We start from the raw sequence: 56,518 nt of genomic DNA on the forward strand, positions 1-56,518 counted from the left end.
GCGGGGAACCAATCCACCCTGCCGATCTGGATGCTGGAGGAACTGATCCGCCCGCGCCAACGCCCCGTCACCAATGTCGTCGCCATGCTTGTCGTGCTGGTCACGGTGTTCCCGATCCTTGCGGCCTATTGGCTGACCAAGGAAGGCGAGCACACCGAAGGCGCCGAGAAATAAAGAAATTCAGGGAGAAGAACATGCAAACCCAGATGCTGATCGGAGGCTCGCTGGTCGCGGGCACGGAAACCGAAGAACAGGTCCTGAACCCCCGTACCGGCGAGGTAATCCTGACCCTGCCCGAGGCCTCGATTGCGCAGGTGGAATCCGCCGTCGCCGCTGCCAGCAAGGCTTTCACCACTTGGTCGCGCACCACCCCGGCGCAGCGATCCGGCTACCTGCTGAAAATCGCCGACCGGATCGAGGCCAAGGCCGCCGAGTTTGCCTCGCTTGAGGCGCTGAACTGCGGCAAGCCCGGCCACCTTGCGCTGAATGACGAACTGCCCGCGATCATCGACTGCTACCGCTTCTTTGCCGGTGCGGTGCGTAATATGTCGGGGCCGGTGGCGGGGGAATATCTGCCCGGCCATACCTCGATGATCCGCCGCGATCCGGTGGGGGTCGTGGCATCCATCGCGCCGTGGAACTATCCGCTGATGATGATGGCATGGAAAATCGCCCCGGCGATTGCAGCGGGCAACACGGTCGTCTTCAAGCCGTCCGAGCAGACCCCGCTGACCGCCCTGAAAATGGCCGAGATCTTTGCCGAGGTCCTGCCCGAGGGCGTCGTCAACATCATCCTTGGCCGTGGCGATACCGTGGGTGCGGCACTGATCGACCATCCGGCCATCGCCATGATCTCGATCACCGGCGACATCGCCACCGGTCGCAAGATCATGGAGGCCGCGACCAAGACCATCAAGCGCACCCATCTGGAGCTGGGCGGCAAGGCCCCGGTGATCGTGCTGGACGATGCCGACCTGTCGGCGGTCGTTACCGGCCTGCGCGCCTTTGGCTATTACAATGCCGGTCAGGATTGCACCGCCGCCTGCCGCATCTATGCCCATAGCGCGATCTATGACCGGTTCGTCGCCGATCTGACCGACGCCGTGTCCTCGATCGGCTTTGCCAATACCGATGACAGCCTGAATGAGATGGGGCCGCTGATTTCCCCCCGCCAGCGCGACCGCGTCGCCAGCTTCGTGTCGCGGGCACGGGAATCGAACCATATCGAGGTCACCACCGGCGGCGAGATCCATGACGGCCCCGGCTTCTTCTACAAGCCCACCGTCATCGCCGGTGCCCAGCAGAAGGACGAGATCGTCCAGCGCGAGGTCTTTGGCCCGGTCGTTTCCGTTACCCGTTTCGATGAGGTCGAGACGGCGGTGAAATGGGCCAATGATTCCAACTACGGGCTGGCGTCCTCGGTCTGGACGCGGGATGTGGGCCGTGGCCTCGATCTGTCGTCGCGGCTGCAATATGGCTGCACTTGGGTGAACACGCATTTCATGCTGACCAATGAAATGCCGCATGGCGGGATGAAGCATTCCGGCTATGGCAAGGACATGTCGGTCTATGCGCTGGAGGATTACTCGGTCGTGCGCCACGTGATGATCGCGCATTGACCCTTTGGCGCGGCGGTCCTGCCGCCGCGTCTAAACCGGAATCGCGGTCTGGTGCTTCACCCGCCGCAGCACAAAGATCGAGGACGAGCTGGCGATGACCTCATGGTCAAGGATGCCATGCATCAGCACACGTTCGTAATCGGCCACGTCCTCGGCCACGACATGCAGCAGATAATCCCAGTCGCCACTGATCGAATAGCATTCGACCACGTTTTCCTGCGCCTCGATGAAGGCCTCGAATGCGGCGCGCTGGGTGCGGCTTTGCGACTTCAGCCGGATCTGGCAGAACACGTCCAGCCCCCGGCCCAAGCGCGCCGGATCGACCAGCCGCACCGTCTGTTTCAGAATGCCCGCCTGCTCCAGCGCCTTGACCCTGCGCCAGCAGGAGGCCGCGGATGATCCGACCCGATCGGCCAGTTCCTGACTGGACAGCCCGCCATCCTGCTGCAATTCCGCGATGATCTTGCGGTCGATGGAATCGATCTGGGTCATTTTCGTCGCCATGTCTGGAAATGTGAAACGCTCGTTTCACAATACGCGAGAATTCCGACATGATTGAAAGGAAAATTCGCCGAAGAAGGCTCAGAATCGATCCCGGAAATGGGAGGAATTCATGCCGTCACGCGCCACCGTCACCGCCTTGCGCCACGCGCCTTCGCCCAGCGTGGACTGGACCCGCGTCCTGCGTCACATGGCGCTAAGCCGCGCGCTGGACGAGATGGAGGAGACCCGTCTGGTCCCGGAAAAGAAGGTCATGTACCAGTTCTCGGCCCGCGGCCATGACATGGCGCAGATCCTGCTGGGGCTGCAACTGGACGGGCCGCATGACGCGGTCTGCGGCTATTACCGCTCGCGTCCGCTGCTGCTGGCCTTGGGGGTCGACCCCGAGGATGCGCTGGGATCGGCGATGGGCCGGGCGGGCGGCTATTCGGACGGGCGCGACATCGGCGTCGTCTTCAACCATCCCAATCCCGGCGGCACCGTCGCCCTGCCGATGTGCGGCGGCGTCGGTGCGCAATATACCCCCACGGCGGGCTGGGCGCAGGGGCTGGATTACCACGCCCGCGTGCTGGGGTCCGACGAACACGCCCGCTCGGTCGCGGTGGTGCTGGGGGGCGATGCCTCGGTTGCGTCCAACGGCTTCTGGTCGGCGCTGACCGTGGCCACGACGCAGAAATTGCCGATGCTGTTCTATATCGAGGATAACGGCTTTGGCATCTCGGTCCCGTCCAGCTTCCAGACGCCGGGCGGCGATATCGCCGCCAATCTGACCGCGTGGCAGGGCTTGCGGATCATCGCGGGCGACGGCACCGAACCCGCCGAGGCCGCCGCCCTGATCGAAGACGCCGTGGCCCATGTTCGCCATACCCGCGCCCCCGTGCTGCTGCGCCTGACCGTGCCGCGCCTGCAAGGGCACAGCTTTCAGGACACCCAGGCCTACAAGACCCCCGATCAGGTGCAGGCGGAATGGGCGCGCGACCCTTGGGCCAAGCTGAAATCCTATCTGGTCCCCGCCCGGATCAGCGAGGGTGACTGGCAGGCCGAAATCAGCGCCGCCCAAGCCCGCGCCGAGGCCGCGTTGACCGCCGCCGAGGCCCGTCCGCTTCCCGATCCGGACACCGTCCTGCGCCATGTCTTTTTCGAGGACGAGATGCAGCAGGTCGGCGGCCTCCGGGACAGGCCGACTGCGGAAGTGATCGACCGCCCCGCCCCCGAGGGCCAGCGCATCAACATGGTCACCGCGATCCGCCGTGTGCTGGACCAGGAACTGTCCCTGAACCCGCGCATGGCGATCTTTGGCGAGGATATCGGCGCCAAGGGTGGCGTCCATGCCGTGACCCTGGGCCTGCAGGAAAAATACGGGTCCGACCGGGTCTTTGACACCTCGCTCTCCGAGGAAGGCATCATCGGCCGCGCCACCGGCATGGCGCTGGCCGGGCTGCTGCCGGTCCCGGAAATCCAGTTCCGCAAATATGCCGAGCCCGCGACCGAGCAGCTGAACGATTGCGGCTCGATGCGCTGGCGAACGAACAACCGCTTTGCCGCGCCGATGGTGGTGCGGATGCCCGTGGGCTTCTTCAAATGCGGCGATCCTTGGCACAGCCAGACCAATGAGGTCGCCTTCATCCATAGCCCCGGCTGGATGGTCGCCTCACCCTCGAACGCCGAGGATGCGGTGGGCCTGCTGCGCACGGCGCTTCGCGGCAATGACCCGGTGATCTTTCTGGAACACCGCGCGATGCTGGACCATGCATGGGCGCGCAGGCCGTGGCCGGGCGACGATTTTGCCCTGCCCTTCGGCAAGGCCCGGCTGGTGGCCAAAGGCACGGACGCCACCATCGTCACCTGGGGCGGCATGGTCGAGCGCTGCGAGGCGGCTGCCGCAGGCCTGTCGGTCGATGTGATCGACCTGCGCACGCTGATGCCGTGGGACCACGAGACGGTGCTGGCTTCGGTCAACCGCACCCATCGCTGCCTGATCGTGCATGAGGACCTGCAGACCGCCGGCTTCGGGGCCGAGATCGCCGCTGTCGTCGCCAAGGAGGCCTTCACCGCGCTGGATGCCCCGGTCGAGCGGCTGACCATGCCTGACATTCCCAGCCCGCATAATCCGGTGCTGCTGGACCACGCCGTGCCCTCTGTCGCCGCGATCCGCGCGCGCCTGACCGATCTGCTGGGGTTCTGAGATGACCGATATTCTGGTGCCGCTGGAACAGGAAGGGACCGAGGCCGTGGTCTCAAGCTGGCTATGTGCGGTGGGCGACGTGGTCGCGCTGAACGATCCGCTGGTCGAACTTGAAACCGACAAGGTCTCGGTCGAGGTGCCCTCGCCGATTGCGGGGCGGCTGGTCGAGATTCTGGTGCAGCCCGGCGGGCAGGCGCGACCGGGCATGGTGCTCGGACGGGTCGAGCCGGTCGCCACCGCGCCGGCGGGGCTCGATGCCCCGCTGGGCGCGGCGCCCCCGTCCCCGCCGCAACCTCAGCCGCGGGACATGTCGGATTGGCATTCCCCGGCCGTGCGCAAGGCGCTGGCCGAAAGCGGCCTTGATCCCGCCAGCATCCGTGGCACCGGTCGCGACGGGCGACTGACCCGCGCCGATGTCGACCGCGCCATCGCCGCATGGGCCGACAAACCGAAAGCCGCCGCCGCCGCAGGCATCACCGGCAAATCCATCCCGCACGACCCGATGCGTCTGGCCATCGCCCGCAACATGCTGAAATCCGTACAAGAGGCCCCGCAGGTCACCGCCGTGTTCGAGGCCGATTTCAGCGCCATTGCCGCCCATCGCGCCCGCCACAATCCCGACCTCAAAGCCGAGGGCATCGCTTTGTCCTACACCGCCTATCTGGTCATGGCGGCAGCTCGGGCGATGCAGGCGGTGCCGCAGGTCAACAGCCGCTGGCATGAGGACCGGCTGGAGGTCTTTTCCGACATCAATATCGGCATCGGCACCGCGCTTGGCGACAAGGGGCTGGTCGTCCCCGTCATCCGTAGCGTGCAGGACCTGTCGCTGCGCGGCGTCGCCACGCGCCTGCAGGACCTGACCACCCGCGCGCGGGCGGGCCAGATCACGCCTCAGGACATGCGCGGCGGCACGTTCACCATCTCGAACCACGGGGTTTCGGGCTCACTTCTGGCGGCACCGGTGATCATCAACCAGCCGCAATCGGCGATCCTTGGCGTGGGCAAGCTGGAAAAGCGCGTCGTCGTGCGCGAGGTTGGCGGCATCGACACCATCCAGATCCGCCCGATGGCCTATGTGACGCTGACCATCGACCACCGGGTGCTGGACGGCCATCAGACCAATGGCTGGCTGACCGCCTTTGTCGCCGCGCTGGAAAGCTGGCCCATCGACGCCCCGGCTTAAAGCTTGGCTCGCGCGATCGCCGCAAGCCCGGCTTCGAACCGTTGCAGGTCCGCGCCCAGCAGGGCCTGCAATTCGGACTGGAACTCCCGCGCCAGCGGGGCCAGCCGCGCCATTACCGCGCGGCCCTCGGGCGTCAGCGACAACATGACCAGCCGCCGGTCGCCGGGATTGACCTGCTTGCGGATCAACCCTTGGCTTTCCAACCGGGCGGCGGCGCGGCTGACCTTGGATTTCTCCATATCGGCGCGGGCCTCGATCTCGCGCACGGATACCTCGTCCTGCTGCGACAGATGTGCCAGCACCCGCCATTCCGGGACCGAGATCCCGGCCTCGGCCCGGTAGCGCCGCTCAAAGGCCCGGCTGACCCGCGCGGCAGCGACCGCCAGCCGATAGGGCAGGAATTCGTCAAGCTGGAACGCGGTCATCGGCCACCCGTTGGATCGTCGCAGCCATTCAATCTTGACTTCGTTGCAAATGCAACAATCATGGAGATATCGGAATCGGAGGAGTTCCCGATGACCCAAATCGATCTGCCGCAAGGCCTGATCCGCGCGCCCTCGCTTGACGGGCCGCATGCGGGCTATATGCCCGGCTTCGGCAATGACTTTGAATCCGAGGCCCTGCCGGGCGCACTGCCGCAAGGGATGAACTCGCCCCAGCGCTGCAATTACGGGCTGTATGGCGAGCAATTGTCGGGCACCGCCTTTACCGCGCCCGGCCATCAGAACGAACGAACATGGTGCTATCGCATCCGTCCCAGCGTCCGTCATACGCACCGCTTCCAGCGCGTCGAGATGTCCTATTGGAAATCCGCGCCCTGCATCGACCCGGATATCGTCAGCCTTGGACAGTATCGCTGGGACCCCATCGCGGTGCCGGATGAGGCCCTCGACTGGATCAGCGGCATGCGGACCATGACCACGGCGGGTGATGTGAACATCCAGACCGGCATGGCCAGCCATATCTATCTGGTCACGCGCTCGATGCGGGACGAATATTTCTACTCTGCCGACGGCGAATTGCTGATCGTGCCGCAGGAAGGCCGTCTGCGCTTTTGCACCGAACTGGGCGTCATCGACCTTGAGCCGCATGAAATCGCCCTGATCCCGCGCGGGCTGGTCTACCGGGTCGAGGTGCTGGAGGGTCCGGCGCGCGGTTTCGTCTGCGAGAATTACGGCCAGAAATTCGCGCTTCCGGGTCGCGGCCCGATCGGGGCGAATTGCATGGCGAACCGGCGCGATTTCAAGGTGCCGGTGGCGGCCTTTGAGGACCGCGAGGTGCCCTCGACCGTCACCGTCAAATGGTGCGGCCAGTTTCACCGCACCGAAATCGGGCATTCGCCGCTGGATGTGGTCGCGTGGCACGGCAATTACGCGCCGGTGAAATACGATCTGCGCACCTATTGCCCGGTCGGCGCGGTGCTGTTCGACCATCCCGACCCGTCGATCTTTACCGTGCTGACCGCGCCTTCCGGCATCGAAGGCACGGCGAATATCGATTTCGTGCTGTTTCGCGAACGCTGGCTGGTGGCCGAGAATACCTTCCGCCCGCCATGGTACCACAAGAATGTCATGTCCGAGCTGATGGGCAATATCTTTGGCACCTATGACGCCAAGCCCAAGGGCTTTGCCCCCGGCGGCATGAGCCTGCACAACTGCATGCTGCCGCATGGCCCGGACCGCAATGCGTTCGAGCGGGCCTCGACGGTGGAGTTGAAGCCCGAGAAGCTGGACGAGACCATGTCCTTCATGTTCGAGACCCGCTTCCCGCAGCACCTGACGCCCTTTGCGGCGCAGTCGGGGCATTTGCAGGAGGATTACATCGATTGCTGGGCCAGCCTTGAGAAGAAATTCGACGGCACGCCCGGAATGAAGTGATGCCGCCGGGGGCTTCGCGCCCCCGGACCCCCGCGGGGTATTTTCAAAACGGAGAATGAGGCAAGGATGGTCCTGATCCGGTCGTGGCTGCGTTCGGCGAATGCGTCGGGCTGTCCCTTTCCGCTGAACAACCTGCCTTGCGGGGTGTTTTCGGTGGGCGACGTCGCGCCGCGTTGCGGGGTGGCGATCGGGGACATGATCCTTGATATGGCGGCGGTTGAGGGGCTGCTGGGGTTGGCGGGGCCGTTGTTTGACGCGCCAAGCTGGAACGCGGTCATGGCGGCGGGACCGGATGTTTGGGCGGGATTGCGGGCGCGGCTGCTGGAATTGCTGGCCGAGGGCGCGGTTGAGCAGCCCATGATCGCGCCGCATCTGGTGCCACAGGCGGGGGCGCGGCTGCATCTGCCGTTCCGCGTCGCAGAATACACCGATTTCTATGCCGGTCGGCATCACGCGCAGAATGTCGGGACCATGTTTCGCGGGGCCGAACATGCCTTGCCTCCGAACTGGCTGCATATGCCGATCGGCTATAACGGGCGAGCGTCCTCGGTCGTGGTTTCCGGCGAGGAGGTGCGCCGGCCTTGGGGGCAGGTGAAGCCTGCGGGTGAGGATGCGCCGCGCTTTGCCCCCTCGGCGCGCTTCGATTTCGAGCTGGAACTGGCGGCGGTGGTCGGCACGCCCTCGGACAGGCCGGTGACCGTGGCCGAGGCGGATGCGATGATCTTTGGCTATGTGCTGCTGAACGATTGGTCGGCGCGGGATATTCAGGCCTGGGAATACCAGCCTTTGGGACCGTTTCAGGCCAAGGCGACGGCGACGACGATCAGCCCCTGGATCGTGACGCGCGCGGCGCTGCAGCCGTTCCGGGTGCCAGGACCGCCGCCGGACCAGCCGCTGCTGCCCTATCTGGCCGAGCCGGGACCGATGAAATACGACATCGCGCTGGAGGTCGCGCTGACCCCGGAAGCCGGACCCGAGACGGTGATCTGCAGCACCAATTCGTCCCAGCTTTACTATTCCGCCGCCCAGCAACTGGCGCATCACGCCAGTTCCGGCTGCCCGATGAATAGCGGCGACCTGCTGGGCTCGGGCACGATTTCCGGACCGCTGCGTGACAGCCGTGGCAGCCTGCTGGAGCTAAGCTGGGGCGGGCGTGATCCCTTGCCGATCAAGGGCGGCACCCGGTGTTTTCTGGAGGATGGCGATTGTGTCACCCTGCGCGGCGCGGCGCAGGGCGATGGTTATCTGATCGGTTTCGGCGAATGCAGCGGCAGGCTGCTGCCTGCCCTGCCCGATCCCTATGCCCGGCCCTAGCTGGCGGGTCGGGTCGCGGCAAAATCAGGCCGTCAGCGGGTCGAAGCCGCGGGCCAGCACGACCTGGCTATTGGTCGTCGAGCCGTGGCGGAACTGCTTGATCTCGTTCTGATAGGCATCGCTGTTGAAGCACGCCAGTGCCTGTTCCTGCGACGGGAAGCGGATGACGGCATGCATCATATTGCGCTCACCCTCGATCTGCATCGCATCGGTGTCCGAGACCAGAAGCTCGCCGCCATGTTCCTGCAACAGGTCCCAGACGCGCGGGGGGTAGTTCTGGAACATGTCGAAATCGACGATGTCGTAGCTGATGATGAAATAGGCGGACATGGGCTTCCTTTGCAGTCTGGGTGCCTTGGCGGCGATGCAGGATGCCGGGCGCTCAGGCCCGGCATCATTGATCCCCGAACTAGCCATTCCAACGGCGAAGTTTTAGCCTCTTTGTCGGATTCAAGCCTATGACGCCTTGAGAACGCCACGTTCAATCTGGTCTTGCTCGATGCTTTCGAACAGGGCGCGGAAATTGCCCTCTCCGAAGCCGTCATCGCCCTTGCGCTGGATGAATTCAAAGAAGATCGGGCCGATCTCGGTTTTTGAGAAGATTTGCAGCAAGATGCGCGTCTCGCCGCCATCGACCACGCCTTCGCCGTCGATCAGGATGCCGTGTTCCGACATACGATCAACAGGTTCCGCGTGATCCTTCACCCGGTTTCGAGATTGCTCGTAATAGGCCAGCGGGGGCTTGGGCATGAATTTCAGCCCGCGCGCGGCGATGGCGTCGGTCGCGGTATAGATGTCATCGGTGCCGACGGCGATATGCTGGATGCCCTCGCCCTTGTAGCGCTTCAGGTATTCGACGATCTGGCCGGTCTCGCCGCGATCCTCGTTGATCGGGATGCGGATGCGGCCGCAGGGGCTGGTCAAAGCGCGGCTGAAAAGCCCGGTGAACTTGCCTTCGATGTCAAAGAAGCGGATCTGGCGAAAACCGAAAAGCTTGCCGTAGAAGTTGAACCACTTGTCCATATTGCCCTTGTGGACGTTATGGGTCAGGTGGTCGAGATAGTGGAAACCGACCCCCGCGGGCTTGGGCGGGGCGATGAAGTCGAACGCGTCGGCATAGGGATTGGCGTCCCCGCCATAACGGTCGGTGAAATAGATCAGCGATCCGCCAATGCCGACAATCGCCGGCCAATCCAGCGTCTTGCCGGGACCGTCATAGGCCTCGGCGCCATTCCGGACCGCATGGTCGAAGGCATGGCGGGCATCCGCCACGCGCCACGCCATCGAGGGGGCGCAGGGGCCGTGCTGATCGGCGAAATCGCGGGCATGGCTGCCGGGTTCGTCGTTCAGCACATAGGTGATGTCGCCCTGCTGCCACAATTCGATCGCTTTGGATTTGTGGCGGGCGGTCAGGACATAACCCATCCGGGCGAACAGCGCGCGCAGCTCCTCGGGCTGCGGATGGGCAAATTCGACGAACTCGAACCCGTCGGTTCCGGCGGGATTGCGTTCGGAAATCGTGGCGCGCGGGGCGTCATGTGGAAAGGGGCCCATGTGATCCTCCGTCAACGGCCTGTATGACGATGATCGCACCGCATCCGGGCGCAAAGCGCGCAAAATTCGGTTCATTTAAGGGTTGGTATGCGTCAGGATGACGCATAAGGCATATCTGACGCGGATTTCACGCATGATCGATCCGACCGATTCCCGCCTGCTGGCCGCGGTCCAGCGCCGGGCCGATATCACCGCGCAGGAACTGGCCGAGGTGCTGAACCTGTCGCCCTCGCAAGCCGCAAGGCGGCGTGCCCGGCTGGAGGCCGAGGGGGTCATTCTAGGTTATTCGGCGCGGCTGGATGCGGGCAAGCTGGGGCTGACGGTGCAGGCCTTTGTGCAGGTGCAGATGGCGGCGCATAATGCCGACAATGCGCTGGGTTTCGCGCGGCTGGTCGCCACCCTGCCCGAGGTGGTCAGCTGCTGGACCCTGACCGGAGAGGCCGATTACCTGCTGCGCGTCTGGTGCGCCGACCTGCCCGCATTGAACCGGCTGATCCACCACCGCCTGCTGCCGCATCCCGCAGTGGCGCGGGTGCAAAGCCAGATCGTCATGGACCAGCCCAAGCCCGATGCGGGCCTGCCGTTGTAGGGGGCCAAAACGCTTGGATAGATTTGTGGAGGATACTTCCATGGCGTCTCGACCGAGCATAGGAAGGTGCGACATTCGTCGTCACGGTCAGTCTGTGATCCAGCCTGACGCTGTCATTCAGGCGCTGACAGCTTGACGCCCCGGCACTGAGAAATAACCCCCAAAGACGCGATAGTCCTCGGCATCGAAGTCCAGAAGCGTGTTGATGTCCTGACTGCCCAATGCATCGATACCGATCTTGGGGCCACCGGTCTGCAGGCGCGCCAACGTCAACAGTCGTCCAACGACTGCCGAGATATCGCTGACCATATCGCCGATCGCGAGCATCCTGTAGATGCGGGAATAATATCCTGCACCCCCACCCGCGTAGTCGACGAGGGAACGCATGTGATGATTGATCGTCTCAACCGCGCGGGCGTATTGCGGCAGTTTGGCGATGAACTCCTGCAGGCTCGGATTCGGGGCAAGGTCATGCTCGGTCAGCTGCTTTTGCGCCTTTCCCGGGGAACGCTCGTGGTGATGTACGACACGATTGCTGTAGGCAGAAAGAAGCCTCTGCAGAGGGTCGCGAACAAGAATGATCCGACGGCTGATCTCGCCCAATACGACCAAGGGCTTATCGAGGCTGCGCGGCGGCAGCGCGGGCTGGGCCTCATCGGAACGAAGCCTCCCGACAGCGGTGGCCCGCCGCTTCCATCGAACGGGCATTGTCGCATCGCGAAGGAGCGAACCCTTGGCGATGCGACGATGCTTCACTCCGTCAGGTCCTGAACGGCCACGCCGTCAGGCTTGCAGCGCAGTATGCTGCGGGAATCCGGAAGCCTTTTCATAGGCATGGGCCAGTTGCAGCACCTGCAGGTCGGCGCGGGCGGGGCCGATGATCTGCAGGCCCATCGGCTGGCTGGCGCCTTTGGGGCCGAAGCCTGCCGGGACCGCGGCGACCGGCAGGCCGGCCAGCGTGGCCGGAATGACGACCTCCATCCAGCGGTGATAGGTATCCATCTGACGGCCGGCGATCTCTTTGGGCCAGGGCTGTTCGGCGTCGAAGGGGAAGATCTGCGCCGTCGGCAGGATCAGCACGTCGTAGCGCGCAAACAGCGCCAGCATCGCCTGATACAGCGCCGAGCGGTTGGCGCTGGCGGCAAAGACCTGCGCCCCGGACAGCTTCAGGCCATTCTCGATCTCCCAGACGGCCTCGGGCTTCAGCAGGGCGCGGGTCTTGTCGTCCTGATATAGCTTGCCCGCGACCCCGGCGATCGAAAAGCCGCGCAGCGTCAGCCAGGTATGCCAGGCGACATCCATGTCGAAATCCAGCCGGGCCTCTTCGACGTGACAGCCCAGATCCGTGAAATGGCCAAGCGCGCTGGCGCACAGGTCCATGACCCCCGGCTCGGTCGGCAGGTAGCCGTTCAGATCGCCCAGATAGCCGATCCGCGCGCCCTTGAAATCGCGCGACAGGTCTTGGCGGAACTGCAGAGGGTCCACCTCGCGCGACAGCGGCGCGCGCGGGTCATGGCCCGCCTGCACCGAGAGCAGCCAGGCCGTATCGGCGACGGTGCGGCCCATCGGCCCCTCGATGCCCAGTTGCTGGACAAAGACCTCGGCCGCCGGACCATAGGGCACCAGCCCCTGTGTCGGCCGGAAGCCCACGACATTGTTCCAGCCCGCAGGGTTGCGCAGCGATCCCATCATGTCGCTGCCATCGGCCACCGGCAGCATGTGCCGGGCCAGCGCCACCGCCGCCCCGCCGCTGGAGCCGCCCGCCGACAGCGCCGGGTCCCAGGCATTGCGCGTCGTGCCAAAGACGGTGTTGTAGCTGTGCGAGCCCAGCCCGAATTCCGGCGTATTGCTGCGACCGACAAAGATCGCGCCTTCGCGGCGCATGCGCTCGGCCATGATGCTGTCGGATTTGGGCACGAAATCCTTGAAGATCGGCGAGCCCTGCGTGGTGGCGATCCCGGCCACGGCGGTCAGGTCCTTGGGGGCCTGCGGAATGCCATGCAGCGCGCCCGTCGCCTGCCCGGCGGCAATCGCGGCATCGGCACGGTCGGCCTGTTCCAGCAACTGTTCCGGGTCCTGGCGCGAGACGATGGCGTTATAGGTCGGGTTTTCGGCATCGATGCGGTCAAGACAGGCCTGCATCACCTCGCGGCAGGAAACTTCCTTGCCCCGGATCGCCTTGACCAGATCGACCACCCCCAGCGCCATCGGATCGCTGGCCTGTGCCCCGGCCAGCACCTTGCCCGCACGCAGGCCGATCAGCGAGGCGGCGGCAAGGCCTCCGGTGGTGTTCAGGAAGGTTCTGCGGCTCATGGCGGATTGGCCCTCTCGATCGTGCTTGGTCATGGATGCTCTTTGTCTGGGGGTGGGACGATGCCTTGGCAAGCAGTCTTGGCCCTGTCCGGGCATCCGTCTTGGACCGTTGCGCCAGAATCACGGACTGCTGCGCCACTTCGCGGCAGGCGGTTGCCTTGGGTGGGGGCGATGCGGCAAGGGACGTAGCACGGTCAGGCGGCGACAGGGGGAACCCAGATGACGGCTTCAGGGCAACCAGAGGGAGGGCCCGGCATCCTGTGGATCAGCCGCGATTTCCGCTTTCAGGACAATCCCGCGATGCTGGCGGCGCTGCGGCAGGGGCCGCTGCTGCCGGTCTTTGTCCTTGACGGGCAGACACGGGCGCAGGGCGCGGCCAGCCGCTGGCGTTTGCAACAGGCGCTGATTGCCTTTGACGCCGAGCTGCGCCGCCGCAGCGGGCATGGCCTGACCCTGCTCGAGGGCGAAGCCGACCACGTGTTGCCCGAACTGATCCGCCAGACCGGCGCGGTCGAGGTCCACCAATCCGACTGGCCCGCCCCGCAGATGCGGCTGGTGCAGGACCGGGTGCGCGCGGCGCTGAAACCCTTGGCCGCGACGCTGGTGCTGCATCCGGGGCACCTGCTGGCCCATCCTGCCAGGGTTCGCACCGGCGCGGGCGGGGCCTATCGCGTCTACACCCCCTTTGCCCGCGCGCTGCGCGCCTTGGGACCGGACCTGCCTGTGGCGGCGGTGGGCGCGCGGATCAGCCTGCGGGTCATGCCCGGCATCCCGCTTGACCGGCTGGAACTGGCACCGGATATGGCGCGGGGTGCGGCCGTGCTGGCGGAACATGCCCTGCCCGCGGGCGAAGCGGCGGCGCTGGCCCGGCTGGAGGATTTCCTTGACCACGCCGCCGATTATGCCACGCAGCGCGACCGGCCGGATATGGACGCCTGCTCGGGCCTGTCCGAGCATCTGGCGCTTGGCGAGATCAGCCCGCGCACCGTCTGGGCCATGGCCTCGGACCGGCTGCGGGGTGATGCGGGCGGAATCGCGAAATTCCTGTCCGAGCTGATCTGGCGCGAATTCGCATGGCATCTGCTGATCGCCTTTCCGCAGATGGCCGAACGCGCATGGCGGCCGGAATGGGACAGCTTTCCGTGGCGCAGCGCGGGGCCGGACCTGACCCGCTGGCAAAGGGCGGAAACCGGGATGGCGCTGGTCGATGCCGGCCTGCGAGAGATGTGGGTGACCGGGCGCATGCATAACCGCGTCCGCATGGTGGTGGCCAGCTATCTGACCAAGCACCTGCTGACGGACTGGCGGTTGGGGCTGGCGCATTTCGAGGATTGCCTGACCGATTGGGACCCGGCCTCGAATGCGATGAACTGGCAATGGGTGGCGGGCTGCGGGCCGGATGCCGCGCCGTTCTTTCGCATCTTCAACCCCGAGAAGCAGGCCGCGCAATATGATCCGCAGGGGACCTATCGCCAGCACTGGCTGAAGGGCGACGGCGCGCAGGCCTATCTGCGGGCCACGCCGCGCGGCTGGAACCTGCCGCCCGACTGGCGCGAAAGCAGCGGACTAGAGGCCGGGCGTGCCCGCGCGCTGGCGGCCTATGGTGCCTTCCGCGAAAGTTAAAGGATCTCGCCCCCGTCGATCACCAGCGCCAGCCCGGTGACAAAACTGGACCGGTCCGAGGCCAGATAGACGATGCCATCGGCGATTTCCTCGGGGCTGGCCCAGCGGCCCATCGGGATGGTGTCGGCGACATAGGATTCCAGCGCGCTGCGCCCGCCCATCTGGTTCTCGAAGCCCGCATTGAAGGGGGTGTCGACGAAACCGGGGCAAAGCGCGTTGAAGCGGATCCTGTCGCGGGCGTAATCCGCCGCCATCTGCCGCACCATCGCCACCGCCGCATGTTTCGTCGTGGCATAGGAGATCATCCCGCGATCATACTGACAGCCGGAATTCGAGGCCGTGACGATGACCGAGCCGCCACCCTGCGCCCGCATCGGCCCGACCACCTCGCGCGCCAGCACGAAATGCGCCCGCACGTTCAACTGCCAAGACAGGTCCATCTGCGCAGGCGTGATATCCTCAAGCCGACCGGCGATCTGGATGCCGGCATGGGAATGCAGGACGTCGATGCGCCCGTGCCGCGCCAGCACCCCCGCCACCAACGCGGCAATCGCCGCATCGTCGCGGGCGTCCAATGCCAACCCCTCGGCCTGACCACCCGCGTCGGTGATGGCGGCGGCGGTGGCCTTGGCCAGATCGGCACGCAGGTCGGTGACGATGACCGTCGCCCCCTCGGCCGCCATGGCCAGCGCACCGGCGCGCCCGATCCCCGAGCCTGCGCCCGTGACAAGGGCGATCCGCCCCTCAAGACAGCCTGTCATGGTATTCTCCTAATGTCCGGGGGCTTTGCCTCGCCGGAGCGTCAGTTGCGCGATGACCAGCAGCATGAGCGATGCCCCCATCACCATCGTACCGATGGCATTGATTTCAGGCGTCACCCCCCGCCGGATCGACGAAAAAATGTAGATGGGCAGCGTCGTTTCCGAGCCAGCGACAAAGAAGGCGATGATGAAGTCGTCAAAGCTGAAGGTGAAACTCAGCAGAAACCCCGCCATGATCGCCGGGGCCAGCATCGGCAGCGTCACCTGTCGGAAGGTCGCAAACGGCCCGGCACCCAGATCGCTTGAGGCCTCGATCAGCGCGCGGTCCATGCCCTCGATCCGGGCGCGCACGATGATGATGACCAGCGACATGGTGAACAGCACATGCGCCGCGATCAGGCTGCCATGGCCCATCGACAGCCGCCAGCCGGTCGCGGCCTCCAGCCACGGGTTTACCGCGTCAAAGACCGTGACCAGCGCGATCAGCGTGGCGATGCCGATGACGATGCCGGGGATCATCACCGCGATATAGATCAGCGCATCGAACAGGACGCGGACCCGCCCCTTCATCCCCGACAGGGCCAGCGCGGCCATCGTGCCAAAGACCGATGCCAGAATGGCCGAGATCAGCGCCACCGTGGCCGAGGTCTTGAGCGCGTCGATCACGAAGGGGTTCGACAGCGCTTTCGCATACCACTGGGTCGAAAACCCCTGCATCTGGCTGGCCGAGCGTCCGGCGGAAAAGCTGAACAGCGCGATGATGCCGATGGGCAGGTACAGGAAAACATAGACGGCTAGGGCGTAAATTCTCATGGCTGTCTCACATCAGGCCGACATCGTCGCGCGCCGCACCGATCCGGCTGAGGAAGCGCATATATAGCGTCACCGTGACCAGCATGACCGCGACCAGCGTCACCGCCATGGCCGAGCCAAAGGCCCAGTTCCGCGATTGCAGGAACAGATCGACCAGCGCATTGCCGACGAAGAAGACCTTGCCACCGCCCAGCATCTGCGGGATCAGGTATTCCCCCATCAGCAGGATAAAGACCAGCATCGACCCCGTGGCGACGCCCGGCAGCGACAGCGGCAGCGTCACCTGCAGAAAGCTGCGCCAAGGCGGCGCGCCAAGGTCGGACGACGCCTCCAGCAGGCGCTTGTCCAGCCGCTCAAGGCTGACATAGATCGGAAAGACCATCAGCGGCAGGTAGCCATAAACGATGCCGACCAGCACGGCGAAGGGCGTGTTGATCAGGCGGATGTCGCCCAAGCCCAGATCGGCCAGCAGGGCCGGAATGCCGCGCCCGCCCAGCAGGAAGATCCACGCATAGCTGCGGATCAGGATCGAGGTCCAGAAGGGCACGATGACCAGCACCAGCAGCGCCGTCCGCCAGCGCGGATTGGATTTCACCGCCAGAAAATAGGCCAGCGGATAGGCGATCAGCAGCGCCGCCAGCGTGCCCACGGGCGCAAGGACCAGCGTGTTCTGAAAAGCCGTCCAGCGGCTTCCCAGATTGGCATATTGGGCCAAGGTCAGCGCCGGGGCATATCCGCCCGCCGGCGCCCTTTCGCCAAGGGAATAGACCAGCACCACGGCCAGCGGCAGCACCAGCAGTGCCGCATACCACAGGCCCGCAGGTCCAAGAAGCAGCCAGCGGGCGCGGGCCTTGGTCATGGTCATCCCCTCCTCAGGCCGATTTGAAGCGCGCCATCAGCTCGGCGCGGTTCGGGTCGGTCAGGGTCGCGGCCGCGCCGAATTCCTGTGCGTTCAGCAGATCGGCGGCAGGGTAAAGGATCGGGTCGGCCAGCACTTCCTTGGGCAGCAGCGCGTTGACGCGGCTGTCGGCCACCGGGAAGCCATGCGCGGTCGCCTCGCGGGCGTTCACCTGCGGGTCGATCAGGAAGTTGATCAGCGCATAGGCCGCCTCGCGATGCGGGGCGTTTTTCGGGATGGCGTAGTAATCCGACCAGATCTCGCCGCCTTCCTTGCCAAGGGCGAAGTGGATTTCCGGAATGTCGCGGTTCATCTGCTTGCCCTCGCCGGTCCAGCACATGGTCATCCACGCATCGCCATTGCGCATCGACGGCTGGTAATCCGAGCTGATCGCGAACAGATGCGGCTTGACCTGCAACAGCAGCTTTTCGGCATCGGCCAGTTCCTTCGGGTCGACCGAGTTGAAGGAATAGCCGTAATATTTCAGCGCGTTGCCGATGGTGGTCAGCTGATAGTCATGCACCATGGTCCGACCCGAGAAATCGGTCATGGTCAGGTCGAAGAACTCCTTCCAGCTGGTGAAGGGGGCCTTGGCCTTGGTGCTGTCCCAGGCCATGCCGGTGGTGCCCCAGTTCTTGGGCACGGCATACAGCTTGCCATTGACCGTGCCCGCATCGGCAAAGCGCGCATCAAAGGCCGCCGCGTCGTAATTGGGCAGCTTGGACAGGTCCAGCGGCTCGATCAGGTCGGCATCGACATAGGTGGTGATGGTGTAGTTCGTCGGCACGAACACATCCCAGCCCGAGCCGCCCGCCTGCAGTTTCGCCAGCATTTCCTCGTTCGAGCCAAAGACGTTGACCTGCGTCGCGACCCCGGTTTCCTTCTGGAAGATCGCGAAGTTTTCCACGTCGTGATAGTTTGGCCATGTCGCCAGAACGGCGCGGTCGCCCAAGTCAGCGGCATGTGCGCCGCGCGGGCGCAGCATCGGCATGGCACCCGCCATCACCGCCATGGCCGTGCCCAGACCCGTCACCCCAAGGAAGTGCCGGCGCGAGACCGAGCCCTTGCGGTAGCGTTCCAGTTCTTCTGCGAATTTCCGGCGCGAGATCGGTGCGTTATCGTCCTGCATCTGTCGCTTCCCTTGTTGGAGATGTCAGTCTTGACCAAGGATCAGGCCATTGCCCTGATCCCAAAGGACGTGAAGCTGGGTGCCCACATCCACGCCCGGCAAGGCTCTTTCGGCCTGTCTCGGGACCATGACCTGCAATTCGCCCAAGTCGGGATGGCGCAGCAGGTATTCCACATGTTCGCCAAGGAAGGTCATATGCGCGACCGTGGCGGTGATGTCGGGCAGGCCCGGTTCCGCAGCAGCGCCAAGGCGCAGCGCCTCGGGGCGGATGGCGATGTCCACCTTGTCGCCGGGGCTGACCAGGCGCGGAGCCTCGACCACGACATCGTGGTTCGAGGCCAGCCGGACCAGCGCATGTTCCCCGATATTGCGGATGACGGTGCCGGGCAGAATATTGGCGCGCCCGACGAAATCCGCGACATAGCGGTTGGCGGGGCGGTCATAAAGTTCGCGCGGGGTGCCGATCTGGCTGATCCGCCCCTTGCCCATGATGCAGATGCGGTCCGACATCGACAGCGCTTCCTGCTGGTCATGGGTCACAAGGATGAAGGTGATGCCAAGCTTCCTTTGCAAGGACAGCAGTTCCATCTGCATCTGCCCGCGCAGTTTCGCGTCCAGCGCCGCCATGGGTTCATCCAGCAGCAGGATTTTCGGCTCATTGACGATGGCACGGGCCAAAGCCACGCGCTGCTGCTGACCGCCCGACATTTCCCAGATCCGGCGCGGGCCGAAATCGCCCAGACGCACCGTGTCCAGCGCGCGGGCAACGCGGGCGGCGATGTCATCCTTCGCCAATTTGGGACGGCGCTGGCGCAGCCCGTAGCCGACGTTTTCCGCCACGGTCATATGCGGGAACAGCGCGTAATGCTGAAAGACCATGTTGACCGGGCGGCGATGCGCGGGCTCCGCGCCGATATCCTGCCCGTCGATCAGGATGCGGCCCTCGGTCGGCGGCTCAAAGCCTGCCAGCATGCGCAAAGCCGTGGTCTTGCCGCAGCCCGATGGCCCGAGGAAGGACAGAAATTCGCCCTTGCCGATCTTCAGGTTCAGCCGATCCGCGGCCAGCACCTTGCCGAAGCGCTTGGTCGTGTCGACGAATTCGGCGATGGTCTCGCCGCCCTCCGCATATGCCATGCTTACGTCTTTCCCTGACGATAGTCCTTGACGCGGGCTATCCCTTGATTTGAGAAATTCGTAAGAAAACTTGCAGACGCTGTATATACCACAAAAGGCATAGTGCCGCTGTCCCCACTCGAAAGGTGACGAATGAACTGGATCGAGGCAAGCGCGCATGTGGTCGAAACGCTGGGCACGCCCGATTTTGCGGCAGCACTGATCGCGGCCCTGCGCTGCGTCGCGCCGTTCGAGCATAGCGTGACATTCGCCTATTATCAGGACCGCCGCCCGATCGCGCTGCATGACGAATTTCCGGCGTGGAAACGGCAGGTCATGGTCGAGGATTATCAGGCCGGTCCTTACCTTCTGGACCCGTTCTATCTGCACCCGCCCGGCCCCGGTCAGGCCAAGCTGGTGCGGCTGCGGGAACTGGCCCCCGACCGCTTCTATCAGGCCGAATATTTCCGCAACTACTATGTCCAGACCGAGCTTGCCGAGGAAATAGGCTTCATGCTGGACATGGGGCAAGGCGTGCATGCGGTGATTTCGGCCATGCGCGCCAGCCGCGCCTTTTCGGCGCGCGAGTTCCGCGAATTGGCCGCCGTCCTGCCCTTTGTCGCCGCATCGGCGCGCAAGAACTGGCCCGACCTGCGCCCGCGCTTCGCCGAGCAGCCCCAGGCGGCGCAGGGCGCGCTGGCCGGGCGCATCGACGCGGCCTTTCGCAATGTCGGGCGCAACCTGCTGACCCCGCGCGAGACCGAGGTGGTCGAATACACGCTCAAGGGTCATTCGGCCGAGGCGACGGGCCGCGCCTTGGGAATCTCCCCCGGCACGGTCCGCATTCACAAGCGCAATATCTATGCCAAGCTGAGGATCGGCTCGCAGGGTGAGCTGTTTTCCAATTTCATCGCCGCGCTTGAGGACCTGCGCTGACCTGATGCGGTCACCGGCCAGCCCCATGCCTCGATCTGGGTCAGGGCGGGGAAGGGCGACGGATCGTCGGCGCGGATCAGCTGTTCCAGCCGCAGCCATGTCACCTGTCGCGGCGGAATCGCGAAGGCCTGCCGCTGACCGGTCTTATGCAGCGTGATCCGAACCTCGGGCCCGTCCGAGAACACGATGGTCGCCCGTTCCCACCAGCTGTCATGGGGAAAATCCGCGCGCAGCCGCAGCGCGATTTCGTCCAGCCACACCACCCGCCCGAAATCCAAGGTCAGCGAAGCATGCGGGTCGCGGTTGATGCCCCAGCTGGTATAGGGCCAGAAGCCGTGATCGCTATTGGCGATCTCGCCGTCGATGGCATTGCGAGCGGCAAAACCGGCCTCGTTCCGGGTTTCCACATTGGCAAAGGCATGGGGGAAAAAGGCGTCATTCAGCGCCGAATCCGCCGGGTTCAGCGCCAGATCGCGCCGGATATGCGCCTCGGACGGCAAGGCGGGCCGGATCGAGATGCGATGCAGCGGCCCGGCAAAGGCCTGCGCCGGATAGGCCACGCGGGCGCCGTCGAAGGGGATGGCAAAGCGATAGATCGGCCCGCCCGCATGGACCAGCGCCGGGGCAATCGCCGCGTCCAGTTGCAGGACGGCATCAAAGCCCGCGCTAAAGCCCGCATCGGCGCAGGCGATCTCGATCATGTCGCCGGGGACATAGGTCAGGTCATGGACCAGCACGGCCTCGGCTTGACCAGATTGGCGGACGCGCGTCACGCCATCCGCGCTGACGATCCTGATTTCCGGGTTCACGGCATTCTCCTGTTTTGGCGGGGTTGGTCGGCATGGATCTGGCGCAGCAGCGGCTGCCCGCCGCGCCAGACCTGTCGCAGGTGCAAGTCATCGCCCAGATGCACCAGATCGGCGGTCGCGCCGACGCGCAGACGACCCGCCGGGGAACCGATCAGATCGGCGGGGGTCGAGGTCGCCATGCGCAGCGCCTGCGCCGCATCCACGCCCCATTTCCGCAGATTGGCCAAGGCCTGCGGCAGGGTCAGATCGGCCCCGGCCAGCGTGCCATCGCCCAAGGTCAGCCTGCCGGCACTGCGCCGGATCAGCCGCCCGCCAAGGCGCATGCCAGGCAATTCGGTGCCTGCAAGGGCCATGCAATCGGAAACCAGATACAGCCCGCGTGGCCGCAATCGCAGGGCCAGCCGCACGATCTCGGGCGCGACATGTTGGCCATCCGCGATCAGCCCCGCGGCCAGATCACCATCCAGAACCGCGCCGACCAGCCCCGGTTCTCGGTGACCAAGGGGTGACATGGCGTTGAACAGATGCGTGGCCGAGCGTGCGCCCTCGGCCATGGCGGCGCGGGCCTCGGTCAGGGTGCAATCGGCATGGCCAAGGCTGACGGTCACGCCGCCCGCGACCAGCCGCCGGATCTGGCCCGGAGCCACCGCCGCCGGTGCCAGCGTCACCATCAGCGCGGGCAGTTGCGCGCGCGCGGCCAGCAGCGCCTGCAGGTCGGGCTCAAGCATCGGCCGGATCAGGCCGGGGTCATGCGCGCCCTTGCGCCGGGGGTCCAGATGCGGCCCCTCCAGATGCAGGCCCAGAAAGCCCGGCACGCCCGCCCATGCGCATTTGATCCCGGCGGCGATGACGCGGGCGGTGGTTTCAGGCGTGTCGGTGATCAGCGTCGGCAGGATGCCGGTCGCGCCCAGCCGGGCATGGCTGTCACAGATCGCGGCCAGATCGGCGGCGGTGGTGCTGGCACCGACCTGCCGCCCGCCACCGCCATTGACCTGCAGGTCCAGCAGCCCCGGCGCAAGGATGCCGCCGGACAATGCGACGGGCTGACCAACCGGTCCCCGCCCCGCGGGCAGGATCGCGGTGATGCGTCCGTCGGCGACCACCACCGATGCGCCGTCATGCAGGGCCTCGCCATCGAAAACCGAGGCCCCGGTCAGGGTCATGCTCATACCGTCTGGGTCACTTTCTGCAGAAAGGCGGGCTGGTCGGGGTTCAGCCCGCGCTGCCGCGACAGGCGCTCGACCGTGGCGTACCAGATGGCCAGATGCACCAGCGGCGCGACCAGCGGATGCAGGTCGGGGACCACCGGCAGCGTCGTCGCGCCGGGAACCGCGATCCCGGTGACAAAGACATCCGCCCCCTGCCCGGCCAGACGTTCCACTGTCGCGCGTAGTTGCGGCAGGGATTCGTCATCGACCGCAAAGACCAGCACCGGAAAGCGGTCGCGGGCGATGGCCGAGGGGCCGTGCAGGACCTCGGCCGCGGAATAGGCCTCGGCATGCAGGCGGCAGGTTTCCTTGCCCTTCAAGGCGGCCTCGGCGGCGATGGCGCTGGCCGCACCCCGGCCCAGCACGAACAGTGATTGCGCGTCGGCCAGCCGGTCCTCGATCACCTGCCAGTCCAGCCGGGCGGCAGCGGCCAAGGCCTCGGGCAGGTCCGTCAGCGCGGCCTGCAGTGCCGGATCGGGCCGCCATTCCGCCACCAGCCACAAAGCCGCCAGCAGCGAGGCGACAAAGGTCTTGGTCGCCGCGACCGAGCGCTCCGGCCCGGCGGCCAGCGGGATGACATGATCGACCGCCCCGGCCAGCGGACTGGCCACGTCATTGGTCAAGGCCAGCGTTCTTGCCCCGCCCGCCGCCGCGCTGCGGATCATCGCCAGAATGTCGGGGCTTTGCCCGGATTGCGAAATCCCGATGCAGGCCGCGCCCTGCAGCCGCAACTGGCGCACATAGATCGAGGCAATCGACGGCCCGACCGAGGCCACCGGAATGCCCAGCTGCAATTCGACCAGATATTTCAGGAAACTCGCCGCGTGATCGGATGAGCCGCGTGCCACGGTGACCAGCAGCGCGGGTTCGGTCAGTCGCAGGGCGGTGGCGGCATCGCGGATCGGATCGCGGGACTGGCGGATGAAGGCGCGTGCGATATCGGGCAGCTCCGCGATTTCGCGGGCCATATGAGTGGGCTGCAAGGGGTTCTCCTTTATGCGCGGACAGGTCCCGCGTCGCGATCAGTTGAGATGGCCAGCCGCAGCGCGCCATCCAGCGCCGAGCCGATGGGCCGGGCCGTGTTCAGCCGCCCCGCAAGGCGGCTGTGATAAACCTCGCCCAGACCCCCGATGAAGGTCACGGGCAGGGCCGCGCCCGCCTGAAGCGTGGCGATGGCGGTCATGATCTCGGTGTCAGCCTCGGCCATGATGATGGGATCGGCGACGGCGATGACCTCGGGGGCAAGGCGGGCGAAATCGGCGGGGCTGGCGGCATAGGCAAAGCCGATGATCCCCGCCGCACCGCCAAAGCGCGCCAGCAGGTCGCGCAGCCATGGCGTCATCGGGACCAGCCCGTCATCCGCCCGGACTGCCTGCGTCAGCGCCCTGCGACCCAGCCACGCCCCCGAGGCATAGTCGCCCAGCACCAACCCATGCCCGCCGATCTGGCGAAACCGCCCGGCCTGCTGGCGGCCAAAGACCGCACCGGTGCCGATCACCGCAGCGATCCCGTCCCGGTCGCCCAAGGCCCCCAAGGTCGCGGTCAGGGCGTCGGTTTCTATCCGCACGCGCCGGGCTGGCAGGGCACCCTGCAGCGCCAGATCCGCGCCTGCCGCATTGGCCCCGGCCAGACCCAGCCCGACTGCCGCGGCCTCGGTCGCGCCCAGTCTGGCCAGCAGGCCGTGGACGATGCCGATGATGGTGTCGCGGGCTCCTTTGGGGTCGCTGGCGATATTCGCGGGGCCGGATTCGGCGCGGGCCAGAATCCGGCCCGCCCCGTCGGCGATGGCGGCGCGGCATCCGGTCCCGCCGCCATCAATGCCCAGATACAGCGCCATCTTAGCCCTTCAGGATGGCATTGGCCTGCGAGACCAGCTCCTCGCCAGCTTCAGTGGGGGTGATCTGACCAAAGGCCATCCGATCGGCCACGGTGCGATAGACGCGGTCCTCGAGTTCCGAGGCACCGACCGGGACCTGCGCCGGGAAGGGACCGACGACATCCGCAATCGCCTCGACATAATCGAAGGAGCGCTTCTGGGTCTCGTCCAGCGAGGGCGCGATGGCGGCGCGCACGTCCAGATTGATCGGGACGCCACGTTCCACCCCAAGGATCTGCCCCGCCGCCAGATCATTGACGAAGAAATCAAGGAAACGCGCCGCACGCTCGGGGTCGGGGCTGTTCTTGGCGATGCCGAAATGCAGCCCGGCGCGATAGAACAGCCCCGAGGCCCCGCCCTTTTCCGCAACCGGCAGCGTGGTGATGCCGACCGGGTTCTTTTGCAGCGCCTGATAGCCGACCAGCATGTTGGAAAACGCGATGGCCATGACTGCATTCCCGCGGCTCATCGGGTTGGAATCGATCTGGATCTTGTCCTGCGCCTGAACATCGGCAGGAACGCAGCCGCCATTCTTGGCCAGGCTTTCCCAATAGCCATACCAGTCGGTCGCGTCCTTGGCATCAAACCCGATCTGGCCGTCCTCACGATACAGTTTCTTGCCACGCTGCAGCAGGAAGGCCTCCAGCGCATAGGAATAGCGGGCGGCATTGCCGACGGCCCAGACGCCCTTCTTGCCGATGGCCTTGGTCATGTCGGTGCAAAGCCGGGCGAAATCGTCCCATGTGGTGTCGCGGCCCGGCGGGGTCAGCCCGGCCTGCTGGAAGGCCACGCTGTCGTAAAGCAGCGCAAAGGCGTTGTTCGACAGCGGCATCCCCGCCACCTTGCCCTTGACCGTGCCCAGTTCCAGCGCGCCGGGCAGCAGGCGGTCGGTGCGGATGGTTTTGCCCAAGTAGTCGTCCAGCGGCAGCATCGCGCCCCGGCCCGCGTAATCGGCGAAGCGCCCCGGCTCCAGCTGGAAGATGTCGGGGGCATTGCCGCCCGCCAGCATGGTGGTCAGCTTGGACCAATAGTCATTGCCGCCGACTTCGCCCAGAACCGTGGTGCCGGGATTGGCGGCCTCGAACAGCTTGGCCACGGCCAGCGTCCGTTCCGCCCGACCCGGAGAGCCGAACCAGAACAGCCGCATGTCCGACCCCGAGGCCCGCGCGGCGCGGCCCAGCAAGGGCAATGTGGTCGCGGCCAGCCCACAGGCAAGGCCGCTGTTCAGGAATGCGCGTCTGTTGATCATGTCATGTCCGATCTTGAAACGTGAGGGGTTGTTCCCCGACCGCATCCGGGTCGGGGCAATGGTTCGTCGCATTGGCCGGGCTGCGGCCTAGCTTTGCAGGATTTGATTGGCCTGAGCCACCAGCGTCTGCCCGGCCTCGGCAGGGGTGATCTGGCCGAAGGCCAGCTTGTCGGCGATGGCGCGATAGACCCGTTCCTCCAGCTCGCCGGCGCCGACCGGCACTTGCGGCGGATAGTCGCCCGAGATGTCGGCAATCGACTGGATATAGTCGAAGGATCGCTTCTCGACTTCGTTCAGGGTGCCCGCGACAGCGGCGCGGACATCAAGGTTGATCGGCATGCCGCGCTCCAACCCCAATGCCTTGCCCGCCGTCGCATCGTTAAGGAAGAAGTCCAGAAACTGGGCCGCCAGCTTGGGGTTTTTGGCAGTCTTGGCGACGCCGAATTGCTGACCCGCCTTGTAGAACAGCCCCGAGGGCCCGCCCTTCTGAGCCACCGGCAGCACGGTCAGCCCGACCGGGTTTTTCTGCAGGGCCTGATAGCCCACCAGCATGTTCGAAAAGGCAATCGCCATCACCGCATGGCCGGTGCTCATCGGGTTGGAATCGATCTGGATCTTGTCCAGCGCCTGCACCTCGGCCGAGACGCAGCCGCCGTTCCGGGCAAGGCTGTCCCAATATCCGTACCAGTCGGTGGCGTCAGTGACATCGAAACCGATCTGGCCGTCCTCGCGGTAAAGCCGCTTGCCGCGCTGCACCAGAAACGCTTCCAGCGCGTAACTGTAGCGGGCGGCATTGCCGATGGCCCAGACGCCCTTCTTGTCGATCGCCTTGGTCATCTCGATGCAAAGCCGGGCGAAATCGTCCCATGTCGTGTCGCGACCCGGCGGGGTCAGTCCGGTCTGCTGGAAAGCCACCATGTCGTAAAGCAGCGCAAAGGCATTGATCGACAGCGGCACGCCATAGGTCACGCCCCTGACCTGCCCCAGCCTCATCACCTCGGGCATCATCCGGTCGGTGCGGATCACCGGGCCGATATAGTCGTCCAAGGGCAGCATCGCGCCCCGGCCCGCGTAATCGGCATAGCGGCTGGGGACCAGCTGAAAGATGTCGGGGGCATTGCCGCCCGCCAGCATCGTCGTCAACTTGGACCAGTAGTCATTGCCGCCGACCTCGCCCAGAATCTTGACGCCGGGATTTGCGGCCTCGAACAGGCGGGCCACGGCCAGCGTGCGTTCCGCCCGCGCGGGCGAGCCGAACCAGAACAGCCGCATATCCGTCGTGGCCGCCGATGCCGGACCGCATAGTGAGGCGGCGGCACCAAGGGCCAGACCGCCCCGGATGAAATCTCTGCGCTTGAGCATGTTATTCCTCCTCCCCCAACTTGTGGCCGGTCAGGCGGCGCGTGCCGCCACTCGTCGGCCATCGGCGTCAAAGACATGGCAGCGCGCCAGATCGACCCGCAGCGGCAGTTCCTGACCGGCTTGAACCGATTGCTGGCCGTCCAGCGTCGCCACGATCTGCTGCCCGTCGGACAGGCGGCCGTAAACGATGGTCTGGCCGCCCAGCTGTTCGACATGGGTCACGGTCATCGCGCCAAGATCCGCGCCCTGATCCGAGCCGACCCGCAGATGTTCGGGGCGCACGCCCAGCGAGGCCGTGGCCTCAAGCCCCCTGCCGCCATATCCCGGCAGACGCACCGACGTTCCGGCAAGATCCAGCGCCAGATCGCCGCCCGAGGACAGCACCCGCGCCTCAAGGAAGTTCATCTTGGGTGAGCCGATGAAGCCGGCGACGAAGCGGTTGGCGGGGGCGTTGTAGATCTCCAGCGGGGTGCCCGCCTGCTCGATCCGGCCACCGCGCAGGACGACGATGCGGTCGGCCAGCGTCATCGCCTCGACCTGATCATGGGTCACATAGATCATGGTGGCGCCGATATCGGCATGCAGCTTGGCGATCTCGACGCGGGTCTGCACCCGCAGTTCCGCATCAAGGTTCGACAGCGGCTCATCGAACAGGAACACCGAAGGCTCGCGGACGATGGCGCGGCCAATGGCGACGCGTTGGCGCTGGCCGCCCGACAATTGTTTGGGCTTGCGGTCCAGAAGCTGGGTGATCTGCAGGATCTCGGCGGCCTTGCGGACGCGGCTGTCGATTTCCGCACGCGGCATCCGGGCAGTTTCCAGCCCGAAGGACATGTTCTTGTAGACGGTCATATGCGGGTAAAGCGCATAGGACTGGAACACCATGGCAATGCCGCGTTCCGAAGCTGAGCGTTCGTTCATGCGCTGGCCGCCGATGCGCAGCTCACCGCTTGAGATCGGCTCCAGCCCGGCGATCATGCGCAGCAGCGTGGATTTCCCGCAGCCCGAGGGGCCGACAAAGACCACCAGCTCGCCGGGTTCGATCTTCAGATCGACGCCCTGGATGATGTCGATATTGCCGTAGCTTTTCTTGATGTCTTGAAGGGTCAGAGAGGTCATGTCGGGCTCGCTTTTCTGGAGGGCGGGCAATCAGCGTTTCATTCCGGTGGTCGCGACGCCCTCGATCAGCAGGCGCTGGAACATCACGAACAGGACAAAGATCGGCAGGACGGTCAGGGTGGACATCGCCAGCAGCGCGCCCCAGTCGGATTGGGCGGTGGCGTCGACAAAGGTGCGCAGGCCCAGCTGTGCGGTGTATTTCTCGATGTCGTTCAGATAGATCAGCGGGGCGAAGAAATCGTCCCATGTCCAGATGAAGGAAAACACCGCCGCCGTGGCCAGAACCGGGGTCGAAAGCGGCAGGATCACCTTGAGGAAGATCCGCAGCGGACCGGCCCCGTCCATCAGCGCGGCCTCGTCCAGCTCGCGCGGAATGCCGCGGAAGAACTGGATCATCAGGAAGATGAAGAAGGCGTCGATGGCCAGGAATTTCGGCACGACCAGCGGCAGGATGGTGTTCACCCAGCCAAAGTTCAGAAACATCAGGTATTGCGGGATCAGCACGGCGTGCTGGGGCAGCATCATCGTGCCCAGCATCAGCGCGAACCAGAACTTGCGGCCCTTGAACTGCAGCCGGGTAAAGGCATAGGCCGCCATCGAGCAGGAAATCAGGTTGCCCGCCACCGCCAGCACCGAGACCACGGCGGAATTCAGGAACATCCAGCCAAAGCTGACGCTGAGCCCGTTCCAGCCGCGCGCATAGGCGTCCGTGGTGAAGGTTTCCGGGATCAGCGAGGTGGTCGAGAAGATCTCGTTTTCCGGCTTGAACGAACTCGAGACCATCCACAGCAGCGGGTACAGCATCACGAAGCTGATGGCGGCAAGGGCGGCATAGGCAAATGCGCGCTTCAATCCCTGCGGCATGGTTGCCTCCTTGGTCAGCGGCGGGGCGATTGCGGTCTCAGTCATCGTAATGCACCCAGTATTTGGCCGAGAGGAAGGACAGGGCGGTAAAGCCCGCGATGATCGCCACCAGCACCCACGCCAGCGCCGAGGCATAGCCGAAGCGGAAGTTGGTGAAGGCCTCCTGGTACAGGTACAGCGTGTAGAACAGCGTCGAGTCGATCGGCCCGCCCGAGCCGTCGCTGATGACAAAGGCCGGGGTAAAGGCCTTGAACGCGTCGATGGTCAGGATGACGGCGTTGAAGAAGATCACCGGGGTCAGCAACGGCAGGGTGATCTTGAAGAACTGCCGGGTGCGGCTGGCCCCGTCGATGCTGGCGGCCTCGTACATGTCCTGCGGGATCTGGCGCAGGCCGGCCAGAAAGATGATCATGGACGACCCGAACTGCCACACGGCCAGCGCCACCAGCGTATAGATCGCGGTCGAGGGATTGGCGATCCAGCTGGGGCCTTCGTAGCCGAACAGCGTCATCAGGACCTGATTGATCATGCCGTCGCTGGCAAAGACCTGCCGCCACAGCACCGCGATTGCCACCGAGCCGCCGATCAGCGACGGCAGATAGAAGATCGCCCGGAACCAGTTCAGCCCGCGCATCCCCTTGTTCAGCAGGACCGCGACCGCCAGTGCGAAGACCAGCTTCAGCGGCACCGACAGCAGCACATAGGTGAATGTGACATTCATCGCCGCCCGAAATCGCGGATCGTCGCTGGCGATCTGGGCGTAGTTCGCGCTGCCAACCCATGTAGGCTGCGACATCAGCGAATAATCGGTGAAGGACAGGTACAGCGACGACATCGCCGGACCCAGCGTCAGCACAAAGAAACCGATCAGCCAGGGGGACAGGAACCCGTAACCGGCAATCTGGCGGCGCAGGCGTGACCAGATCGGCACGCGAAAGGGCATATCGTCAGTGACGGACATGCGAAACCTCCTCTTTACGCCTTGCTCCGGCGCAACTCTTGATGACGTCAAAATGACAAATCGAAATTTCACCGTCAACTGAAATGTTTCGTGCTTGACGAAAATTGCGAAATACACGAAAACTTAGGGCAACCAGGAGGATGCCCATGAATATCGAGGCCAACAGCTACTTCGCCGCCGCCGAACCGGGTTTTGTGACCCGCCATGCCCAGCGTCATCAGCAGGCGATCGAGCGCTGCGTGGACAAGCTGCGCCAGACGATGCCGGTGATCGGGCTGCGCAATCCCAAGATCGGGACGGCCTCGAATCAATGGACCTATTGCGCGCCCTTTGACTGGGTGGTCAGCTTTCAGGCCGGGCAGCTGTGGCTGGCGCTGCAACTGACGGGCGACCCGGTGTTCATGAACGCGGCGCGGGCGCGCAGGCCGGTGTTTCGCGCGATTCTGGCGCATCGTCAGGCGCAGGATCACGATCTGGGCTTCCAGTTCTCGCTGGGCTGCGTGGCCGACTGGCTGATGACCGGCGACCGCGAATCGCGCGGCATGGCACTGGAGGCCGCGCGGCTGCTGCTGGACCGCTATCGCCCCGAGGGCCGCTATATTCAGGCATGGAACGCGGTTGCGCCGCATGGCCGGGTCGATCCGCATCATGCCGCCGGGCGCATCATCGCCGACACGCTGCAAAACCTTGCGCTGCTGTATTGGGCGCATGGCGAAACCGGGCGCGCCGATTTCTGCCATGCCGCCGATGGCCATGCCGAAACCGCGCTGGCACATCTGGTCCGCGCGGATGACACCAGCTTTCACACCTTCCTGTTCGATCCGGTGACCGGCGCCCCCCTGCGTGGCGAGACCCATCAGGGATATGACGACGCCTCGTGCTGGTCGCGCGGGCAGGCCTGGCTGATCCACGGCTATGCGCAAAGCGCGCTGGCGACCGGCAACCGTGCCTATCTGGACGCCGCCCGTCGGCTGGCGGCGCGGGCCGAGGCACTGATGGGCGACGATACCGTCCCGGCATGGGATTACGCCGCCCCCGGCAATGCGGTCCATCGCGACAGCTCGGCCGGTGCGGTGATGGCGGCAGGGGTCTACATGATCGCCCAGCAAATGCCGCTTGAGGCCGGGCGCTGGCGCGATTTCGGCGACCGGCTGCTGGGCGGGCTGCTGGACACCTGCGACCTGACCAATGACCCGCAGGCGTTGGGGATGCTGGCGCATGGCGCGGCGCATGTCGCATCGGGTTTTGCCGACAACATGCTGCCTTACGGCGATTATTACTTCATGGAGGCCCTGATGCGTTCGTTGGGTCACACGCAATTCTTCTGGTGAGGCCACGCCCCCACAGGGTAACAGTCCAATCTGAAAATGCCGAGGAACCTCATGTCCGACACCCCACCCGCCACTTTGCGCGACATTGCCGATGCTGCTGGCGTCTCGGTCGCCGCCGCCTCGAAGGTGCTCAACAATCGCGGCGGCGTCAGCGAGGAAAACCGCCAGCGCGTTTTGGCGGCGGCGGATCAGCTGGGCTATCAGGGCCGCTCGGCCCGCGCCATCCAGCGCGCGGGCGTGGGGGCCGCGACCATCATCATGCCCGCCGCCTATTACTCGGATTCGCTGTTCTATGAGGACATCGTCAAGGGCGTGCTTGAGGAATGCGCCGCAAGCGGCCTGTCGGTCGAGGTCCGTCTGGTCGCGCCCATCACCGAGGGCGGTCAGGCGGAAATCGAAAGCATCCTTGCCGATCCGGCCAGCGGCGCGATCATCGCCATCGGTCTGGACGATGCCGTTCTGATCGACCGGATCGCGGCGGCTGAAACTCCGGCGGTGCTGATCAACGGCATGGACCGCTCGATGCGGATCGACAGTGTGCTGCCCGACAACTGGTCGGCGGGCTGGCTGGCGACCCAACGCCTGCTGGCGGCAGGGCATCGCCAGATCATGCATGTCACCCTGCCCCACCGCCTGACCATGCGCCGTCGTCTGGACGGGTTCCGCGTGGCCCTGACCGAGGCCGGCTTGGGTTTCGATCCCGACCGGCATGTGCTGGATCTGGGCCAGATGGGCTTTGCCGAGACCCAGACCCGCAACGCCATCATCGCCGCGCATCAGCAGGGGCGGCTTGAGGGCGTGACCGCGTTCTTCTGCAGCTCGGACATGGTGGCCTTCGGGCTGATGCAGGGGCTGCAATCGCTGGGCTTTGCCATCCCCGACGATTTCTCGGTGATCGGGCTGGACGATGTGGCGCTGGCCGGGAACAGCCGCCCGCCCTTGACCACCATGCGGATCGAGCGGGCCGAACTGGGCCGCAGCGGTGCAAGCCTGCTGCTGGGCCGGATCACCAATCCCGGCCGCAGCGCCATCCGCATGAACATGGGGGTCGAGCTGATCGAGCGCGCGACCGTCGCCCCGCCGCGCGGCAATCTGCGGCGGACGCAATGAGCGCGCCGCATCTGGTCGTCATCATGGCCGACCAGTTGCGCCATGACCTGATCGGGCCGGAACATACCCCCCATATCGCCGAGCTGGCCGGGGAAAGCATGGTCTTTCCCAATGCCTATTGCGCCTCGCCGCTATGCGTGCCGTCGCGCGGGGCGTTCTTTACCGGGCGCTATCCGAACCAGACCGGCTGCCTGATCAACCCATGGGTCCCCGAGGACGCCGCCCATGGCATGGTGGCCGAGGGCACGCCGAACCTTTACGGCCTGCTGGCCGGGGACTGGGACGGCCATCACGCGGGCAAGCAGCATCTGTGCTATGACCCGCCGCTGGAACGGCGCGGGGGCGGCATCCACTGGCAGACGCTTGAGGACACCTATGCCCCCGCCCTTGCCGCGCGCGGCCATGCCCCGCCGGGCGGGCCGGATTTCCGCGCCGATCTGCCCGAACAGGTCGGCGGGCGGCGGACATGGCTGGGCAGTGGCTCGACCCCGGCGACGGGCTGTTATCAGCCGGGCTTCGACAGCTTCTTTGACGGCCATATCCTGAACGGCGCGCTGTCGGCCATCGACCGGCGCGACCGCGCAAAGCCGCTGTTTCTCAGTGCGATGTTTCTGGCCCCGCATCCGCCCTTTCACATCCCCGAGCCGTGGTATTCCATGGTCCGCGACATCCAGATGCCGCGCAATGTCGGGCGCTGGAGCCCCGGCCAAAGCCCGCTGCAGCTTTACAACATGACCGGCATCATCGGCACCCGCTACAGCCGCGACGAATGGCACGAGGTCTGGCGCGTCTATGCCGGGCTGGTCCGACTGCTGGATCATTGCGTGGGCCAGATCGTCGCGCGGTTGAAGGCGCAGGGCATCTATGACGATACCGCGATCCTGCTGACCAGCGATCATGGCGAGATGCTGGGCTCGCACCGCTTGTTCCAGAAGATGTGCATGTATGAGGAAGCGATCCGCACCCCTGTCGTGCTGAAACTGCCCAAGGGCGGCGGCCAAGGCATTGATCCGCGCCTTGTCAGCCATATCGACGTGCTGCCAACCCTGTGCGAGGTGCTGGATGTCACCCCACCCGCTGGCCTGCCCGGCCGGTCCTTGCTGCAAGACACGCCGCCGCGCCCGGTCTTTGTGCAATATGACGGCAATGGCTCGCTGGGGAATTTCTCGCGCGCGGTGATCCGGGGGACGGACAAGCTGATCGTCGACAGCTTCAAGGACGAGCGGTTCTTTGAGCTTTACGACCTTGCCCGCGACCCGCAAGAGGAACACAACCTGATCGCAACCCAGCCTGCGCGGGCGGCAGCCCTGCTGGCGCTGCTGGGTGACCATATGCGGGCGACCGGCGATCACATGGCGCTGGATCAGGGCGATCTGGACCGCTTCCGCCATGAGCACGGGATGCAAGCAGCGGATTAGCACGCCTTTTTCCCTTGCAGGGACGGCGCTTGCCATCAGAAATGATGCGCAATGAATCACGCCAAGAACATTCCCAGCAGGAGACTTCCGACCATGCGGCGCCTTGCCCTTTCCACCGCCTTGATCATGTCGATGCTGCCGCTTGCGGCGCAGGCCGAGGAGCCGCTGAAGATCGGCGTCCTGCTGACCCTGTCCGGTCCGCCCGCCGTTCTGGGCGAACATGCCCGCGACGGCGTGCTGCTGGCCGAAAAGACGCTGGGCGACAAGGTCGGCGGCCGCGAGGTCGAGCTGATCGTCGTCGATGATGAGGGCAAGCCCGACATCGCCGCCCAGAAGGCCCGCGATCTGGTCGAGGCGCAGGGTGCCGATTTCGTCATCGGCCCGATCTTTTCCAACATCATGAACGCCATCGCCGGTCCGGTGACCTCGGGCGGCGCGATCCTTGTGTCGCCCAATGCCGGGCCGTCGAATTTCGCGGGCAAGGACTGCAACCCCGACATCTTTGTCGTGTCCTACCAGAACGACCAGATGCCGCAGGCCTTGGCCGAGCACATGAACCGTCAGGGCGTGGCCAATGCCTATCTGCTGGCGCCGAACTATCAGGCGGGCAAGGACAGCCTGAACGGCTTCAAATCCGTCTTCAAGGGCGAGGTCGCGGGTGAACTGTTCGTGCCGCTGGGGCAGCTGGATTTCTCGGCCGAGCTGGCGCAGATCGCGGCCAGCCAACCCGCCGCCGTCTATGCCTTCATGCCGGGCGGCATGGGCGTGAACCTGGTCAAGCAATGGAGCCAGGCGGGTCTGGGCTCGATCCCGCTGATGTCGGCATTCACGGTGGATGAGACCACCTTGCCCGCCGAACAGGATGCGGCGGTGGGCATGCTGACCGGATCGAACTGGGCGCCGGACCTGCAGACGCCCGGCAATGCCGAATTTGTCGCCGCCTTCCAAGGGGCTTATGGCCGCGTGCCCTCGCTTTACGCGGTCGGCGGCTATGACGCGCTGATGCTGATCGACAGCGCCGTGAAAAAAGCCGGGACCGAGGACCGCGAGGCCCTGCGCGCCGCCCTGAAACAAGCCGATTTCCAAAGCCTGCGCGGCAGCTTCAAATTCTCGACCAACAACTTCCCGGTGCAGGATTTCTACCTGACCAAGGCGATCAAGGCCGAGGACGGGACCTATCGCACCTCGGTCGTCGAAAAGGTCTTTACCGCCGCCGCCGACAGCTATGTCGGCGAATGCCCGATGAAGTAAGGCCCTGACGGGCTGAAACGGCACGACGCCCCTTTTGATCCGTCAAAGGGGGCGTTCCGTTCGACGGAAAGACAAGATGTTCAACCTATTCCTGCTGCAACTGCTCAACGGCGCCCAGTTCGGCATCCTGCTGTTTCTGGTGGCGGCCGGGCTGACGCTGGTTTTCGGCATCATGGACTTCATCAACCTTGCGCATGGCGTGCTGTACATGATCGGCGGCTATGTCATGGCGGCGCTGTCGGCGGCGACAGGCAATTTCTGGCTGTCGCTGGCGCTGGTCCTGCCGGTGACGCTGGCAGTGGGGCTGGTGCTGGAGCTGCTGGTGTTTCGCAGGCTTTACGACCGTTCCCATCTGGATCAGGTGCTGGCGACATTCGGGCTGGTTCTGGTGCTGTCGGAGCTGGTCAAGATCCTGTGGGGCGCGGCACCGCTTTCCGTCGCCATGCCCGAGGCGCTGGCGGGCTCGATCCCGCTGGCCGGGCCGATGCGCTACCCGGTCTATCGCATCGCGGTGATCGGCGCGGGATTGGGCGTCGCGCTGGCGCTGTGGTTCGTGATCGCGCGGACGCGGGTGGGCATGCTTCTGCGCGCTGGCGCGGCGAACCGGGCGATGGTCTCGGCGCTGGGGGTGGATATCAACCGGCTGTTCATGCTGGTCTTTGCCGCAGGGGCGATGCTGGCCGGGTTTGCCGGGGCGATCGTCTCGCCGATCCTGTCGGTCGATCCGGGCATGGGGGATTCCATCCTGATCCTGACCTTTGTCGTCATTGTCATCGGCGGCGTCGGATCGGTGAAAGGCGCGTTCCTTGCCGCGCTGCTGGTGGGCATTGTCGACACGATGGGGCGGATGTTCGGGCCCATCCTGCTGAAATCGCTGATGGAGCCCGCCGCCGCCGCGCAGGCCGGGCGCACCATCGCGCCGATGCTGGTCTATATCCTGATGGCGGCGGTGCTGTTCTGGCGACCCTCGGGCCTGTTCGGGCGGAGCGTGGCGCGATGACCGCCATGCCCCCTCGCCTGCGGGCCGCACTGGCGATCTTTGCCGTGCTGGCGCTGGTCCCGCCGCTGGCCCATTGGATCGGCCAGCCCTTTCTGATCGTCATTGCGACGCGGATGGTGGTCTTTGCCATCGCCGCCCTGTCGCTGGACCTGATCCTTGGCTATGGCGCGATGGTGTCCTTTGGCCATGCCGCCTATCTGGGGATCGGGGCCTATGCGGTGGCGGTCCTGTCGCGGGCGGGCGTCACCGATTTGACGCTGCATCTGCTGGCGGCTATCGGAGCAGCCGGGATCTTCGCACTGGTCACCGGGGCGATTTCGCTGCGAACGCGGGGCGTCTATTTCATCATGATCACGCTGGCTTTCGGGCAGATGGCCTATTTCTTTTTCGTCTCCTTCTCGGCGCTGGGGGGCGATGACGGCACCGCGCTGGCGGCGCGTTCCACCCTGCTGGGACAGGATTGGCTGCGGTCGGAACCGGGGCTGTTCTATGCCACGCTGGGGCTGCTGGTGCTGATCTTTGCCGGGCTGTACCGGCTGACGCTGTCGCGTTTCGGGCGGGTGCTCAGCGGCACGCGGGAAAGCGCGCTGCGCATGCAGGCGGTGGGCTTTCGCCCCTTTCCCTATCAGCTGACCGCCTATGTCATCTCGGGCTGTCTTTGCGCGGTGGCGGGGGTGATGCTGGCCAATCAAAGCGCCTATGTCTCGCCGTCCTACATGAGCTGGCACCGCTCGGGTGAGCTGATCGTGATGCTGGTGCTGGGCGGTATTGGCAGCCTGACCGGGGCCATCGCCGGGGCACTGGCCACCGTCGCGCTGGAGGAGGGCCTCGCGAAATATTCCGAGCATTGGCGGCTGGGCTTCGGCCTGATCCTTGTGCTGGTCGCATTGGCCGCGCCGGGCGGGATTGCCGGGCTGATCCGGCGGCTGAAGGGCGCGCCCGCATGAGCGCGCCGCTGCTGCAGGTCCGGAACCTGTCGAAATCCTACGCCGCGCTGAAGGTCACCGACGACGTGTCGCTGGACGTGCATCCGGGCGAAATCCACGCCATTATCGGCCCCAATGGCGCGGGCAAGACCACGCTGATCGCCCAGCTTTCAGGGCAGTTGCGGCCCGATTCCGGGCATGTCCATTACATGGGTCAGGACATCACCCGCCTGCCGATGGCGGCGCGGGTGCGGATGGGGCTGGCGCGGTCGTTTCAGTTGACGACGCTGCTGCCGGGCTTCACCGCGCTGGAAAACGTGGCCATCGCCGTGCAGGCGCGCGAGGGGTCGTCCTTCCGCTTCTTTCGCGCCGCCGCGTCGGAACGCGCCCTGAACGATCAGGCGATGGAAGCCTTGCGCGATGTCGGGCTGGAAACCCGCGCCACGCAACTGGCCGGATCGCTGAGCCATGGCGAAAAGCGGCAGCTGGAACTGGCGGTGGCGCTGGCGACCCGGCCCCGGCTGCTGCTGCTGGACGAACCCCTTGCCGGGACCGGGCATGAGGAAGCGACGCTGCTGATCGCGCTGTTTGCCCGGCTGCGGTCACGGGTGACGATGATGCTGATCGAACATGACATGGACGCGGTGTTCCGGCTGGCCGACCGGGTGTCGGTGTTGGTCTATGGCCGGATCATCGCCAGCGGCACGCCCGCGGAAATGCGCGCCGACGCCGCGGTCCGCGCCGCCTATCTGGGCGAGGAGGAGGGCTGATGCTGCAGGTCGAAGGGCTGATGGCCTCATACGGGGACAGCCGGGTGCTGTTCGGGATCGACCTGCATGTCGCGCGCGGCGAGGTGGTGACGCTTCTGGGCCGCAACGGCATGGGCAAGACGACGACGGTGCGTTCGGTCTTTGGCCTGCTGCGCCCGCGCGCCGGTCGGGTCAGCATCGACGGGCGCGACCTGACCGGGGCCGCGCCGCATCTGGTCGCCCGCGCCGGGCTGGGGCTGGTCCCTGAGGGGCGGCAGGTCTTTGCTCCCCTGACGGTCGAGGAAAACCTGATCGCCACCGCCCGTGGCGGGCCGCGCGCCAAATGGAGCCTGCCGCAGGTCTATGCCCTTTTCCCGCGCCTGCATGAGCGCAGGCGGAACATGGGCGACCAGCTTTCGGGCGGCGAACAGCAGATGCTGGCCATTGGCCGCGCGCTGATGACCAACCCGGCGCTGCTGGTGCTGGATGAGGCGACCGAGGGGCTGGCCCCGCTGATCCGCGAGGAAATCTGGTCCTGCCTGCGCCATCTCAAGGACCGGGGCGAGGCCATCCTTGTCATCGACAAGAATATCGAGGCCCTGACCCGTCTGGCCGACCGCCATGTCGTCATCGAAAAGGGCCGCGTCGTCTGGACCGGGACCACGCCGGAACTGATCGCCACGCCCGATGTGAAGACCCGCTTCCTGAACGTCTAGTTCTCGCGGAAGGCGCGGGACAGGCTGTCCTCGATGGGTTTGACCAGATACTCAAAGAAGGTCCGGGCAGAGGTTTCGATCATCACCTCGGCGGGCATGCCGGGGGTGGGGTGAAAACCCGGAACCCGCTGCAACTCGCTCATCGGCAGCGATACGCGCGCCAGATAGATCTCATGCCGGACGCCATCGGTTTCCGTCGCCAGCGCATCGGCCGAGACATAGACCAGCGTGCCCTGCAGCACCGGCGTCGTGCGCTGGTTCAGCGCGGTCAGCCGCACCGCCGCAGGCTGGCCCACCTCGACATCGTCGATATCCCCGCGCGAGATCTGGGATTCGATCACCAAAGGCGCATCCAGCGGCAGGATTTCAAGGATCGGTTTGCCCGCCTCGATCACCCCGCCGGGGGTGTGGTAATACAGCCGGACGATGGTGCCCGAGACCGGAGACAGGATTTCCGCCCGTTCCAGAATGTCCTGCGCCTTCATCGACTGTTCGCGCACGCTGTCCAGATCGGCCTCGATCGACTGGCTTTCATCCATCGCGGTCTGCATGTGCTGGTTGCGGGTCTGGGCGATTTCGCGTTCGGCCTTGCGGATGGCTTCCTCGGTCTCGGCGATCTCGGATAGCAGGCGGCCGATCTGGCCATCGGCATCGGCAATGGCGCGGGCCAGCGTGTTCACGTCGCTGCGCCGCACCAGACCGCGCTTGAACAGGTGTTCGCGCGTGGCGTGATCCTCGCGCAGCAGGTCGGCCTGAATGCGCACCGCCTCCAGCTCCTGCTGAAAGCCTTCGATACGAGAGCGACCCGCGGCGATATTGCTTTCCAGCAGCCCGATTTCGCCGTCCAGCTTGGCGCGGGCGGCCCGGAATGCCCCCATCTGTTCGCTCATGATCGCGGCAAAGCTGGGGTCCTCGCTGCGCTGCACCAGCCAGTCGGCAAAGGCCGGCTGCTCGGTATGGTCATATTCGGCGCGCAGCCGGGCGCCAATGGCCTCAAGCCGGGCGCGGCGCAGTTCCAGCTCGCGCTGGTTGGCCTGCGCGGCGGTGCCGTCCAGCCGCAACAGCACCTGACCTTCGGTGATGCTGTCGCCCTCGCCCACAAGGATTTCATGGATGATGCCGCCTTCAAGGTGCTGGACGATCTTGTTCTTGCCGGTGGCGACGAAAGTGCCGGGCGACATTACCGCCGCAGCCAGCGGCGCACGCAGCGCCCATGTGCCGAAACCGCCAAAGGCCAGCACCAGCAGCACCAGCCCGACCGTCAGGTGCCAGCGGACCGAGCGTGGCACCTGCGCATAGATCTGGTTGTCGGTATGCAGCATCATGGCTTGGCTCCGGTTGGGCCGGGTGCAGGCGGCGCGGGGGGCGCGGGCGGGGCCGGGCGCGCGGCATTGGGCAACACGTCCTCGGACTGCCGCTGCCGGGCCAGTTTTTCCAGCATCTGGTCGCGGGCGCCGAACATGGCGATCTGCCCGTCGGCCAGCAGCATGATATTGTCGACGTCGCGCAGCACCGCCTGTTTCTGGGTGATGACGATCATGGTGATCCGGTCGCGCTTGGCCAGCGCCATGGCCCGCGACAGCGCCCGGTCGCCCGCCGTATCAAGGTTCGAGTTCGGCTCATCCAGCACCACCAGCCGGGGATTGCCAAAGAACGCCCGCGCCAGCCCGATCCGCTGCTTCTGCCCGCCCGACAGCGGCGAGCCATCGGCGGCCACCATCGTCTCATAGCCTTCGGGCAGCTTGGCGATCATGTCATGGACATCGGCCAGCACTGCCGCCTGATAGATGTCCTCATCGGTGGCATCAAAGCGCATGCGCGCGATATTGGCCTTGATCGTGCCGGGGAACAGCTGCACGTCCTGCGGCAGATAGCCGATGGACTGGCCCAATTGCCGCTGATCCCAGTTGCGCAGGTCCATCAGGTCCAGCCGCACGCTGCCCGAGGTGGGCAGGATCGAGCCGACCAGCATCTTGCCCAAGGTGGTCTTGCCCGCGCTGGACTTGCCGACAATCGCCAGCGAGATCCCCGGCTGCAACGAGAAGGTGACCGAATTCAGCACCACCCGTTTGGTCCCGATCGGCACGTAAAGCAGCCGCTCGACATCCAGTCGCCCCTCGGGGCGGGGCAGTTGCAGCCTTTGCTGGTTCAAGGGCGAGGATTTCAGCAGGTTCTGGATGCGCGAATAGGCCGAGCGCGACAGCGAGACGCTGTTCCAGCCCTCGATCGCGCCTTCGATCGGGGCCAGCGCCCGGCCCGCGATGATCGAAGCGGCGATGACCATGCCGCCGGTCAGCTGTCCGTGCAGCGTCAGGTTCGCGCCCCAGCCCAGCAGCCCCACCTGCGTCAGCAGCCGCACCCCTCGCGACAGCCCGGCGAAAAAGATGTTGCGATCCTGCGCCTTGACCTGTGCCGCCATCGAGCCCGCGGCGTCCCGGCCCCAGATCGTCACCGCCTCGGGGATCATCGCCAGGGCATTGATGATCTGCGAATTGCGCGCCATGGAATCCAGATGCAGGTTGGCGCGGCTAAGATGACGGTTCGCCTCGGCAAAGGGTTTGGCGGTGAAGCGCTGGTTGATCAGCGCGATCACCAGCAGCAGGATCGCCGTCGCCAGCACGATGAAGCCCAGCTGCGGATGCACCAGAAAGATCGCAAGGATGAAGACCGGCGTGAAGGGCAGGTCCAGCATCGACAATAGCGTCCCCGAGACAAGGAAATTGCGCAAAGTCTGCAGATCGCCCAGCGTCTGGTATTCCTGCCCGTTGCTTTGCAGCGACGCCCGCGCCGCCGCCGACAGGATCGGTGCCCCCAGCCGCGCCGAAAGATCGACCGAGCTGCGCAGCAGCATGCCGCGCCGGATGCCGTCAAAGATCACCTGCAGCAGCACCGCGCCGATGATCAGCACCGTCAGCATGATCAGCGTGTCGATCGAGCGGCTGGTCAGCACCCGGTCCGAGATCTGGAACAGATAGATCGGGATCGCCAGAACCAGAACATTGGTGACGCCGCTGAACAGCAGCACGCCAAGGATATTGGCCCAGATCTGGCGCAGGCTGGCCTGCAACGCATGCGAGATGTCGGGCTCGGCCACCCGCTTGTGAAATCCGGCAGACTTGCCGCCCGGACCGGCGGGCAGATCGGGCAGCCGCCCGGCCTGCTGGTCGATGATCGGCCCCTTGCCCAAGGGCGCGCTGCTGGGCGGGCGCGGCGTCTGCTGCTGCCAGTCCGGCCCCAAGCCATGCCCCATGTTTTGGGCGGTGTCCTGTCGCTGTCCCTGCCCTGTCTGGGCATTGCGCCCGAAGGGTCCCTGCGTTCTGTCTTGTGTCATGCCAGCACGGTTTCCATGATATCGGCCGGAACGGCCCCGTCATGATGAAGCGGACCGACATCGCGGTCGCCATCATCCTGAGTCAGCATGCCATCGGCCAGAAACAGCACCGCCTCGCTGGCCAATGGCGCGGGCCCGTCACCCATCTGGAGCGGCCGGTCGGTGACCAGCTCGGCCTGATGCAGCAGGGCGTCAGAGTAATAGCCTCCTCCGGAATGGATCGTCGCATCGACGCCGAATTCGGTGATCTGCGCCGTGTTGACCAAGGTGTTCGATCCGGTGACCACGCGGACATCGCCGCCAAGCTGCGCATCCGACAGATAGGTCTCGATCTGGTCGGCATCGCCCAGCACATTGGTCTGGCGGATCATGTTGACCGAAACCAGATCGCCCTTGATATGCAGCACGCGCAGCACATCCAGCCCCTCGAAGGCCGGATCGTTCAGGATCGAGGCCGGCAATATCACCCGCCCGTCCGCTGCCAGCCGCATCATCGCGTCATAGGCATCGTTCGATCCGGCGAAATTCTCGCGGCCGATCTGGTTGATGGTCGCGTCATTGACCAGCAGGTTGTCGCCGGAACTGATCCTGCCGCCCCCCGCACCCATGCTGATGCTGTCATTGTCCAGCATCACATTGGTCTGCAGGATGGCGTTCAGGTTCAGGATGTAGCCGTCGATGATGATCAGGTCGAATTGCGAGCCAAGCTCGGCCAGCGAGACATGGTTCACCGCGCCATTGTCCCCGATCAGCAGCAGGGTCTGATCGCCATTCAGCGTGAACGAGGTGATGTCGTCATCGCTGATGAAATTGTACTGGTCGATCCAGTTGACGCTGACCAGACTGCCTTCAAGCGTCGCGGTCAGCCAGAATTGCGGCGCATCCCCATCCCCGCCCTCATGCGTGGCCGGATTGGCGGTCAGGCTGTATGAGGCAAAGTTAAGCGCATTGGTCGGGGTCTGGTCCACATTCAGCGCGCCATCGGGCGACAGGATGCGGTCAAGATCGCTCCAGACATTGACCTGGCTGATGATCGTGTAGCTGTAGACTCCCTGTGCCGCCGTCAGCACCGGGGCGGCGATCCAGGCCGAGGTGATATTCGCTTCATTGACCAGCATGTTATGGCCGACGACGACCTCATGCTGGGTGGTATTCTCGCGCCAGTCCTCGTCCTGCCGTTCCTGCGAATAGGCGGGCAGCAGCGCGTCCAGATCGGGACGTTCGTCGACGGCCAGACCGTCCTGATACTTGCCCAGCACATCCTGACCCAGCCGGGTCCAGCTTACCGCGCCTTCGGGCAGGTCGTCCGGGGCCTCGGCGTCGCGAAACAGCTGCGCCATCGCCAGAAAGGCGTCATCGCCCGAGGGCAGTTCCAGCGGCAGGGACACGCCCAGCTGCCCCGCCTGATCGTAAAGCACCTGCAAGGGCGCATTCGCGCCATCCACGCCAAAGGGAATGTCGCCCCGCAGCACCAGATCTCCGTCGTAAAGGACCGATTGCTGGAAATTGTACAGTGCCACGGAATCCGGGACCGGCAGCTCCCATTCGTGGGTCGGCGGCTCGGGCGGCTCGGGCCTGGGGGGCGGGGGCGGATCAGGCGGCTCGACAGGCGTCTGGAAGGTCGGGCCGTTCCAGACCGTCGGGGTATAGCTGTCGCTGAAGGGCAGTGACGGCAGGCTGAAGGGGATCGGATCGCGCGCCACATCCACGAACAGATAGGCCGCTTCCGGGGTCAGCCCCTCAAGCGTCGGAACCGGCGGGGTATAGTCCAGGCCGGGCACGAACTCGGGGATCTCGAAGGGATAGGTCGTTACCAGATCCTTGGGGATGATATGGCCGGGATCGAAGTCGGGCCGGTTCGGGTCCAACGCTTCGTAATTGATCCTCAGCCTTACGATTTCGTCGGTGATGTGAAAAATGCCGATGAAATGCCAGATTGCTTCGTCCGCCGCATGTATCAATAGCATGTCGTGATCCTTCCCAGACGAGTCCCTCGGCGGTCGGTCCGAACGGGCTCTCGCTACATGCGTCCTGCGCGAAGGGGCTTCGCGCAGGATATTGTTTCAGATCTTGGCCGCTCAGGCGTCGTCGCCGACCACGCTGGAGTTCAGATCGCCACCGACGACAGTCATGTCGACCGAGTTGCCAAGGATATTGGCACCCATGACGATGCTTTGGTTGAACGCCGTCGTGTCCAGAACGCCATCTGCCGAGGCGGTCGAGGTCCCGGTGACATAACCGTCATCACCGTTGCCCGAACCCCAAGTGCCCGCATTGGCCGAACCGCCATTGCCGGTCGCGATGTCGCTGATGTCGCCACCATTGCCACTATCGGCATTGGCACCGTCACCGCCACGCGACCAGCCACCGGTAGCTGCGGCCCAACCGCCGTCGCCACCCAGGGCGCCGGCTGCGCCACCCGTGCCGTCGCCGGCTGCCGCGCCACCGAACCCGGCGCCATAGCCACCTGCGTCGCCACCAGCACCACCCGTCGAGTGGGCTGCACCAAGGCCAAGACCAGCCGCATCACCGGACGTCGCATCGCCGCCAGCGCTTGCCGCTGCTGCCAGCGCCGCGCCAAGGCCATAGCCATCGCCGCCGTCGCCGCCCGCACCGCCATTGCCGCTTTCGCCGCTGGCTCCGCCTGCGCCGCCAGCACCGCTATTGCCGCTGTCGCCGCCTGCGCCGCTATTGCCGCCATAGCCGCCTTCGCCGCCATAGCCACCTTCGCCGCCATAGCCGCCTGCGCCACCAGCACCGCCGTCGCCGCTGTCGCCACCGTCACCGGCATCGCCCGAGTCGCCAGCGTCGCCGCTGGTTCCACCCGAGGCCGCGCCGACCCCTAGGCCAAGCAGTGCGCCGATGCCGACGCCAATGCCGCCAAGGGCTGCCGAACTGCCGCCGTCGCCGGTGTCGCCACCGTCGCCTGCGCTGCCGGTGTCGCCGCCGTCGCCGCCATAGCCGCCTTCGCCGCCATAGCCGCCTTCGCCGCCGTCACCGCCATAGCCGCCTTCGCCGGTGTCACCACCGTCGCCGGTATCGCCGCTATCGCCGCCATCGCCTGCATCGCCGGTATCACCGCTGCTGCCACCGGCAGCACCAGCACCGCCAACACCCGCGCCCAGACCCAGCGCACCCGCACCGGCTGCGCTGTCGCCGCCGTTTGCATCGCCGCTTTGACCCGCGCCAAGTCCGACGCCAAGCGCTGCGGAGTCGCCGCCCGAGGCATCACCGCCCTGACCGGCACCAATGCCCAGACCAAGGGCCGAACCGCCGACGCCGATACCGCCAAGTGCAGCAGCACCTCCGCCCGCAGCGCCTGTGGCCGAGCCGCCATAGGACGTCGAGCCACCGCCCGCCGCATCGGCATAGCCTTCGCCGCCGACCGCGAGCACATGGCCGCCGTCGCCGCCGGTGCCGCCGGCATCAATGCCGTCGCCCGAATCCGCGTCGCCGCCATTGGCGTTGCCATTCTGGTTGAACTCGGAATTGTTGGTGACGTCCGGGTCGGTCAGGCTGTCTTCGTCATTGATCTCGCCGACCTGATTGTTGACGGTGCCGACACCGTCGCCGATGGTGATGTTGTCAAGCCGCACGTCATGCGTGCCGACATTCACCTCGCCGTCGCGGTTGACCAGCACATCGCCCATCGTGCCATAGGCATTGTCGATATCGACAAAGTCATTGTCCGAAGGTGCCCAGCCATCCAGATCCAGCGACACGTCCACCGTGGTCGTCACATTGGTTTCGACATCGGTGTAGTTGTTGGCTTCGTTCGTCGCGCTGTTGCTGGACGAATTGCTGTTCGAAGCGCTGTTGCTGGCCGCGTTCGCCGCTGAATTGGCGGCATCGTTCGAGGATTCGTTGCTGGCCGAATTATCGGCCCCGTTCGTTGCGCCGTTTTCCGCGCTGTTATGCGCGCCATTCGCGGCGCCGTTCAGGGCAAGGTTGCCTGCCCCGTTCAGCGCAAGGTTGCCTGCGCCGTTATGGGATTCCGAGTTGCTCTCGTTGCTGTTCGAGTTCTCGTTCCCATTGGTGTTTTCATTGCTTTGGGACTGTTCCTGGCCTTGTCCCTGACCTTGTCCCTGGCCCTGACCCTGCCCTTGCAGGTTCAGCTGGCCCTGGCCCTGGCCTTGACCCTGGCCTTGTCCCTGACCTTGCCCTTGACCCTGCCCTTGGTCCTGATCCTGACTTTGACTGTCGAAGGGCCAGGCGAACAGGTTCGTACTACGGCTGTCAGCCATCGTGCTCACTCCCTACGGGTGGGCGGGTACGGTCGATGCATTCGCAGACACGTCATCCCGTCCGGGTTGGTGGTGAAGTGACAGCAAACCGAGTCCGACCGCTGAGCCCTTGCTCACCGTCTGACGGCGCGACCGTCCGCGTTTTGCTGAGGTTACAAGTCGCCGCCCCTCCACCTCGAGCGACTTCCGATGCGGTCACGGTAACGATGCCCGTGCCAACATCAGCGAAAATACGCCGGTCGCACGGTAGCTTCATAGCCGCTCGAAGGGGCTAGGCCCGGCCCTGCCCGATGGGCCATATCCGCGCCCGGTGGCTATAGCCATTCGCCCGATGGGCCACCCTATCCCATGCGGAAGGCTTAATATTTTCGGCTATAAATCCTGCGGCTATAGGGATGTATGGAACGGCTACTGTCTTTTCGGTCTAGATTCTGTCCAAGCCTTTGGCGAGCCTGCCTAGTTATGCTACATTTCTAGGGCCGAAACCCGCTATCATCTTCTGCGACGCAGCAAAATCCTTGACACGACCTCGGCAGGGATAGCGCCGCACAAGCGACCAGAACGGAGCGCGATGATGATTCCCTATCGTAACGAATCGCCGGCACTCGCCCTTGAGGTTCCTCCTCCTGCGGTCGAGATGGTTTTTGTCGGTAATCACTGCAATTTTTCGGGCTGCCTCATCACCACCACGATTCAGGAACTGGGTGGAATCACCTCGGCGGCCCTGACCACGTTTCCCGAGTTTCAACGTTTCGTAAGCAGCACCGGCGCAGCGCCGGAAGTCCTGCTGCTGGATGAGCCATTGATGCGCGGCCTGACCGATGCCGAACGCGACTGGGTGCTGGATCTGCCCGGCCTGAAGCTGGGCATAGCCTATAGCACGATGGAATTCGCATTGGCCTGCCATGCCGACCCGGCGCTGCGGCAGCGCTCGGCCAGCATATTCCCGCTGAACGTGCGGCTGGATGTGTGGCTGTCCATCGTCAAGCTGATCGTCCATGGCGGCAGCTATGTCTGTCCCGAAGTCATCGCCGCCCGCCCGACCGAGGATCGGGCCGAACCTGCGGGCATCTCGGGGTTGACGCAAAGGCAGCTGGACGTGCTGCAACAGGTCGCCGATGGCCATTCCAACAAGCGCATCGCCGAAAATCTGGGCCTGTCGATCCACACGGTCAAACTGCATCTGCATAATGGCAGCCTCCGGCTGGGCGCGCGCAACCGGACCGAGGCCGCGATGCGCTATCGAGAGATGCATCCGTGACCACACCCTTGCCCGAAACCGACGACATCCCCGGCCCGATCCCGGTCGGAGAGGCCGGGCTGGACGCGATCCTGCTGCGGGTCGGGCGGCTGAACTATGCCTGGAGCAATACCGAAAGCCTGCTGGTCCATCTGATCGCCGGGCTTTCGGGCATGGCCAAGGATGCGGCGGTGGTGGTGTTCCTGTCGCTCAGCTCGACCCGCGCCCGGATCGAGCTGGTCGAGAGGCTGGCCAAGCTGCGGCTGTCATCAGGCCATGAGCGTCACGAGCTTCTGGACCTGATGGCGCGGTTCGGTCGGCTGTCGGCGGTGCGCAACCGCTACAATCACAGCCTGTGGTCGTTTCAGGATGACGGCTCGATTGCCACCATCCTGATGCGGATCGCCGACCGGCGCGACCGTATCCGCATGGGCCAGCGCCAGCCCCTGACCGCCGAGGAAATGGCCCGGCTGGATCAGGATCTGGACGACCTGTCCGAACTGAACCGCGCGATCTGGCGGTTCCTGCAGGACAATGGCTACCCGATCGCCTGATCGGACAGCATCTCGGACATGGAACGCACGGCGGTCGGATAGCCACGCGGGCCCAGACCCGCAATGACCGCCGTGACCACGCCCGACATCAGCGATTTGTGATAGATCGCCTCGCGCCGGTGGATGTTCGAGATATGCAGCTCGATCACCGGGCCGGGGAACATCTTCAGCGCGTCCATCACCGGGACCGAGGTAAAGGTCAGCCCCGCCGGGTTGATGATAATGCCGCGCGCGCCGCTATCGATGGCCTCATGGACCCAGTCGATCAGCTGGTGTTCGGCATTGGTCTGGCGAAAGACCACCTCGATGTCGCCCGCAGCGGCGCGCGACCATGCCTCGACCTCGGCCAGGGTGGTGTGGCCGTAGATCTCGGGCTCGCGCTTGCCCAGACGGTTCAGGTTCGGGCCGTTCAGGATATGAATGCTCATGTCGCGTTCTCGGGGTTCAGCCGCCATAACCGGCAAGGCGCGGCAGCCACAGGGTCAGGCTGGGGAAAAAGGTGATCAGCCCAAGGCACAGCACCATCCAGCCAAGGAAGGGCAGGCAGTCGCGGATGATCAGCCGCATCGGCGAGCCCGAGATGTTGGTGACGATGAACAGCAGCAAGCCGTAAGGCGGTGTCACCAGCCCCAGCATGATGTTGACGACGACCACCACCCCGAAATGCACCAGATCGATCCCCAGCGCTTGCGCCGTCGGGATGAAGACCGGGATGATGATCAGCAGGATCGCCGTCCCTTCCAGCACGCAGCCCAGCAGCAGCAGGATCACGTTCACCAGAATCAGGAACTGGATCGGGGTCAGTTCCCATCCGGTCATGATCTGGCGCAGGGTCTCGGGGATGTTCTCGATGGTGACGACATAGTTGAAGACCATGGCGCCACCGATCATCATCCCGATCGAGGCCGAGGTCTTGGCCGACAGACGCAGCGCGGCATAGCCCTCGCGCCAGCTGAGGCTGCGATAGACGACGGTCGACACCAGCACCGCATAGGCGGCGGCCAGCGCGGCGGCCTCGGTCGGCGTGGTGATCCCGCTATAGATGCAGCCCAGCAGGATCACCGGCATCAGCAGCGTCGGAAAGGCCGACATGGTGATGCGCGGCACCTCGCGCAGCGGCACGCGTTCCTCGACCGGGAAATTGTTGCGCCGGGCGTCGATATAGACCTGCACCATCTGCATCGCGGTCATCAGCAGGCCCGGAACCACACCGGCAAGGAACAGGTAGCCGATGGATGCATCCGAGACCAAGGCATAGACCACCATCGGGATCGAGGGCGGCAGGATCGGCCCGATCACCGCCGTCACCGCCGTCAGCGCGGCGGCATAAGAGGGCGTGTAGCGGTTTTCCCGCGTCATCATGTTCTGCATCATCCGCCCCGAGCCCGCGGCATCGGCCACGGCGGAACCGGACATGCCGGCAAAGATCAGGCTTTGCACGACGTTGATCTGCGCCAGCCCACCCCGGAAATGCCCGACCAGCACATTGCAGAAGCGCAGCAGGCGTTCGGTCATGGACCCCGAGTTCATGATCTCGGCGGCAAAGATGAACAGCGGCACGGCCAGGATGATGTAATTCGAATACATCCCGTTCAGGAATTGCTCGGCCACCGTGCCCATGTCCATGCCGGTCATGAACAGATAGCCGACCGAGCCGACCATCATCGCCAGACCGATGGGCAGACCCAGCAGCGCCAAGGCGGTGATGGCAAAGATGGTAATCGAAAAGGGACTGGTCAGGTTCATAGGCCGGAACTCGGTTTCAGGGGATCGGGGGTCTCGGGTCCGGGGCCATAGATGGCGCGGAAGCCGATCCAGATATGGCGCAGGATCATGGCCACGGCGAAGATCACATAGATCGAATAGAGCCAGTCGAACCGGATGCGCAGATAGGCGGATTTCTCGACCTTCATGAAGGTCACGTAATCCCATGTCGCGGGCAGGGCGACGACAAAGGCGATGACGGTGGCGATGGACGATGCCACCACCATGCCCCGCCGCGTGCGCTCACTCACGCCGCGATAGAACAGGTCGAACCGCATCTCCTCATCATCGCTGATGACGAAGGCGGCGCCGAACAGCACCAGCCAGATCCACAGCATGACACTGACCTCATGCGTCCAGCCGATGGGCCAGTTCAGCAGGTAGCGCGACACGATCTGCAGCAGAAAGACCAGAAACATCGCGGCTAGCATCGCGACCAGCACGTTTTCGGCCCGGCGGGACAGCCAGCCATAAAGCCTTGCAAGGGCCATGGATCACCTTTGGGAAAAGCGGCCCGCGCGGTCAGGCGCGGGCCTTGTCGAAATCAAAGCGCCGAGATGCGGTCCACAAGACCTTCGGGCCAGTCCTTGGCCAGTGCCGATTCCAGATAGGCTTTCTGGACATGGGCGCGGAAGGCCTCAACATCGGGCTTGTAGACCTGCAAGCCGCGCTCGGCGAAGGATTTGGCCAGTTCTTCCTCGCGCTTGACATGTTCGGCGGTGGAAAACGCGATAGCCTCGTCGGCGGCTTTCTGGACGGTGGCCTTCTGTTCGTCCGACAGCCCCTCCCAGACCTTGCCGGACAGGGTCAGCAGGTCAAAGGCGACCAGATGCGAGGTCATGACGATCTGCTTCATCACCTCGAAGAACTTCATGTTCTCGACGTTGGGCAGCGGGTTGTCCTGACCGTCGATCGCACCGGTCTGAAGCCCGGTATAGACCTCGGCATAGGCCATCGGCGTCGGGTTCGCGCCAAGCGCCTGACCCAGAAACTGCCACGCCTCGCCGCCCGGCATGCGCAGCTTGATCCCGGCCATGTCGGCGGGAGTGGTGATTTTCTTGTCGTTGTTCAGGCCGACCTGACGCGTGCCATAGAAGGTCGGGCCAAGGATCTTGATGCCCAGCTGGTCTTCGGCCAGCTTCTTCATCTCGGCGCCCACATCGGACGCAAAGAACTTGGTCAGATGCGCGGAATCGCGGAACAGATAGCCCGAGGTCAGCGCCGACCATGCCGGAACCTGATTGGACACGTCCTGCGGCGCGATGTTCGAAAGCTCAAGGTTGCCGCGCTGCAAGGCGACCAGTTCGGTCCCCTGCTTGAACAGCGTGCCGCCGTAGAAGCCTTCATAGGCAAAGCCCGGCCCGATGCCCTCGACGAATTTCTTCATCATCTGGGCGCGGATGTCCTGTTCAGAAAAGACGGCCGAGAAGCGCAGCTTCACCGGGTCCTGCGCATGGGCAATCCGGGCCAGCATGGGTGCGGCCAGCGTGGCGGCGCCCAGAACGGCGAAACCGCGCCGCGTCAATGTGTTGGTCATGTTTTCCCTCCCTGTGGGCAGCGGCGCAACCTCCCCTTCGCGCCGCCGCAAGGGCAGCATGGCATCGGAGCTTTCACCGATCAACAAAGAATTCATCGATCATATGATGAAATTTGTTTTCTAATATGATGTGGCTTGTTTCGGGGATCTTGCGCTTCGTCATCTCCTGCGCTGAAATGGCGGCAAGGGAGGACCAGAATGGATGCGGCGATGCAAATCACCGGCTCGCCGGGCGATGCGACCCATCAGCGGCTGCGCGACGACATCATCTTTGGCAGGCTGCCGCCGGGGCAGAAGCTGCGGCTGGAACGGCTGCGCGACGATTATGCCGTCAGCGTCACCACCCTGCGCGAGGTGCTGGGCCGTCTGGTCGCAGAAGGGCTGATCCTGTTCGAGGCGCAGAAGGGCTTTGAGGTCGCGCCGATCTCGGTCAGCGACCTGCGCGAGATATCCGACATGCGCGCCCTGCTGGAATGCCACGCCATCGGCCCGTCCTTCGCCGCCGGCGATCTGGAGTGGGAGGCGGGCGTCGTCGCCGCCCATCACAAGCTGGCCCGGATGGAGACGCGGATGCTGGCGGGTGATCGCAGCATCACCGCGACATGGAAACGCTATGACCGCGAATTCCATCTGGCGCTGATCGCGGCCTGCGGCTCAGCCGAGCTGCTGGCGGTGCATCAGCGCATCTTCGACCGCTTCCAGCGTTATCAGGTGTTGCTGGTGATGTTCCGCGGTGAGGGGGCGACCCGCGAACATGACGCCCTGCGCGAGGCCGCGCTGACCCGCGACACCGAAACCGCGCGCAGCATCCTGCGCCGCCATATCGGGGCCTGCATCGACTATACCGTCGCGCATGGCCTGATCCCCACAGCCGAGGCGCCATGACCATGACCGGACCCCAGACCGTCGGCCCGCAGACCGTCGGGGCAGGCATCTATCAGCGGCTGCGGCAGGACATCATCATGGGCCGGTTGCGCCCCGGCCAGCGCCTGCGTCTGGACCAGATGAAGCTGGACTACCCCGCCGGGGCCAGCACGCTGCGCGAGGCGCTGTCGCGGCTGGCCGCCGACGGCTTCGTTCTGGCCGAGGGGCAGCGCGGCTTTCAGGTCGCCCCGGTGTCCCCCGACGGCCTGCGCGAGATCGCCGACCTGCGCCTGCTGATCGAGGAAGCCGCCCTGCGCCTGTCATTCGCCAATGGCACGCTGGATTGGGAGGTCGCGGTCATCGCCGCCCATCACCGTCTGGATGCGCATGAAGAGCAACTGGAGGACGGCGTGACCGACCAGATCGCCGAATGGCGGTTGGCCGACTGGCGCTTTCATCAGGCGTTGATCTCGGCCTGCGGCTCGGCGGTGATGATGCAGACCCATGCCGAGGTCTTCGACAAATATCTGCGCTATCAGATGGTGGCGCTGGCCTTTCGCCCCGCCGCCTCGCGCCCGGAACATCAGGCGCTGAAGGATGCGGCGATCGCGCGTGACGCCGATGCCGCCGTGGCTTTGCTGCGCCACCACCTGTCGGCGGGCGTGGCGCAGGCGCTGGCCTTGGCCGGGTCTTGGGCCGAGGTCACGCCTTGACGATATGCGGGGCACTGAAGCCCGCCCGCGCCATGACATTGCGGGTATCGATGATCAGCGCCGCGCCCGCGACCAGTGGGTAATCCACCCCGTCATGGTCGGTGGCGATCAGCACCACATCGACCCCCGCCAGCAGTTCTGCCGTCAGCGCCGCGGATGCACGGCCCTTGAAGGCCCCGTATTCGCGCGTCGCCGGAATCTCAGGGATATGCGGGTCGTGATAGATCACCTTCGCCCCGCGTTCTTCCAGCAGCTCCATCAGCTTCAGCGAGGGGCTTTCGCGCAGGTCCGGCACGTTCTTCTTATAGGCCATGCCAAGGATCAGCACGCGCGAGCGGCTTAAAGCCTTGCCCAACTGCCGATCCAGCGCCTCGGCCAGACGGCCGACCACATGGCGCGGCATGGCGGCGTTGATTTCCCCCGCCAGTTCGATGAAGCGCGTCGGCAATTCGTATTCGCGGGATTTCCACGTCAGGTAAAACGGGTCGATCGGGATGCAATGCCCGCCCAGACCCGGCCCCGGATAGAAGGGCATGTAGCCAAAGGGCTTGGTCTTGGCCGCCTCGATCACCTCCCAGATGTCGATGCCCATGGCGTCGTAGACCACCTTCAATTCATTGACCAAGGCGATGTTGACGGCGCGAAAGATGTTTTCGGTGATCTTCACCGCCTCGGCGGTGGCATTGGTCGAGACGGGAACCACCCGCGCCACCGCAGGCGCGTAAAAGGCCGCGACCAGCGCCTGCGCAACCGCGCCGTCGCCGGAAACCACCTTGGGGATGGCGGCGGTGGCATAGGCGCGATTGCCGGGGTCCTCGCGCTCGGGCGAGAAGCCAAGAAAGAAGTCCCGCCCCGATTTCAGCCCCGATTCCTCAAGGATCGGGCGCAGCACGGTGTCGGTGGTGCCCGGCCATGTCGTCGATTCCAGCACGATCAGCTGGCCGGGGCGCAGGCTGCGGGCAATGTCGCGGGTGGTCGCCTCGACAAAGCGCAGGTCGGGTTCGCGATGCGCGGTCAGCGGTGTCGGCACGCAAATCGCGATCACGTCGCATTCCGACAGGCGGGTCAGGTCGCAGGTCGCCTCGAACTTCTGGGCCTTCAGGGCTGCCGACAGGGTGTCGGGCGTCACCGCCTCGATATAGCTGTCGCCGCGATGGAGCGCCTGAATCTTGGGCGGGTCGATGTCGAAGCCCAGCACTGGGTAGCCACCCGCAACCAGCGTCATCGCCAGGGGCAAGCCGACATAGCCCAGCCCGATGACCCCCGCTTTCGCCTGTTTTGCGGTGATCCGGGTCATCAGGTCGGCGGCAATTACATCGGACATGGCAAGATCCTTGACTGATTTGCCAGACGGTTGAGAATTGCCCCGATACTGTCAAGCATGCGCTGCAATTTCCCACGTCAAATCAAGCGGAACCAAGCGGGTTCTGCGCAAAGCCCAGCGAGGACCGATGCGATCATCCTGCCTGTGCCTGACCCTGGCCCTGCTTTTGACCCCCGCCACGCTGCTGGCCGACAGCGCGGTGCTGGAGGACGGCTTCGAGGGCACGGATTTCGCCCCCGAAGGCGGGCTGTATTACCGCGAGAATTTCGAACAATCCGCCGGCAGCGTCCGCTTTCAGTCCCGCATTACCCGCAGCGGACAGGGCGCGCTGGAGCTTTCGGTCAAGCCGCTTTGCGCCCCGGATGCCGAGGGTTGCAGCGAAAGGGCCGAGATCTGGGAACGCACCGCCCTGCGCGTGCCCTATGACCGTGGTGTCTGGTATGCGTTTTCCCTGCGCTTTGCCAAGCCGGTGCCCGATGACGACCACCGCTATGTCATGGCCCAGTGGAAACGCGAGATCGGCCCCGATGCGGTCGGCGATTTCAGCCCCTTCCTTGCCCTGCGCATGCGTTCTGGCGTGAATTTCGCCACCGCCGAGACGAATTTCGTCGCCCCCCCCGACGATGCCCCCCGCCCCGAAAACGGGCTGTGCCCCGAAGGCTGGACCCCGGTCTGGCTGCGGCCCGAAACCCGGCAGATGCGGATGCTGATCGCGCGCGATGCGAACTGGACGCCCGAGGTCACGTCGGAATTCGACCATTGCACCGATCAGCTGCGGGTCAGCGGACCGGGCATCCTGCCGGGGGCCGAGGCCGAATGGCACGATTACGCCTTTTACACCCGCCCCGGCCCGGATGGCGACGGGCTGATGTATCTGGTCGCGGATGGGGCGCGGGTCGCCAAGGTCGAAGGCCGCATTGGCCATGACGATACCGGGCTGGGCGCGAACCAGTATTTCAAGTTCGGCCCCTACCGCGATGCGGGCGACGGGGAATGGACGCTGTATTACGACAATTTCCGCCGCGCCCCCGATTGCGAGGACGCTCTGGATGCCGGGTTGTGCGGCCTGATCAATTGAGAATAGCCTTTTACGCGCCGCTGAAACCGCCCGATCATCCGACCCCGTCGGGCGACCGGCAGGTGGCGCGATTGCTGATCGCGGCGCTGACGCGGGCCGGGCATCAGGTGCAGGTCGCGTCAAAACTGCGCGCCTATCTGCCCGATCCCGGCGACGGCGCGGCGCTGTCCCGGATGATGTCCGAGGCCGAGGCCGAACGCGACCGGATCGCGACGCTTTGGCAGGGTCAGGGCGCGCCGGACCTGTGGTTCTGCTACCACCCCTATTGCAAATCCCCCGACCTGATCGGCCCAGAACTGGCCCGCCGCTTTGCCCTGCCGTGGTTCAGCGCCGAAGCCTCGTTGTCCTCGCGCCGCAATGTCGGCATCTGGGCGATGACGCAGGCGGCAGTGGCCGATGCGGTGGCGGGGGCTGCGCAGAATTTCGCCATGACCCGGCGCGACCAACAGGGCTTGCTGACATGGCTGCCCAAGGCGCGGGTGACGGCGCTGCCACCTTTTCTGGACCTTGACGCCCTGCCCCCTGCCGCGGCGTTGAATGGCAACCGGATCGTCACCGTCGCGATGATGCGGTCCGGCGACAAGATGGACAGCTACCGCGCCCTTGCCGCGACGCTGGCCCGGCTGGAGCATCTGGACTGGCGGCTGGCGATCGCCGGTGACGGGCCGCTGCGTGAGCAGGTCAGGTCGCTGTTCCCGGCAGGCCGCGTCGACTGGCTGGGCCAGCTTTCGCCCCCCGAGGTCGCGGCGCATCTGGCCCAAGGGTGCCTTTACCTGTGGCCCGGCTGCGGCGAGGCTTACGGGATGACCTATCTTGAGGCCGGGGCGGCGGGCCTGCCGGTGGTGGCATGGGCCACGGCTGGCGTCCCCGAGGTGGTGACGGACGGCGAAACCGGGCTGCTCGCCCCCGAGGGCGACACGGCGGCACTGGCCGCGCATGTCGCGCGGTTGCTGGCCGATCCGGCGCTGCGGCAACGGTTGGGACAGGCGGCGCGGGCGCGGGTGCTGGCGCGGCATGGGCTGGACGGGGCGGCGGCGATATTGGACCGCGCAATGAGGCAGGCATGAGCAAGGCAAGAACCATGGCCGCGCAGGCCTTGGCGCTGCGGGCGGATCAGGGGCAACCGCTGGCGCTGTGGTGGCGCGATGACGATGCGGTGCAGCCCTCGGAGCCACTGGACCGGCTGTTGCAGATGACCGCAGAAGCGGGTGCGGACCTGACTTTGGCGGTCATTCCTGCGCCATGGGACGGGCCGCGAACCGGCAGGACGCTGGCCGATCATCTTGGAGGCCACCCCCATGTCCGCGTCGCCGTGCATGGCTGGTCGCATCAGAACCACGCAGTCCCCGGCGCGAAAAGTCAGGAGCTTGCCCCCAACCGCCCCTTGCCGCAGATGCGCGACCAGTTGCGCGACGGGCTGGCCTTGCTGCAGGATTTGCACGGCCCGCGCGCTCTGCCGCTGCTGGTGCCGCCATGGAACCGGATCGCCCCCGATCTGCTGCCGCATCTGGC

Annotated in this window: 53 protein-coding genes (2 of these 53 only partly in view); 24 read left to right on the plus strand and 29 right to left on the minus strand. The window is 65.3% G+C overall.

What is annotated here, in order from left to right; translation table 11 throughout:
- A protein-coding gene (locus IB235_RS09970; protein ID WP_192336580.1) for an ABC transporter permease crosses the window boundary here: on the plus strand, positions 1-174 show its 3' portion. The gene continues 636 nt to the left of window position 1, outside the view; the window shows 174 of its 810 coding nt (coding positions 637-810); the start codon falls outside the window, past its left edge; its stop codon occupies positions 172-174.
- A gap of 20 nt (positions 175-194) precedes the next feature.
- On the plus strand, positions 195-1,619 hold the full coding sequence (locus IB235_RS09975; protein ID WP_192336581.1) for a gamma-aminobutyraldehyde dehydrogenase: 1,425 nt from the start codon (positions 195-197) through the stop codon (positions 1,617-1,619).
- Between the two features lie 30 nt (positions 1,620-1,649).
- On the opposite strand, the gene IB235_RS09980 is transcribed toward IB235_RS09975, so the two are convergent.
- Entirely contained in the window at positions 1,650-2,111 is a 462-nt protein-coding gene (locus IB235_RS09980) for an Lrp/AsnC family transcriptional regulator (RefSeq protein WP_155039327.1), read from the minus strand.
- 121 nt (positions 2,112-2,232) lie between these two features.
- Between IB235_RS09980 and IB235_RS09985 the strand changes: the two genes are divergently transcribed.
- Both IB235_RS09985 and IB235_RS09990 read left to right on the plus strand, forming a co-directional pair.
- Positions 2,233-4,305 carry a transketolase C-terminal domain-containing protein gene (locus IB235_RS09985; protein WP_225612158.1) on the plus strand — a complete coding sequence of 691 codons (2,073 nt, stop codon included), beginning with the start codon at positions 2,233-2,235 and terminating at the stop codon, positions 4,303-4,305.
- Between the two features lies 1 nt (position 4,306).
- A complete protein-coding gene (locus IB235_RS09990; RefSeq protein ID WP_192336582.1) occupies positions 4,307-5,488 on the plus strand; it encodes a dihydrolipoamide acetyltransferase family protein in 1,182 nt (393 codons plus the stop codon).
- On the opposite strand, the gene IB235_RS09995 is transcribed toward IB235_RS09990, so the two are convergent.
- Positions 5,485-5,913, minus strand: coding sequence for a MarR family winged helix-turn-helix transcriptional regulator (locus IB235_RS09995; protein ID WP_192336583.1), 429 nt, complete (start codon positions 5,911-5,913; stop codon positions 5,485-5,487). The genes IB235_RS09990 and IB235_RS09995 overlap by 4 nt on opposite strands.
- Before the next feature lie 90 nt (positions 5,914-6,003).
- On the opposite strand from IB235_RS09995, the gene hmgA reads away from it, so the two are divergent.
- The gene (gene hmgA / locus IB235_RS10000; RefSeq protein WP_192336584.1) at positions 6,004-7,365 is read left to right on the plus strand and encodes a homogentisate 1,2-dioxygenase; all 1,362 of its coding nucleotides are present in this window, start codon (positions 6,004-6,006) and stop codon (positions 7,363-7,365) included.
- Between the two features lie 66 nt (positions 7,366-7,431).
- Positions 7,432-8,679, plus strand: a complete 1,248-nt coding sequence (fahA, locus tag IB235_RS10005; protein WP_192336585.1) for a fumarylacetoacetase — start codon at positions 7,432-7,434, stop codon at positions 8,677-8,679.
- A 24-nt stretch (positions 8,680-8,703) separates the two neighbouring features.
- Here the strand turns inward: fahA and IB235_RS10010 are convergent, their stop codons facing one another.
- The gene (locus tag IB235_RS10010; RefSeq protein ID WP_192336586.1) at positions 8,704-9,009 is read right to left on the minus strand and encodes a DUF1330 domain-containing protein; all 306 of its coding nucleotides are present in this window, start codon (positions 9,007-9,009) and stop codon (positions 8,704-8,706) included.
- Positions 9,010-9,135: 126 nt separating this feature from the next.
- A complete protein-coding gene (hppD, locus tag IB235_RS10015) occupies positions 9,136-10,233 on the minus strand; it encodes a 4-hydroxyphenylpyruvate dioxygenase (protein WP_192336587.1) in 1,098 nt (365 codons plus the stop codon).
- 133 nt (positions 10,234-10,366) lie between these two features.
- Between hppD and IB235_RS10020 the strand changes: the two genes are divergently transcribed.
- Positions 10,367-10,822 carry an Lrp/AsnC family transcriptional regulator gene (locus tag IB235_RS10020; RefSeq protein ID WP_155039334.1) on the plus strand — a complete coding sequence of 152 codons (456 nt, stop codon included), beginning with the start codon at positions 10,367-10,369 and terminating at the stop codon, positions 10,820-10,822.
- 117 nt (positions 10,823-10,939) lie between these two features.
- Here IB235_RS10020 and IB235_RS10025 read toward each other — a convergent pair whose 3' ends face one another.
- Both IB235_RS10025 and IB235_RS10030 read right to left on the minus strand, forming a co-directional pair.
- On the minus strand, positions 10,940-11,578 hold the full coding sequence (locus tag IB235_RS10025) for a sulfotransferase family 2 domain-containing protein (RefSeq protein WP_192336588.1): 639 nt from the start codon (positions 11,576-11,578) through the stop codon (positions 10,940-10,942).
- Between the two features lie 27 nt (positions 11,579-11,605).
- Entirely contained in the window at positions 11,606-13,168 is a 1,563-nt protein-coding gene (locus IB235_RS10030) for an amidase (RefSeq protein WP_225612159.1), read from the minus strand.
- 186 nt (positions 13,169-13,354) lie between these two features.
- Here IB235_RS10030 and IB235_RS10035 point away from each other — a divergent pair, with 186 nt between their 5' ends.
- Positions 13,355-14,758 (plus strand): deoxyribodipyrimidine photo-lyase, encoded by a 1,404-nt coding sequence (locus tag IB235_RS10035; RefSeq protein WP_192336589.1) that lies wholly within the window; start codon positions 13,355-13,357, stop codon positions 14,756-14,758.
- On the opposite strand, the gene IB235_RS10040 is transcribed toward IB235_RS10035, so the two are convergent.
- Genes IB235_RS10040 through IB235_RS10060 form a run of 5 tightly spaced genes read right to left on the minus strand, consistent with a single transcriptional unit; the run spans position 14,755 to position 19,493 of the window.
- Positions 14,755-15,519 carry an SDR family NAD(P)-dependent oxidoreductase gene (locus tag IB235_RS10040; protein WP_192336590.1) on the minus strand — a complete coding sequence of 255 codons (765 nt, stop codon included), beginning with the start codon at positions 15,517-15,519 and terminating at the stop codon, positions 14,755-14,757. The genes IB235_RS10035 and IB235_RS10040 overlap by 4 nt on opposite strands.
- Positions 15,520-15,528: 9 nt before the next feature.
- Positions 15,529-16,332: an ABC transporter permease gene (locus IB235_RS10045; RefSeq protein WP_192336591.1), complete on the minus strand. Its 804-nt coding sequence runs from the start codon at positions 16,330-16,332 to the stop codon at positions 15,529-15,531.
- 7 nt (positions 16,333-16,339) lie between these two features.
- Complete coding sequence (locus IB235_RS10050; protein ID WP_170297636.1) at positions 16,340-17,197, minus strand: ABC transporter permease; 858 nt, start codon at positions 17,195-17,197, stop codon at positions 16,340-16,342.
- Between the two features lie 7 nt (positions 17,198-17,204).
- The gene (locus tag IB235_RS10055) at positions 17,205-18,359 is read right to left on the minus strand and encodes a PotD/PotF family extracellular solute-binding protein (RefSeq protein ID WP_192336592.1); all 1,155 of its coding nucleotides are present in this window, start codon (positions 18,357-18,359) and stop codon (positions 17,205-17,207) included.
- Positions 18,360-18,383: 24 nt separating this feature from the next.
- Positions 18,384-19,493: an ABC transporter ATP-binding protein gene (locus tag IB235_RS10060; protein ID WP_192336593.1), complete on the minus strand. Its 1,110-nt coding sequence runs from the start codon at positions 19,491-19,493 to the stop codon at positions 18,384-18,386.
- Between the two features lie 132 nt (positions 19,494-19,625).
- Between IB235_RS10060 and IB235_RS10065 the strand changes: the two genes are divergently transcribed.
- A complete protein-coding gene (locus tag IB235_RS10065) occupies positions 19,626-20,408 on the plus strand; it encodes a helix-turn-helix transcriptional regulator (RefSeq protein WP_192336594.1) in 783 nt (260 codons plus the stop codon).
- Here IB235_RS10065 and IB235_RS10070 read toward each other — a convergent pair.
- The 9 genes from IB235_RS10070 to IB235_RS10110 all read right to left on the minus strand — a co-directional run bounded on the left by IB235_RS10070 (position 20,333) and on the right by IB235_RS10110 (position 29,856).
- On the minus strand, positions 20,333-21,217 hold the full coding sequence (locus IB235_RS10070) for a carbohydrate-binding protein (protein WP_192336595.1): 885 nt from the start codon (positions 21,215-21,217) through the stop codon (positions 20,333-20,335). The two genes, IB235_RS10065 and IB235_RS10070, sit on opposite strands and share 76 nt — an antisense overlap.
- Positions 21,214-22,386, minus strand: coding sequence for an N-acetylglucosamine-6-phosphate deacetylase (nagA, locus tag IB235_RS10075; protein ID WP_192336596.1), 1,173 nt, complete (start codon positions 22,384-22,386; stop codon positions 21,214-21,216). Before nagA ends, IB235_RS10070 begins: the two co-directional genes overlap by 4 nt.
- Entirely contained in the window at positions 22,383-23,408 is a 1,026-nt protein-coding gene (locus IB235_RS10080) for an SIS domain-containing protein (RefSeq protein WP_192336597.1), read from the minus strand. Before IB235_RS10080 ends, nagA begins: the two co-directional genes overlap by 4 nt.
- 11 nt (positions 23,409-23,419) lie before the next feature.
- The gene (locus tag IB235_RS10085; RefSeq protein WP_192336598.1) at positions 23,420-24,262 is read right to left on the minus strand and encodes a BadF/BadG/BcrA/BcrD ATPase family protein; all 843 of its coding nucleotides are present in this window, start codon (positions 24,260-24,262) and stop codon (positions 23,420-23,422) included.
- A gap of 1 nt (position 24,263) precedes the next feature.
- Positions 24,264-25,550, minus strand: a complete 1,287-nt coding sequence (locus IB235_RS10090) for an ABC transporter substrate-binding protein (protein ID WP_192336599.1) — start codon at positions 25,548-25,550, stop codon at positions 24,264-24,266.
- An 87-nt stretch (positions 25,551-25,637) separates the two neighbouring features.
- The gene (locus tag IB235_RS10095; RefSeq protein WP_192336600.1) at positions 25,638-26,912 is read right to left on the minus strand and encodes an ABC transporter substrate-binding protein; all 1,275 of its coding nucleotides are present in this window, start codon (positions 26,910-26,912) and stop codon (positions 25,638-25,640) included.
- A 30-nt stretch (positions 26,913-26,942) separates the two neighbouring features.
- Positions 26,943-28,031 carry an ABC transporter ATP-binding protein gene (locus IB235_RS10100; protein ID WP_192336601.1) on the minus strand — a complete coding sequence of 363 codons (1,089 nt, stop codon included), beginning with the start codon at positions 28,029-28,031 and terminating at the stop codon, positions 26,943-26,945.
- 30 nt (positions 28,032-28,061) lie between these two features.
- Complete coding sequence (locus IB235_RS10105) at positions 28,062-28,940, minus strand: carbohydrate ABC transporter permease (RefSeq protein WP_192336602.1); 879 nt, start codon at positions 28,938-28,940, stop codon at positions 28,062-28,064.
- Positions 28,933-29,856, minus strand: a complete 924-nt coding sequence (locus IB235_RS10110) for a carbohydrate ABC transporter permease (protein WP_225612161.1) — start codon at positions 29,854-29,856, stop codon at positions 28,933-28,935. The genes IB235_RS10105 and IB235_RS10110 overlap by 8 nt, the downstream gene beginning before the upstream one ends.
- Positions 29,857-30,002: 146 nt before the next feature.
- Between IB235_RS10110 and IB235_RS10115 the strand changes: the two genes are divergently transcribed.
- The 8 genes from IB235_RS10115 to IB235_RS10150 all read left to right on the plus strand — a co-directional run bounded on the left by IB235_RS10115 (position 30,003) and on the right by IB235_RS10150 (position 38,357).
- The gene (locus IB235_RS10115; protein WP_192336603.1) at positions 30,003-31,187 is read left to right on the plus strand and encodes a glycoside hydrolase family 88 protein; all 1,185 of its coding nucleotides are present in this window, start codon (positions 30,003-30,005) and stop codon (positions 31,185-31,187) included.
- A gap of 51 nt (positions 31,188-31,238) precedes the next feature.
- The gene (locus tag IB235_RS10120) at positions 31,239-32,297 is read left to right on the plus strand and encodes a LacI family DNA-binding transcriptional regulator (protein WP_192336604.1); all 1,059 of its coding nucleotides are present in this window, start codon (positions 31,239-31,241) and stop codon (positions 32,295-32,297) included.
- Complete coding sequence (locus IB235_RS10125) at positions 32,294-33,715, plus strand: sulfatase (protein ID WP_192336605.1); 1,422 nt, start codon at positions 32,294-32,296, stop codon at positions 33,713-33,715. The genes IB235_RS10120 and IB235_RS10125 overlap by 4 nt, the downstream gene beginning before the upstream one ends.
- A gap of 93 nt (positions 33,716-33,808) precedes the next feature.
- Positions 33,809-34,966 (plus strand): ABC transporter substrate-binding protein, encoded by a 1,158-nt coding sequence (locus IB235_RS10130; RefSeq protein WP_192336606.1) that lies wholly within the window; start codon positions 33,809-33,811, stop codon positions 34,964-34,966.
- Between the two features lie 76 nt (positions 34,967-35,042).
- Positions 35,043-35,966, plus strand: coding sequence for a branched-chain amino acid ABC transporter permease (locus IB235_RS10135; RefSeq protein ID WP_192336607.1), 924 nt, complete (start codon positions 35,043-35,045; stop codon positions 35,964-35,966).
- The gene (locus IB235_RS10140) at positions 35,963-36,913 is read left to right on the plus strand and encodes a branched-chain amino acid ABC transporter permease (protein WP_192336608.1); all 951 of its coding nucleotides are present in this window, start codon (positions 35,963-35,965) and stop codon (positions 36,911-36,913) included. Before IB235_RS10135 ends, IB235_RS10140 begins: the two co-directional genes overlap by 4 nt.
- Positions 36,910-37,662, plus strand: a complete 753-nt coding sequence (locus IB235_RS10145) for an ABC transporter ATP-binding protein (protein ID WP_192336609.1) — start codon at positions 36,910-36,912, stop codon at positions 37,660-37,662. Before IB235_RS10140 ends, IB235_RS10145 begins: the two co-directional genes overlap by 4 nt.
- The gene (locus IB235_RS10150; RefSeq protein ID WP_155039357.1) at positions 37,662-38,357 is read left to right on the plus strand and encodes an ABC transporter ATP-binding protein; all 696 of its coding nucleotides are present in this window, start codon (positions 37,662-37,664) and stop codon (positions 38,355-38,357) included. The genes IB235_RS10145 and IB235_RS10150 overlap by 1 nt, the downstream gene beginning before the upstream one ends.
- Here the strand turns inward: IB235_RS10150 and IB235_RS10155 are convergent.
- From IB235_RS10155 to IB235_RS10170, 4 genes are all read right to left on the minus strand, one after another.
- Positions 38,354-39,682, minus strand: coding sequence for an HlyD family type I secretion periplasmic adaptor subunit (locus IB235_RS10155; RefSeq protein ID WP_192336610.1), 1,329 nt, complete (start codon positions 39,680-39,682; stop codon positions 38,354-38,356). The two genes, IB235_RS10150 and IB235_RS10155, sit on opposite strands and share 4 nt — an antisense overlap.
- Positions 39,679-41,688, minus strand: coding sequence for a type I secretion system permease/ATPase (locus IB235_RS10160; protein ID WP_225612163.1), 2,010 nt, complete (start codon positions 41,686-41,688; stop codon positions 39,679-39,681). The genes IB235_RS10155 and IB235_RS10160 overlap by 4 nt, the downstream gene beginning before the upstream one ends.
- The gene (locus tag IB235_RS10165) at positions 41,685-43,655 is read right to left on the minus strand and encodes a hypothetical protein (protein WP_192336611.1); all 1,971 of its coding nucleotides are present in this window, start codon (positions 43,653-43,655) and stop codon (positions 41,685-41,687) included. Before IB235_RS10165 ends, IB235_RS10160 begins: the two co-directional genes overlap by 4 nt.
- A 111-nt stretch (positions 43,656-43,766) precedes the next feature.
- Positions 43,767-45,932 (minus strand): hypothetical protein, encoded by a 2,166-nt coding sequence (locus IB235_RS10170; protein ID WP_192336612.1) that lies wholly within the window; start codon positions 45,930-45,932, stop codon positions 43,767-43,769.
- Positions 45,933-46,506: 574 nt separating this feature from the next.
- Between IB235_RS10170 and IB235_RS10175 the strand changes: the two genes are divergently transcribed.
- Positions 46,507-47,193 carry a response regulator transcription factor gene (locus tag IB235_RS10175; protein ID WP_192336613.1) on the plus strand — a complete coding sequence of 229 codons (687 nt, stop codon included), beginning with the start codon at positions 46,507-46,509 and terminating at the stop codon, positions 47,191-47,193.
- Positions 47,190-47,726 carry a hypothetical protein gene (locus IB235_RS10180; protein ID WP_343042959.1) on the plus strand — a complete coding sequence of 179 codons (537 nt, stop codon included), beginning with the start codon at positions 47,190-47,192 and terminating at the stop codon, positions 47,724-47,726. Before IB235_RS10175 ends, IB235_RS10180 begins: the two co-directional genes overlap by 4 nt.
- Here the strand turns inward: IB235_RS10180 and IB235_RS10185 are convergent.
- From IB235_RS10185 to dctP, 4 genes are read right to left on the minus strand one after another with little or no spacing between them, the layout of a single operon-like run.
- The gene (locus tag IB235_RS10185; protein WP_192336614.1) at positions 47,711-48,154 is read right to left on the minus strand and encodes a type II 3-dehydroquinate dehydratase; all 444 of its coding nucleotides are present in this window, start codon (positions 48,152-48,154) and stop codon (positions 47,711-47,713) included. The genes IB235_RS10180 and IB235_RS10185 overlap by 16 nt on opposite strands.
- A 16-nt stretch (positions 48,155-48,170) precedes the next feature.
- On the minus strand, positions 48,171-49,466 hold the full coding sequence (locus tag IB235_RS10190) for a TRAP transporter large permease (RefSeq protein ID WP_370576873.1): 1,296 nt from the start codon (positions 49,464-49,466) through the stop codon (positions 48,171-48,173).
- Positions 49,467-49,468: 2 nt separating this feature from the next.
- On the minus strand, positions 49,469-49,981 hold the full coding sequence (locus IB235_RS10195; RefSeq protein WP_192336615.1) for a TRAP transporter small permease: 513 nt from the start codon (positions 49,979-49,981) through the stop codon (positions 49,469-49,471).
- Positions 49,982-50,034: 53 nt separating this feature from the next.
- Entirely contained in the window at positions 50,035-51,027 is a 993-nt protein-coding gene (gene dctP / locus IB235_RS10200) for a TRAP transporter substrate-binding protein DctP (RefSeq protein WP_192336616.1), read from the minus strand.
- A 198-nt stretch (positions 51,028-51,225) separates the two neighbouring features.
- Here dctP and IB235_RS10205 point away from each other — a divergent pair, with 198 nt between their 5' ends.
- On the plus strand, positions 51,226-51,912 hold the full coding sequence (locus IB235_RS10205) for a GntR family transcriptional regulator (protein WP_225612165.1): 687 nt from the start codon (positions 51,226-51,228) through the stop codon (positions 51,910-51,912).
- Between the two features lie 2 nt (positions 51,913-51,914).
- A complete protein-coding gene (locus IB235_RS10210) occupies positions 51,915-52,604 on the plus strand; it encodes a GntR family transcriptional regulator (protein ID WP_155039366.1) in 690 nt (229 codons plus the stop codon).
- On the opposite strand, the gene IB235_RS10215 is transcribed toward IB235_RS10210, so the two are convergent.
- Entirely contained in the window at positions 52,594-53,928 is a 1,335-nt protein-coding gene (locus IB235_RS10215; protein WP_192336617.1) for a nucleotide sugar dehydrogenase, read from the minus strand. The genes IB235_RS10210 and IB235_RS10215 overlap by 11 nt on opposite strands.
- 127 nt (positions 53,929-54,055) lie before the next feature.
- Between IB235_RS10215 and IB235_RS10220 the strand changes: the two genes are divergently transcribed.
- The 3 genes in view from IB235_RS10220 to IB235_RS10230 are tightly spaced (each overlapping or abutting the next) and all read left to right on the plus strand, a layout consistent with a single transcriptional unit that may run on beyond the window.
- A complete protein-coding gene (locus tag IB235_RS10220; RefSeq protein ID WP_192336618.1) occupies positions 54,056-55,006 on the plus strand; it encodes a polysaccharide lyase in 951 nt (316 codons plus the stop codon).
- On the plus strand, positions 55,003-56,073 hold the full coding sequence (locus tag IB235_RS10225) for a glycosyltransferase family 4 protein (protein WP_192336619.1): 1,071 nt from the start codon (positions 55,003-55,005) through the stop codon (positions 56,071-56,073). The genes IB235_RS10220 and IB235_RS10225 overlap by 4 nt, the downstream gene beginning before the upstream one ends.
- Positions 56,070-56,518, plus strand: the 5' portion of a protein-coding gene (locus IB235_RS10230) for a polysaccharide deacetylase family protein (RefSeq protein ID WP_192336620.1). Its footprint extends 301 nt past the window's final position; only the first 449 of its 750 coding nucleotides appear in the window; its start codon is at positions 56,070-56,072; its stop codon lies beyond the right edge, outside the window. Before IB235_RS10225 ends, IB235_RS10230 begins: the two co-directional genes overlap by 4 nt.

The organism is Paracoccus sp. PAR01 (genome assembly GCF_014851995.1).
Taxonomy (GTDB): Bacteria; Pseudomonadota; Alphaproteobacteria; order Rhodobacterales; family Rhodobacteraceae; genus Paracoccus; species Paracoccus litorisediminis.

Bases quoted from the DNA above. Each gene is read 5' to 3' on its own strand.
- IB235_RS10100 (WP_192336601.1), bottom strand. From the start codon at position 28,031: ATGACCTCTCTGACCCTTCAAGACATCAAGAAAAGCTACGGCAATATC.
- IB235_RS10195 (WP_192336615.1), bottom strand. From the start codon at position 49,981: ATGGCCCTTGCAAGGCTTTATGGCTGGCTGTCCCGCCGGGCCGAAAAC.
- IB235_RS10090 (WP_192336599.1), bottom strand. From the start codon at position 25,550: ATGATCAACAGACGCGCATTCCTGAACAGCGGCCTTGCCTGTGGGCTG.
- IB235_RS10060 (WP_192336593.1), bottom strand. From the start codon at position 19,493: ATGGCATATGCGGAGGGCGGCGAGACCATCGCCGAATTCGTCGACACG.
- IB235_RS10150 (WP_155039357.1), top strand. From the start codon at position 37,662: ATGCTGCAGGTCGAAGGGCTGATGGCCTCATACGGGGACAGCCGGGTG.
- IB235_RS10160 (WP_225612163.1), bottom strand. From the start codon at position 41,688: ATGACACAAGACAGAACGCAGGGACCCTTCGGGCGCAATGCCCAGACA.
- IB235_RS10065 (WP_192336594.1), top strand. From the start codon at position 19,626: ATGAACTGGATCGAGGCAAGCGCGCATGTGGTCGAAACGCTGGGCACG.
- IB235_RS10135 (WP_192336607.1), top strand. From the start codon at position 35,043: ATGTTCAACCTATTCCTGCTGCAACTGCTCAACGGCGCCCAGTTCGGC.
- IB235_RS10165 (WP_192336611.1), bottom strand. From the start codon at position 43,655: ATGCTATTGATACATGCGGCGGACGAAGCAATCTGGCATTTCATCGGC.
- hmgA (WP_192336584.1), top strand. From the start codon at position 6,004: ATGACCCAAATCGATCTGCCGCAAGGCCTGATCCGCGCGCCCTCGCTT.
- dctP (WP_192336616.1), bottom strand. From the start codon at position 51,027: ATGACCAACACATTGACGCGGCGCGGTTTCGCCGTTCTGGGCGCCGCC.
- IB235_RS10220 (WP_192336618.1), top strand. From the start codon at position 54,056: ATGCGATCATCCTGCCTGTGCCTGACCCTGGCCCTGCTTTTGACCCCC.
- IB235_RS10215 (WP_192336617.1), bottom strand. From the start codon at position 53,928: ATGTCCGATGTAATTGCCGCCGACCTGATGACCCGGATCACCGCAAAA.
- IB235_RS10120 (WP_192336604.1), top strand. From the start codon at position 31,239: ATGTCCGACACCCCACCCGCCACTTTGCGCGACATTGCCGATGCTGCT.
- IB235_RS10140 (WP_192336608.1), top strand. From the start codon at position 35,963: ATGACCGCCATGCCCCCTCGCCTGCGGGCCGCACTGGCGATCTTTGCC.
- IB235_RS10155 (WP_192336610.1), bottom strand. From the start codon at position 39,682: ATGATGCTGCATACCGACAACCAGATCTATGCGCAGGTGCCACGCTCG.
- IB235_RS10050 (WP_170297636.1), bottom strand. From the start codon at position 17,197: ATGACCATGACCAAGGCCCGCGCCCGCTGGCTGCTTCTTGGACCTGCG.
- IB235_RS10110 (WP_225612161.1), bottom strand. From the start codon at position 29,856: ATGTCCGTCACTGACGATATGCCCTTTCGCGTGCCGATCTGGTCACGC.
- IB235_RS09975 (WP_192336581.1), top strand. From the start codon at position 195: ATGCAAACCCAGATGCTGATCGGAGGCTCGCTGGTCGCGGGCACGGAA.
- IB235_RS09995 (WP_192336583.1), bottom strand. From the start codon at position 5,913: ATGACCGCGTTCCAGCTTGACGAATTCCTGCCCTATCGGCTGGCGGTC.
- IB235_RS10105 (WP_192336602.1), bottom strand. From the start codon at position 28,940: ATGACTGAGACCGCAATCGCCCCGCCGCTGACCAAGGAGGCAACCATG.
- nagA (WP_192336596.1), bottom strand. From the start codon at position 22,386: ATGAGCATGACCCTGACCGGGGCCTCGGTTTTCGATGGCGAGGCCCTG.
- IB235_RS10030 (WP_225612159.1), bottom strand. From the start codon at position 13,168: ATGACCAAGCACGATCGAGAGGGCCAATCCGCCATGAGCCGCAGAACC.
- IB235_RS10085 (WP_192336598.1), bottom strand. From the start codon at position 24,262: ATGGCGCTGTATCTGGGCATTGATGGCGGCGGGACCGGATGCCGCGCC.
- IB235_RS09990 (WP_192336582.1), top strand. From the start codon at position 4,307: ATGACCGATATTCTGGTGCCGCTGGAACAGGAAGGGACCGAGGCCGTG.
- IB235_RS10115 (WP_192336603.1), top strand. From the start codon at position 30,003: ATGAATATCGAGGCCAACAGCTACTTCGCCGCCGCCGAACCGGGTTTT.
- IB235_RS10055 (WP_192336592.1), bottom strand. From the start codon at position 18,359: ATGCAGGACGATAACGCACCGATCTCGCGCCGGAAATTCGCAGAAGAA.
- IB235_RS10130 (WP_192336606.1), top strand. From the start codon at position 33,809: ATGCGGCGCCTTGCCCTTTCCACCGCCTTGATCATGTCGATGCTGCCG.
- IB235_RS10125 (WP_192336605.1), top strand. From the start codon at position 32,294: ATGAGCGCGCCGCATCTGGTCGTCATCATGGCCGACCAGTTGCGCCAT.
- IB235_RS10145 (WP_192336609.1), top strand. From the start codon at position 36,910: ATGAGCGCGCCGCTGCTGCAGGTCCGGAACCTGTCGAAATCCTACGCC.
- IB235_RS10020 (WP_155039334.1), top strand. From the start codon at position 10,367: ATGATCGATCCGACCGATTCCCGCCTGCTGGCCGCGGTCCAGCGCCGG.
- IB235_RS10010 (WP_192336586.1), bottom strand. From the start codon at position 9,009: ATGTCCGCCTATTTCATCATCAGCTACGACATCGTCGATTTCGACATG.
- IB235_RS10045 (WP_192336591.1), bottom strand. From the start codon at position 16,332: ATGAGAATTTACGCCCTAGCCGTCTATGTTTTCCTGTACCTGCCCATC.
- IB235_RS10095 (WP_192336600.1), bottom strand. From the start codon at position 26,912: ATGCTCAAGCGCAGAGATTTCATCCGGGGCGGTCTGGCCCTTGGTGCC.
- hppD (WP_192336587.1), bottom strand. From the start codon at position 10,233: ATGGGCCCCTTTCCACATGACGCCCCGCGCGCCACGATTTCCGAACGC.
- fahA (WP_192336585.1), top strand. From the start codon at position 7,432: ATGGTCCTGATCCGGTCGTGGCTGCGTTCGGCGAATGCGTCGGGCTGT.
- IB235_RS10210 (WP_155039366.1), top strand. From the start codon at position 51,915: ATGACCGGACCCCAGACCGTCGGCCCGCAGACCGTCGGGGCAGGCATC.
- IB235_RS09985 (WP_225612158.1), top strand. From the start codon at position 2,233: ATGCCGTCACGCGCCACCGTCACCGCCTTGCGCCACGCGCCTTCGCCC.
- IB235_RS10205 (WP_225612165.1), top strand. From the start codon at position 51,226: ATGGATGCGGCGATGCAAATCACCGGCTCGCCGGGCGATGCGACCCAT.
- IB235_RS10035 (WP_192336589.1), top strand. From the start codon at position 13,355: ATGACGGCTTCAGGGCAACCAGAGGGAGGGCCCGGCATCCTGTGGATC.
- IB235_RS10170 (WP_192336612.1), bottom strand. From the start codon at position 45,932: ATGGCTGACAGCCGTAGTACGAACCTGTTCGCCTGGCCCTTCGACAGT.
- IB235_RS10175 (WP_192336613.1), top strand. From the start codon at position 46,507: ATGATTCCCTATCGTAACGAATCGCCGGCACTCGCCCTTGAGGTTCCT.
- IB235_RS09980 (WP_155039327.1), bottom strand. From the start codon at position 2,111: ATGACCCAGATCGATTCCATCGACCGCAAGATCATCGCGGAATTGCAG.
- IB235_RS10040 (WP_192336590.1), bottom strand. From the start codon at position 15,519: ATGACAGGCTGTCTTGAGGGGCGGATCGCCCTTGTCACGGGCGCAGGC.
- IB235_RS10185 (WP_192336614.1), bottom strand. From the start codon at position 48,154: ATGAGCATTCATATCCTGAACGGCCCGAACCTGAACCGTCTGGGCAAG.